This window comes from Photobacterium sp. Alg240-V54 (assembly GCF_900537155.1).
In the GTDB taxonomy this organism is placed as follows: Bacteria; Pseudomonadota; Gammaproteobacteria; order Enterobacterales; family Vibrionaceae; genus Photobacterium.
In genome coordinates, this window is sequence record NZ_UNRL01000001.1 from 1,153,428 (window position 1) to 1,211,098 (window position 57,671).

At 38.8% G+C, this 57,671-nt stretch carries 41 protein-coding genes (1 of these 41 only partly in view); 21 read left to right on the forward strand and 20 right to left on the reverse strand.

The genetic code is table 11. The features are described 5' to 3' along the window. The first annotated feature begins 308 nt into the window (after nucleotides 1-308). Both G6R09_RS05000 and G6R09_RS05005 read left to right on the forward strand, forming a co-directional pair. Nucleotides 309-2,309 carry a replication initiator protein RctB domain-containing protein gene (locus G6R09_RS05000; RefSeq protein WP_163920845.1) on the forward strand — a complete coding sequence of 667 codons (2,001 nt, stop codon included), beginning with the start codon at nucleotides 309-311 and terminating at the stop codon, nucleotides 2,307-2,309. Nucleotides 2,310-2,446: 137 nt separating this feature from the next. Next, nucleotides 2,447-4,726: a patatin-like phospholipase family protein gene (locus G6R09_RS05005; protein ID WP_065168050.1), complete on the forward strand. Its 2,280-nt coding sequence runs from the start codon at nucleotides 2,447-2,449 to the stop codon at nucleotides 4,724-4,726. A gap of 310 nt (nucleotides 4,727-5,036) precedes the next feature. Here the strand turns inward: G6R09_RS05005 and G6R09_RS05010 are convergent, their stop codons facing one another. Continuing rightward, nucleotides 5,037-6,269, reverse strand: a complete 1,233-nt coding sequence (locus tag G6R09_RS05010; protein ID WP_065168051.1) for a serine/threonine protein kinase — start codon at nucleotides 6,267-6,269, stop codon at nucleotides 5,037-5,039. 467 nt (nucleotides 6,270-6,736) lie between these two features. Here G6R09_RS05010 and G6R09_RS05015 point away from each other — a divergent pair, with 467 nt between their 5' ends. Further along, complete coding sequence (locus tag G6R09_RS05015; protein WP_065168052.1) at nucleotides 6,737-7,642, forward strand: AraC family transcriptional regulator; 906 nt, start codon at nucleotides 6,737-6,739, stop codon at nucleotides 7,640-7,642. Between the two features lie 78 nt (nucleotides 7,643-7,720). Here the strand turns inward: G6R09_RS05015 and G6R09_RS05020 are convergent, their stop codons facing one another. The 3 genes from G6R09_RS05020 to G6R09_RS19835 are packed head-to-tail and all read right to left on the reverse strand — an operon-like array spanning nucleotide 7,721 to nucleotide 10,292. Next, nucleotides 7,721-9,181, reverse strand: coding sequence for a sodium:solute symporter (locus tag G6R09_RS05020; protein WP_163920848.1), 1,461 nt, complete (start codon nucleotides 9,179-9,181; stop codon nucleotides 7,721-7,723). A gap of 11 nt (nucleotides 9,182-9,192) precedes the next feature. After that, a complete protein-coding gene (locus G6R09_RS05025; protein WP_065168054.1) occupies nucleotides 9,193-10,143 on the reverse strand; it encodes a DMT family transporter in 951 nt (316 codons plus the stop codon). Continuing rightward, nucleotides 10,140-10,292, reverse strand: coding sequence for a hypothetical protein (locus G6R09_RS19835; protein ID WP_205522978.1), 153 nt, complete (start codon nucleotides 10,290-10,292; stop codon nucleotides 10,140-10,142). Before G6R09_RS19835 ends, G6R09_RS05025 begins: the two co-directional genes overlap by 4 nt. A 300-nt stretch (nucleotides 10,293-10,592) precedes the next feature. Here G6R09_RS19835 and G6R09_RS05030 point away from each other — a divergent pair, with 300 nt between their 5' ends. After that, nucleotides 10,593-14,969, forward strand: coding sequence for a M36 family metallopeptidase (locus G6R09_RS05030; protein ID WP_163920851.1), 4,377 nt, complete (start codon nucleotides 10,593-10,595; stop codon nucleotides 14,967-14,969). A gap of 81 nt (nucleotides 14,970-15,050) precedes the next feature. On the opposite strand, the gene ptsP is transcribed toward G6R09_RS05030, so the two are convergent. Continuing rightward, a complete protein-coding gene (ptsP, locus tag G6R09_RS05035; protein WP_163920854.1) occupies nucleotides 15,051-17,546 on the reverse strand; it encodes a phosphoenolpyruvate--protein phosphotransferase in 2,496 nt (831 codons plus the stop codon). 28 nt (nucleotides 17,547-17,574) lie between these two features. After that, nucleotides 17,575-17,892: a PTS fructose transporter subunit IIB gene (locus G6R09_RS05040; protein WP_065168057.1), complete on the reverse strand. Its 318-nt coding sequence runs from the start codon at nucleotides 17,890-17,892 to the stop codon at nucleotides 17,575-17,577. Nucleotides 17,893-18,681: 789 nt separating this feature from the next. Here G6R09_RS05040 and G6R09_RS05045 point away from each other — a divergent pair. Continuing rightward, a complete protein-coding gene (locus tag G6R09_RS05045; protein WP_163920857.1) occupies nucleotides 18,682-21,582 on the forward strand; it encodes a GH92 family glycosyl hydrolase in 2,901 nt (966 codons plus the stop codon). A gap of 375 nt (nucleotides 21,583-21,957) precedes the next feature. Then, nucleotides 21,958-24,633 (forward strand): molybdopterin-dependent oxidoreductase, encoded by a 2,676-nt coding sequence (locus G6R09_RS05050; RefSeq protein ID WP_163920860.1) that lies wholly within the window; start codon nucleotides 21,958-21,960, stop codon nucleotides 24,631-24,633. Between the two features lie 775 nt (nucleotides 24,634-25,408). Here G6R09_RS05050 and G6R09_RS05055 read toward each other — a convergent pair. Beyond that, on the reverse strand, nucleotides 25,409-26,770 hold the full coding sequence (locus G6R09_RS05055; protein WP_065168059.1) for a GntP family permease: 1,362 nt from the start codon (nucleotides 26,768-26,770) through the stop codon (nucleotides 25,409-25,411). Nucleotides 26,771-26,938: 168 nt separating this feature from the next. Between G6R09_RS05055 and G6R09_RS05060 the strand changes: the two genes are divergently transcribed. From G6R09_RS05060 to G6R09_RS05070, 3 genes are read left to right on the forward strand one after another with little or no spacing between them, the layout of a single operon-like run. Then, nucleotides 26,939-27,454, forward strand: a complete 516-nt coding sequence (locus tag G6R09_RS05060) for a gluconokinase (protein WP_065168060.1) — start codon at nucleotides 26,939-26,941, stop codon at nucleotides 27,452-27,454. Further along, nucleotides 27,447-29,240, forward strand: coding sequence for a phosphogluconate dehydratase (gene edd / locus G6R09_RS05065; RefSeq protein WP_163920863.1), 1,794 nt, complete (start codon nucleotides 27,447-27,449; stop codon nucleotides 29,238-29,240). The genes G6R09_RS05060 and edd overlap by 8 nt, the downstream gene beginning before the upstream one ends. Before the next feature lie 19 nt (nucleotides 29,241-29,259). Then, the gene (locus G6R09_RS05070; protein WP_065168062.1) at nucleotides 29,260-29,898 is read left to right on the forward strand and encodes a bifunctional 4-hydroxy-2-oxoglutarate aldolase/2-dehydro-3-deoxy-phosphogluconate aldolase; all 639 of its coding nucleotides are present in this window, start codon (nucleotides 29,260-29,262) and stop codon (nucleotides 29,896-29,898) included. Between the two features lie 38 nt (nucleotides 29,899-29,936). On the opposite strand, the gene G6R09_RS05075 is transcribed toward G6R09_RS05070, so the two are convergent. From G6R09_RS05075 to G6R09_RS05105, 7 genes are all read right to left on the reverse strand, one after another. Beyond that, nucleotides 29,937-30,944, reverse strand: coding sequence for a substrate-binding domain-containing protein (locus G6R09_RS05075; protein ID WP_065168063.1), 1,008 nt, complete (start codon nucleotides 30,942-30,944; stop codon nucleotides 29,937-29,939). A gap of 156 nt (nucleotides 30,945-31,100) precedes the next feature. Continuing rightward, complete coding sequence (locus G6R09_RS05080) at nucleotides 31,101-31,361, reverse strand: hypothetical protein (protein WP_163920866.1); 261 nt, start codon at nucleotides 31,359-31,361, stop codon at nucleotides 31,101-31,103. A 93-nt stretch (nucleotides 31,362-31,454) separates the two neighbouring features. Then, nucleotides 31,455-31,847, reverse strand: coding sequence for a hypothetical protein (locus G6R09_RS05085; protein ID WP_045071353.1), 393 nt, complete (start codon nucleotides 31,845-31,847; stop codon nucleotides 31,455-31,457). A gap of 67 nt (nucleotides 31,848-31,914) precedes the next feature. Continuing rightward, a complete protein-coding gene (locus G6R09_RS05090) occupies nucleotides 31,915-33,066 on the reverse strand; it encodes an iron-containing alcohol dehydrogenase (RefSeq protein WP_065168650.1) in 1,152 nt (383 codons plus the stop codon). A 256-nt stretch (nucleotides 33,067-33,322) separates the two neighbouring features. Beyond that, nucleotides 33,323-33,565: a hypothetical protein gene (locus G6R09_RS05095; RefSeq protein ID WP_163920869.1), complete on the reverse strand. Its 243-nt coding sequence runs from the start codon at nucleotides 33,563-33,565 to the stop codon at nucleotides 33,323-33,325. 306 nt (nucleotides 33,566-33,871) lie between these two features. Further along, nucleotides 33,872-34,054 (reverse strand): hypothetical protein, encoded by a 183-nt coding sequence (locus G6R09_RS05100; RefSeq protein WP_163920871.1) that lies wholly within the window; start codon nucleotides 34,052-34,054, stop codon nucleotides 33,872-33,874. A 511-nt stretch (nucleotides 34,055-34,565) separates the two neighbouring features. Continuing rightward, entirely contained in the window at nucleotides 34,566-35,486 is a 921-nt protein-coding gene (locus tag G6R09_RS05105) for a LysR family transcriptional regulator (protein WP_163920873.1), read from the reverse strand. Nucleotides 35,487-35,566: 80 nt separating this feature from the next. Between G6R09_RS05105 and G6R09_RS05110 the strand changes: the two genes are divergently transcribed. The 6 genes from G6R09_RS05110 (at nucleotide 35,567) to ppl (ending at nucleotide 44,904) form a co-directional block, all read left to right on the forward strand. Continuing rightward, nucleotides 35,567-36,970, forward strand: coding sequence for an efflux transporter outer membrane subunit (locus tag G6R09_RS05110; RefSeq protein ID WP_163920874.1), 1,404 nt, complete (start codon nucleotides 35,567-35,569; stop codon nucleotides 36,968-36,970). 45 nt (nucleotides 36,971-37,015) lie between these two features. Beyond that, entirely contained in the window at nucleotides 37,016-38,164 is a 1,149-nt protein-coding gene (locus G6R09_RS05115; RefSeq protein ID WP_163920887.1) for an HlyD family efflux transporter periplasmic adaptor subunit, read from the forward strand. 8 nt (nucleotides 38,165-38,172) lie between these two features. After that, entirely contained in the window at nucleotides 38,173-39,660 is a 1,488-nt protein-coding gene (locus G6R09_RS05120; protein WP_163920889.1) for a DHA2 family efflux MFS transporter permease subunit, read from the forward strand. 168 nt (nucleotides 39,661-39,828) lie between these two features. Beyond that, nucleotides 39,829-40,536 (forward strand): S24 family peptidase, encoded by a 708-nt coding sequence (locus G6R09_RS05125; protein ID WP_163920892.1) that lies wholly within the window; start codon nucleotides 39,829-39,831, stop codon nucleotides 40,534-40,536. Next, nucleotides 40,533-41,813: a Y-family DNA polymerase gene (locus G6R09_RS05130; protein WP_163920895.1), complete on the forward strand. Its 1,281-nt coding sequence runs from the start codon at nucleotides 40,533-40,535 to the stop codon at nucleotides 41,811-41,813. Before G6R09_RS05125 ends, G6R09_RS05130 begins: the two co-directional genes overlap by 4 nt. Before the next feature lie 412 nt (nucleotides 41,814-42,225). Beyond that, nucleotides 42,226-44,904, forward strand: coding sequence for an anti-phage protein Ppl (gene ppl, locus G6R09_RS05135; RefSeq protein ID WP_163920897.1), 2,679 nt, complete (start codon nucleotides 42,226-42,228; stop codon nucleotides 44,902-44,904). A gap of 352 nt (nucleotides 44,905-45,256) precedes the next feature. On the opposite strand, the gene G6R09_RS05140 is transcribed toward ppl, so the two are convergent. From G6R09_RS05140 to G6R09_RS05150, 3 genes are all read right to left on the reverse strand, one after another. Continuing rightward, the gene (locus tag G6R09_RS05140; RefSeq protein WP_163920900.1) at nucleotides 45,257-46,408 is read right to left on the reverse strand and encodes an iron-containing alcohol dehydrogenase; all 1,152 of its coding nucleotides are present in this window, start codon (nucleotides 46,406-46,408) and stop codon (nucleotides 45,257-45,259) included. Nucleotides 46,409-46,681: 273 nt separating this feature from the next. Then, entirely contained in the window at nucleotides 46,682-46,924 is a 243-nt protein-coding gene (locus tag G6R09_RS05145) for a hypothetical protein (RefSeq protein ID WP_087821346.1), read from the reverse strand. Between the two features lie 268 nt (nucleotides 46,925-47,192). Beyond that, a complete protein-coding gene (locus G6R09_RS05150) occupies nucleotides 47,193-48,215 on the reverse strand; it encodes a HoxN/HupN/NixA family nickel/cobalt transporter (RefSeq protein ID WP_163920905.1) in 1,023 nt (340 codons plus the stop codon). Nucleotides 48,216-48,509: 294 nt separating this feature from the next. On the opposite strand from G6R09_RS05150, the gene tpx reads away from it, so the two are divergent. Then, the gene (tpx, locus tag G6R09_RS05155) at nucleotides 48,510-49,007 is read left to right on the forward strand and encodes a thiol peroxidase (RefSeq protein ID WP_163920908.1); all 498 of its coding nucleotides are present in this window, start codon (nucleotides 48,510-48,512) and stop codon (nucleotides 49,005-49,007) included. Nucleotides 49,008-49,066: 59 nt separating this feature from the next. Here the strand turns inward: tpx and dpaL are convergent, their stop codons facing one another. The 3 genes from dpaL to G6R09_RS05170 all read right to left on the reverse strand — a co-directional run bounded on the left by dpaL (nucleotide 49,067) and on the right by G6R09_RS05170 (nucleotide 51,386). Next, on the reverse strand, nucleotides 49,067-50,239 hold the full coding sequence (dpaL, locus tag G6R09_RS05160) for a diaminopropionate ammonia-lyase (protein WP_163920911.1): 1,173 nt from the start codon (nucleotides 50,237-50,239) through the stop codon (nucleotides 49,067-49,069). A gap of 70 nt (nucleotides 50,240-50,309) precedes the next feature. Continuing rightward, nucleotides 50,310-50,696, reverse strand: a complete 387-nt coding sequence (locus tag G6R09_RS05165) for a RidA family protein (protein ID WP_163920914.1) — start codon at nucleotides 50,694-50,696, stop codon at nucleotides 50,310-50,312. Nucleotides 50,697-50,708: 12 nt separating this feature from the next. Beyond that, the gene (locus tag G6R09_RS05170) at nucleotides 50,709-51,386 is read right to left on the reverse strand and encodes a transcriptional regulator (RefSeq protein ID WP_163921094.1); all 678 of its coding nucleotides are present in this window, start codon (nucleotides 51,384-51,386) and stop codon (nucleotides 50,709-50,711) included. A 332-nt stretch (nucleotides 51,387-51,718) separates the two neighbouring features. Here G6R09_RS05170 and G6R09_RS05175 point away from each other — a divergent pair, with 332 nt between their 5' ends. The 5 genes from G6R09_RS05175 to G6R09_RS05195 form a co-directional block, all read left to right on the forward strand. After that, nucleotides 51,719-52,885, forward strand: coding sequence for a Xaa-Pro peptidase family protein (locus G6R09_RS05175; RefSeq protein WP_163920917.1), 1,167 nt, complete (start codon nucleotides 51,719-51,721; stop codon nucleotides 52,883-52,885). Nucleotides 52,886-52,951: 66 nt separating this feature from the next. After that, nucleotides 52,952-53,740, forward strand: coding sequence for an aspartate/glutamate racemase family protein (locus G6R09_RS05180; protein ID WP_163920920.1), 789 nt, complete (start codon nucleotides 52,952-52,954; stop codon nucleotides 53,738-53,740). Between the two features lie 140 nt (nucleotides 53,741-53,880). Further along, the gene (locus G6R09_RS05185; RefSeq protein WP_163920923.1) at nucleotides 53,881-54,855 is read left to right on the forward strand and encodes a DMT family transporter; all 975 of its coding nucleotides are present in this window, start codon (nucleotides 53,881-53,883) and stop codon (nucleotides 54,853-54,855) included. Nucleotides 54,856-54,919: 64 nt separating this feature from the next. After that, nucleotides 54,920-56,071 carry a M20 aminoacylase family protein gene (locus G6R09_RS05190; RefSeq protein WP_163920926.1) on the forward strand — a complete coding sequence of 384 codons (1,152 nt, stop codon included), beginning with the start codon at nucleotides 54,920-54,922 and terminating at the stop codon, nucleotides 56,069-56,071. Between the two features lie 410 nt (nucleotides 56,072-56,481). After that, nucleotides 56,482-57,671 carry the 5' portion of a solute carrier family 23 protein gene (locus G6R09_RS05195; RefSeq protein ID WP_163920929.1) on the forward strand. 145 nt of this gene lie beyond the right edge of the window, so only the first 1,190 of its 1,335 coding nucleotides appear in the window; the start codon lies at nucleotides 56,482-56,484; its stop codon lies off the right edge, out of view.

Below are 57,671 nucleotides of genomic sequence, written 5' to 3' on the forward strand. Positions count from 1 at the left end.
TTTATTATGATCATGTTTTCACGTTAGTAATGATCATCTTTCCAGCGTGATGATGATCATGCTTTCAAGCACCATATGATCATGCTTCTGGATTTACATTGATCATCGTTCCAATACACCATAAAATAAATAACATTATAAACAATAAGTTAAGATTAAAAAAATCACCTGATCATTAGATCATATAATCAATAAGATCAGATTTAATCATAAAGATCAGTTTTAAATACTTTAAATAAAAACCTTTCTTTCTGGATCTTTTTCTATTAATCTTTACGGAAAGATGATGCTTCTACGGCTAATGACAGATGAACTCCGCTCGAAATACAAAAAAAAATCCGATTGATAAAATATTGATCGAAGCGCCAAGATCACACAAAGATGGTCATTTATTTGTGATCCCTGCAAATTTAGTTGATTGGTTACCTCAGTATCAACATTTTAAAGGCGTAACCAAAAGTATTATTGAGTTATTGAACATCATTTCATTACGTGGCTTATCAAGCCAAGATGGTATGGTTTCGACAACGGAGCTCATTGAAGCAACAGAAGGGCAGTTAACACGAGCAGCAATTCAACAGCGTTTACGAGCTGCGGTTGCGGTTGGTTTATTTAATCAACAACCAGTACGCTTTGAAGAAGGTCTTGCTGGTAAAACGATGCTTCATCACTTTATCAATCCTGCTTTGCTGATTTCTCAGCTTGGAACCGGAAGTTTACTTTCAGAACAATTTAAACAGCATGAAAAACAAAAACGTTCTAAAGCCCTTGCTCAAAATCATGTTAATCGCCGTCTACTAACTGAATACGGTTTAGGTACACCTCCCTCAATGCCAGATGAAGCAGATCAAATTGTAGTATCACCGACAAGTTGGGCGGGGATTATTGATCAAGCTTTAGCACCACCACGAACTAAAAAAAATTATCAAAAAGCCATGGTTGCGATCAGTGGTACTAAAGCGATCATTGAAACACGATCTTCAAAGTCGATCATGACTGTAGATGATCTTATGACATTGTTTGCGTTATTTACATTAACCGTACAATACCATGATCATCATCTCGCCGATTATGAGATCCAACTACGCTCAATGGCGAATAAAACGCCAGTATATATTACGGATATTCTGGCATTGCGAGGCAAAAAAGACAGTGGTCCTGCGCGTGATTCTATTCGTGAAAGTATTGATCGGATTGAATTTACAGACTTTCAATTACATGAATTAACCGGTCGTTGGCTGAGTGAAAACATGCCAGAAGGCTTTAAAAGTGATCGGTTTAGATTTATCGCACGTACTATTACCGCATCAGAAGAAGCACCTCAAGAAGGTGAAGATGGTGAAATTCGCATTAAACCTAATCTGTATATTTTAGTGTGGGAACCTTCTTTTTTTGATGAGTTGTTAACCCGTGATTATTTCTTCTTGTTTCCACCAGAGATTTTACGTCAACATACTTTAGTGTTTCAGTTATATACTTTTTTCAGAAGCCGTATGTCTCGTCGTGTGGTTGATTCAATGCTTTTAAGTGAATTAAATCAAAAACTCGCTAGAAATATAGAATGGCGTCGTTTCTCTTCAGATATTATTCGCGAATTAAAAAAATTAGCTGAAGGCAAAGTGACAGAAACCATGTTTGCGGTAAATCTATGGGGTTATCACTTAACGATTTCAGCAGAAGAAATTGATAAACGCTATACTGATTATCGTATTGATATTAAATCGGATGCTGAAGAAGTTATTCGTTATTCGCGCGCGAAAACAACCAACGAAGGCAAACGTAATATGGCACCAACAATGCCGAATCCATTACGTAATGAAATTATGCCGAAACAAGCATTGGATCAACTTTCAGCGATCATTGATGGTGAATTTGAACCCATTCAGCGTAAAGAGCCACGTCCCCGTGGTCGTTTAGGCCGCCGTATTAAGTTGCGTAAGCATCTAGTTGAAATCAATGCAGATGAATTAACTATCGTGTTATCTAAATATACTTCCTCTGAAGCGCTACAACGTAGTATAACCGCTTTATCTGCTATGACTGGTCATCCAGCAACGACGATTACAGAAGAGTGTCAGGGCTATTTAGAGAAGCTTGATTGGCTGCATGTGGCAGGAGAGCGCGTGAGCTATGAAACCTTAAGCAAAACGGTTGAATTGTATAACAGTCGCCAAGATGAACGTCATTTATCCATTGAACGTTTAATTTCAGGATTAGCGGTGCGGCGTAAAGTCTGTAAGCTCGTCCATGAAGGGCATATTACCGAACAAGTTTTAACCGCATTAGACGATGTTGCTAAAGGTATTTAATTTGTAGTTACAAAAGAGTATTAACAAAGAGAGTGCTTATAAGTGCTCTTTTTGCTTTAATAAATATCAATTAGTTAGCGCATGATATAAGCGATGTATTATGTGATATTCGGTATTATTGTTAGCGGAGTTAGACGATGTTGTTCAGTAAAAAGGATTTTAGCAGGGTTTTATTTTGTATTATTATTAGTACACCAGCTGCTAATGTCTATGCTGGTGCGGTAGATCGTCCCGTTATTGAACGTCCTAAAATTGGGTTAGTGCTCAGTGGAGGGGGAGCGAAAGGTGCAGCTCATATAGGGGTGCTTGAAGTTCTAGAAGAAAATCGCATTCCCGTTGATATCGTCACAGGTACCAGTATGGGAGCCTATGTCGGTGGTATGTATGCGATGGGCCTCTCTGCCCAAGAAGTTAAACAACGTACTTTTGATACCAATTGGAATACGGGTTATATAGATCGTGCTAGTCGTAATGACCTATCGTTACGAAGAAAAAAACAAAATGATACTTATCAGTTACATACGGATTTGGGTTTAGGCCTTGATGGTGAGTTTAAATCTCGCCCAGGGGCTTTTCAAGGCCAAGGTTTAGCAGTACTTTTACGTCAACTTACCAATAATTTACCCGCACTAAAAACCTTTGATCGTTTAGCTATTCCTTATCGTAGTGTTGCGACAGATATTACGAAGATGACGCCTGTAGTGATAGGCTCTGGTCATTTAGCGACCGCAATGCAAGCGTCAATGACAGTACCCGGCGTATTAAAACCGGTGCACTTAGATAATAAATTATTGGTTGATGGCGGCGTGGTGAATAATATGCCCGTTGATGTCGCCAAACAGCTTGGTGCTAATGTTATTATTGCGGTAGATCTTCGTGATAGTTTAATGCCTAAAAAAGATTTGGACAGTGCTTTAAATATTGTGTCGCAGTTAACAACTTATATGACCAATGCTAGTGCTGACTATCAAAAAAGTTTAATGAAACCAACCGATATTTATTTACAGCCAAATGTTTCTTTTATGACTGCAGCTGATTTTGATAAATTAGATAAAGCCTATCAAGCAGGCCGAAAAATAGCGATTGCATCATTACCTCGCTTATTACGTTACCAGTTATCGCCAACTGACTATGCGGCATATAATAAACAAAAAAATAGCCGTCGAGTACATCTCTCTGCGCATGACTCTTATTTTATTGATGATATTGAAGTTGTAAATAATACTAATTTACCGAATAAAACATTATTAGCACAATTAGAATTAAAAACAGGAAAAGTAATCACTAATGATGAATTAGAGCAAGCAGTTAAACGACTTCAAAGTGAAGACATTTACGGACGAATTAATTATTCGATAAAACAAAAAGATAATAAAAATATTCTAGTGATGGATATTAATGAAAAGTCTTGGGGACCTGGATATTTAAACTTTACTTTGGCATTTGAAGACGACTTTGAAAGTCGTTCTGATTTTTCTTTTGGTGCGCAATATATTTATACAGATCTTACCGAGAAAGGTGGTGAATGGTTACTTGAATGGCAATTAGGTAGCTGGAAAAAAATCACCACTGAGTTTTATTTTCCTATAGATTATCAGCAGCACTATTTCACCGCATTTGGTGCTGAAACCAGCAATGAAATTCGCCGCTTTGATCATTTTAATTATCATAATATTATTCAGACTGAACTAAAAAATATTGATGCTAAATATAATCAGACCCATGCTTATGTTGAAATGGGCTGGAATATTAAACCTTGGGCAGCTCTTACGCTTGGCTATCAAGGGCAATCAGGCAGCATTAGTGTGGCTTCGATTGATCGAAAAGAAAAATATGATCTATACGGACCTTACCTCAATCTTACCTATGATGATTTAGATAGCTTCTTTTTTCCAACCCATGGCTCTTATTTAAAAAGTGAAGTTGGCTATAGTAATACCCTGCGTTTCCCTGATTCTGGTGAGAAAATGAGTGGTGACACGGTATATTACAGTTTCTCGCTGATGAAACCATTTACATACGATAGACATACATTAGTTGCATCAGTAAAAACGGCAGGTTCAGATGCTGATGATTTGTTACCTATTTATGCGCAAGATCTGGGTGGTTTGTTTAATTTATCAGGCTATCATCGGTATGAATTAAATGGTCGTTATAGTGCATTGACAAGCTTAGTGTATCGCTACCGTGTTATTGATAATAATTTTGGGGCGATTAAAATTCCGATTTATGTGGGTGGCTCATTAGAAAGAGGCGGCGTATGGGATCGTTCATCAGCAATGAGTTGGGACTCTGCGACTACTGCTGGTAGTGTTTATGTTGCCGTTGATTCTATTTTAGGGCCTGTTTATTTAAGTTATGGCCAAACATCGACCGGTGAAAGCTCATTTTATCTGTCATTAGGTGGAACATTATAGATATGAATAACTTTGTTTTTATTTATATTATTCATGTATTTATAAGAGTTAATTGAATTAATACTTTACTTGGTACTGACAAAAGAAAGTTATTTTGGTTGATAATTATCAGCGATATAACCTTTTTGCTTTTGAATGTATATTTTTCGTTTGTAAGGATACAAAAAGAACAATAATTCTATATTTAAAAGTATGATATGATTTTTTTGAGCCCTTATGGGCTCTTTTTTTTGCTGAATCAAATGATTATGGCAATAAAAAAGCCCTTTAATATTTGTTTATTAAAGGGCGAATATAAACGGTTTATTGATCAGTATTCCCAGTGCTCAATATTATGTGAACCACTAAACTGATTTGGGAAATAATCTTCACGTGTACCCTCACGCCATACATCGGCCGTTGCACAGTGTAGACCACCACCAAATGCATAAGCGTCACGTAAATCGACTGGAATGACGTTAAAGCCCAACTTATCAAATTGCTCCATTTGAGCCTTTTCACTGGCTTCAACACAAACGGTTTTATGATCAATGATCAGCGTATTCATTGATAGCCATGTGCTTGAATAACAAAGTGGTGGTGGGTTATCCCATGCAGGTTTAACCGCTTCAACAATTTGCCAATCATTCTTTTCAAATATTTCACGCTGGCCTGCAAATAGCGGCCGATGTGGGTTAAGTAGCATTAATCCTGGACGCAGTGGACAGAATGTTGCATCAATATGAATCGGATGGTTATCGGCAAAACTTAATGTGTGAATACGGTAACCCATTGGTTCATATTTACGCTTGATCCAGTGAATACCGGCTAAGTTGGTAGTCAGACCATGTTGTACAAAAATATCTTTACCTAAACGCATTACATCAGCGGCATCAAACAGAATATCTGTTTCTTTAGTGCTGTATTCTTTATTTAATGAACGCGCCATTGTTTCTTCATCTGATAAATATTCGTAGGCTGCAACATAATCCATACGGAAACTATCGTCAGATAAACGTGGGCGTGGCGCTTGCTCAATCATACATTGTTGATCTGATTCAAAATACTCACGAAGAAGATCGGTATATGCCAAATATTCAAAATAACGACTGCGGAAACTCATTGGTGCCATAAGGATACTTTTACCCATGGTGAGTAAGCAGTCACGAGGTGGCATGCAACCAAAACCTGAGCTAATTGAAAAGTCTGGGGTATTGATACGATCATGCCAATCAACAGCCCCAGGGCGATCAACAATAATACCGCGATTTTCGAGAATTTGCGCAAAGCCATTTAAACACTCATTCGCACGATCAATAGACTCTTGAGTACGACGACCTGCTTTACTACCGCGCATTGGTGAATCTGCAGGTATTTTTTCATTACTTGCAGGGCAAGCTTCTGGAATATGTTGGTTATCAGCAATACCTACAATTACATGGCGAAGAGGATCAAAATCGTTATAAGATTCAACGTGTAGCCCTGGTCTAACATACGGTACACCTGATTCTTTACGCTCAAGAGGTAAAGAAGCATTTGGATAAAAGTCGTTAGAAATACTCATTGCAAATTCTCCATGAGAACGAATAGTTGTATTGAAACAGTGTTTATTGGCACATTGCTGATTTATATTTGATAACAGATATTTATTATTGTTATTTAACAATGTGTTATATAACTGCTTCTTGCTGTTGAAGGCGATGTGTTGTGCTCTTCAATGACTTAATAATGCGCTTTTAAAATTCATTTTATAGCGAAGTTCTGCTGATAAATGTCGATTATATGCTGAGAGTGGTATTTATAGTGGTTATTACAACTGGTGATTATCAATAATAAAAGATAATCGCTAGAATGATATTTATGGCATTCTTGGTATGCTAATTTCAGTTATTACTTATAAAGCTCGATGGAATATCACATATCTAAAAAAAGAACATATCGTGTCAGTGAATAACCGCCCATTTTCAATCAAAGTATCTAGCTCTGCAGCATAAAGTGGTAATAATGGAGGCTATAAAGGGGGAGACGGTTATGTATCAGAAGATAATAGCAAATACACCTAAATTTTTGATGTTTGATTTACAACCATTGACTGAAAATAAGCATTTTATCTTTGGTGCTGATTATATATTAATACGTCCTAAACAAAGTGGCTGCATATTACATTTATCATCAACTCAAATGCCGCTAGTGGTAGGGCAATTAGTTTTATTAGCACCTTTTCATCCTTTTAAAATGAGTATTGATAATAATAAGGAGAGTGTCGGGGATATATTGCATTTTCGTTTAAACGCCTTAGGGCAAACATTTATTGATAGTGTTCAGTTTAGTAATATAAAAAATATGTTGGATCATGCAAGGCAAGGATTATTATTTGAAAGTGAGTGGCTAGAACCCCTGTTTGAGATCATGGATAACATAGAGAACACCTTTGACTTTAAACAATTGCTTAATATCTTAATGTTACTTGATCAATTAACAAAAACCTCACCAAGTAAAATACTAGAAACTCACCAACTTGCCTTTTCTACCACTAAAAGAACTGAAAACCGTGTTGATAGTGTGCTGCAATATATTGCCACTAATTTAGCAGAACCGCTGACAGTGACTATTGTTGCTCAGCAATTGCATATGGCGGAAAGTACATTTTCACGCTTTTTTCATACCCATCTAGGGGTAACATTTCGCCAATATTTGATTGAGCAGCGAGTAAAGCAAGCAGCAAGGTATTTAGTTTCAACAGATTGGAGTATTGCTCATATTGGTGCTGAAGTGGGTTTTTCATCATTATCAAACTTCAATGAAAAGTTTAAAACACTATTACAGGTAACCCCTCGATGTTATCGCGCTAATCATGTGGCGTTACGAGAAAATATTGGTAACTCACAATCAATACAAGGGCAGTTACAAAAACAATTTCATCAGTGGCAGGCTTAAATGGCGCAATCATCACTAACAACAACAACAACAGCATAACGGTGACATTATGCTGTTGTTGTGTTTTATGGGTCGTGATTACGATAAACGTAAATACTCAGCAATGAATTGATGTTGGCTACACTTTGCCACCAGCGCATAACTACAACATGCTAATAGTGACGCGTACAGTGGTGCTTCAACCCAACCTAAATTAAATTCTACAAACAGTAAGCAGCCACTAAAAAAGCCTATCACTAATGCGCTCAATGCCGCATAAATATTACCCGGCAGCCAATGCGCCAATAAGGTTGGTGCGACCAACGCTGCCATCAATGTCCCCGAGCCTAAAATGGCTAACATCGATAACATAAACGGCGGTGCAAACAGCATAATAATAAATCCAACGCCACCTAATCCAAATACCGCACCACGATTTAACAATAATAGCTGCTTTGGTGTCAGTGATGAATGTGGCCATAGAGCCTGACGTAAATCATGAGATACTGCACCTGAAATAGCATGTAATACTGAGTTAGCGGTTGATTTCATTGCAAATAATATAAATAAGGTAACAATTGCGGATAAATATGGTGATAAAAATTGGGTCAGAAACACCGGCATTGCATCGTCAGGATTGGTTAACGTGGGAACTTTGACGCGAATATAGCAACCGACAATAGGCACTAAACTTAATAAGCACGCCATTGGGGTCATATAAGCGGCGACATGATGTAATTTAGTGGTATTGGCAAATGCCATAAATCGTACCGACATATAGGGCAGGGTAGCACTGTAAATAAACGCATAGGGTAGAACCATTAATACATGCCAACGGCTGCTACCGTAGGGGCCAGAGTCTTGCGGCGCTAACAGGTTTTTATCGATAGCATTGAGTTGTTCGATTAATAGTTGTGGTGGTAAATCTGTAAAAATGGTCACCATAATAATAATCGCGGATAAACACATGCCGAGCACCATAAAGGTATCAGTAAAGGCGACTGCAGCAAGGCCACCAATAGATGTGTAGAGAATAATAATTGCCACCATAATAAATGAGGCTGTGGTTTGACTGATACCGAGCCATTGTCCAGCTAATAACCCTAATGCTTTGATTTGACCGACAAGAAAAATCAGCAGTAACACGATGGTGATAATCGCACTGAATGCTTGAGTAATACGTTTGATGAAATCTGGTCCATCGTGGCTGACAGCAATATACTCAGCAATCGTGAGTGTTCCCATTGTTTGGGCTTTTTGATGTAAGAATCGCGCACAAAAGAGCACTGCAAAAATCATCGCCGGGGCAAAGAAAAAATTACCTAACAGCTCAATTACACCGTATTTATATGCAACGCCAGGGGATCCCATAAACCCCCAGCCAGAAAATGCGGTGGCAACGATGGTTGAGGCCCCAATAAAGGGACCTAAACAATTAGCGGCTAATAAAAAACCACCCTCACCCTTGTTGCTATGCATTACTTTATTACTGTACAGAGCTAAACCGACCATGATAGCCACAGTCACTAATAGCAAGCCCCAATTGAGTGAGGTATTCATACCGTGTCACCTTATGGTTGTGGATGGGGTTGGTGAGCTGGTGGTTTATGCGCTAATGCTCGTTTTTTGATGATATTAATCACAATCTCTCCCATACCACCACCAATAACCAATACGCCACCAATCGCCTGCAAAACGGTTAATGATTCACTAAAGACCAAAATACCTAACCCAGCGCCAACCACGGTTTCTAAATAAGAAATACAGGCCAGTTCAGCAGCTTTTAAATGTTTAGCGGCAATGGTTAATAATGACAATGCGCCAAAACCAATAAAGAACCCCATTGAAATTAACCATATCCAAGAAGTGCTATCCATGGCTGCTAGTGAAGGTGGGTTAACCACAAAGCAGATAGCAATCGCAATTGCACCAAATGAAAAGTTAAACAGAGAGCGTGAATCAGAGCTAATATCGGTTCTATAGCGGCTAAAGAATAAATACAGGCCATAACCGATACCTGACATTAATCCGAGAATATCTCCCACCATATTTTGTTTAGAAAACGACAGTGATAATGTCAGTCCTGTTTGAGGCTGGTAGCTAATAATGCCGATAATAAATAAACACCCGATAAAGACCGCTGTTAACATTGATGCGGTTAGGGCTGAAATTTTTTCTTTTAGGAAAATTGCGGCGAGAATAGTGGAAAAAACAGGGCCGGTATAAATTAAAAATACCGCATTGGCTAAGGTGGTATATTGGGTAGCAGAAACATAAGCAGCCAAGCATAATCCTAAACAAACGCCACTGGTTATTACTGCAGGGGTTAATTTAACGTTTTTTATTTGCTGAGCTTTGCCTTGATACAACATGATCGCCAAAATACAGATAGCGCCAACGATCATCCGCGTAAAGGCAATCACATCACCACTGGTATTAATATTACGGGAAAATAAGCCAACGCAGCCCATAAGGGTGGCTGAAATAATCATCGTGGTATAACCAAGTGTTTTAGGGTTCATTTTCGACTCCTTAAAGGGGTACTCTTTGATTGGCTAACCAATGATCCACCGTGGGTATGCTGCTGATAGATAAAAATACCGCAGACAGTGATCCACAATATGATATTGGCAAGAATAAAAGTATCAACTGCCCAATAACCTGTTTGCATTACTCTTTCCTTATTGTTTAAGAGGCCGGAGTAATTGCTAGCAATACGCTATGCATTGGTGGTTATATTCGGTGATTTAAAAGTGATGAACTAGCTAAAAGCTGCCGTAAAACAACCAATAAACGCTAGATCTGTTTGAATGCGATCTGCATCATTTTGAAGATGAGAAAAAGTATCCATTGTTATGAGGTATAAAGGCAGTCTTTATAATAAGACGTAAATGATGATTGGTTATAACTATAATTTTATATTGTGTCAGAGGCGCTGGCTTTATAAATTAAAATTATAGAGGGTTGTATTATGAAAGGATTGCACTATTGGTATGGAATATTACTGGGTGTCTTACTCTCGCTCATTGGTTGTAACGATAATAGCGCTAAGGGTGATGCTGTAACGGTTGATTTCTCACCGAAATTTAGTGCATTTCAAGTATTAAATAATAACAATCAAACCACGGCAAAAAATGTTCAAGCGCCTATTTTAATTGCGGGAAAATTAACGGTAACTAACCTCGATCAAAATACCACTGAAGATTTTGATTGGAAAGCCTATTTAGACGTCGACAGTTTTGCAATATCATCTGCAACCACTTTGGGCTTAGCCCCCGCTAATTATCATTTTGTGCTTAATTTACAGCATAATCAACAAGCTTATTATGGTGAGTTGACAACAGCAGTCACGAGCGGTAATGCGTTAATTGATATGGTCATAACGCCAGTATTAGGTAATATTGATTCTCAAATATCGGTCAATCCTGAAATGGCAAAACTATTTTTTAATGTCGATGCGGCGCAATTAAATCTATTGGCATTGAATAACCCTATTGTTGGAATTGCGATTGATAATGCCGCCGAGATGAAATTTGCGATTAATCCAGCCACTTCACGTTCAAATCTTTATTTTAATATTGCCTTTGGTAATTACGATCTTGGGGTTAATTTTTATGATGATAACCAACATATAGGTAAACTGGCTTTACCTAATTCAGCATTAGTGATTGACGCAACAACGACCGATATTCAGTACGATATTATTCCTTTAATGGCTATTGCGGTGTTTAACTTTGACGCTCAGGGAGATAGCACCAACTTAACTATCGAGATTCCAAGTAATATTGTTGATCATGTCAATGGCCTTAATCATTTACGTACTCAGCTTAAAGTGATCAACCCTGATAGCATGATTGTATTTGATAATGCGATTACACTAACACCAGCGACGAGCCCAAATACGGCCTATCAAGCGACGATACCACTGAATCTCAGCTTTGCAGATGCCAATAGTGACGCGCTTTATTTAACCCTTAAGTTTTTTGATGAAAGTAATCAGTCGGTGAGTGCTTTTGCGAGTTGTACCTCAGATAACTTTATTTTAGCCAAACAAGATAAAACCCTGGGTTGCCAAGTGACATTTAATGATTCTGAAGTTGATGTAGTGACGGCATTAAATGCGCAATTTGTGGTGAATGTCTATGACGCTAATGGTAACCCGATCAAAGGCGCCGAAGTTTATATTGATGACGCGTTAACACCGATAGGTATTACAGGCGAAGATGCCTTTACCACTGACGGAGCATTGGTCTTTATGGCCAGTGTCGGGGCGCATGATATTAAAGCGCAAGCAATTGGATTTACGGCTCAAAAAGCCGTGACTGCGGTACCATTAAGTATTAATAACGTCGATTTATATTTATCACAACGACAAGATACAACCGATCATCTTGAAACGGCCAATTATGATATGCGAGTTGCAGCAACGGCCAATGTTAATATTACTCCCACCACGACACAGGTAAATGCCCAAACAACATTAATGCAACGACTACCGACGTTGAATGTTGATTACGATAAAAAAACGGGTGTCGCGCGGGTTATCTATAACCATACCGGTTATTTAACCGAAGCAGATCCGACCAAATCGACAGCAGTGGTCGTGATGGAGTTTCTTAATCAACAACGTGGTTTACTACGGTTATCTGACACCGATTTGGCGAATGTCAGCCAACAAGTTCGTCAAACACAAGCGACGGGTTCACAACGCTATTACTTTCAACAACAACGTTATGGGCGTGATATTTTTAATGCCTTACTACAGGTAAATGTTAATCGTGATGGGCGTATTTTAAGTGTTAACAATGGTTTTTCACCCGCAGTTGATCAAGTTATCGTTAATAAAGCCGCTCCTGCGGTGTCGGTGCAACAAGCGATCATTAATGGTGCGAGAAAAGTCGGGATCAACCTGATTCATCAACCAAAGATCGACAGCGAAGATCTTAGTCGTGACGATCAAAAAACCACGTTAATAGCAACAACTGCTTCTAAAGAGCCAATTGATGCCACACTGGTATATTTTCCAGTCAAAAGTGATCAATTACGCCTTGCGTGGAGTTTTATTTTATTTACCCACGATCAACGCCATGTTTACCAAATGCTGGTGGATGCTCAAAATGGTGATGTATTGGCATTCTTTGATCAAGTAGACAGCGATAGTTATGAGGCGTTCCCCATTCCGGTTGAATCGCCAAACCATGCTACGCCGCTAAATAGCCGTCAAGTGCTCACCAATCCTGCAGCCAGCCCTGGTTCACCATGGCAGTGGCATGATCTTGATGCTAGCATTGGCGCTGAATATACCATTATGCGTGGTAATAACGTTCATGCTTACAATGATTCGAATAATAGTGGTTCACCAACAGGAACTGAGCCTGATTGTGGTGCCGGGCTTAACTGTTTATTTCCATTAGATTTAACCTTACCACCAGCAGATAGTAGCTACGCTGCAACAGCTAACTTGTTTTACTGGAATAATATTATTCATGACATTACTTACCTGTATGGCTTTGATCAAGCATCGGGTAATTTTCAGGTGAATCAATACGGCGGTGCAGGGCTGGGTGGCGATGATGTACGCGCTGAAGCACAAGATGGCGGCGGCTATAACAATGCTAATTTCTATACTCCAGCCGATGGTAGTCGACCTCGAATGCAAATGTATTTATGGAATTTAACCACGCCTGAGCGAGATGGTGATTATGATGGCGCGATTATTGTTCATGAATATGCCCATGGTATTTCTAACCGTTTAGTTGGCGGCCCGACCAATGTTAACTGCTTGAGTAACTATCAACGCCCATCTGAAGGGATCAGTGATTTATACGCCATCATGCTAACCCATCCTGCTGGAATGACAGGGGCGGATCCTCGCGGCATGGGAACCTATGTGCTTGGACAACCAATAACCGGTGCTGGTATTCGTCCGCAACAATACAGTACCGATCCTGCGATTAATAATTATACCTATGAAAGCATTATCTCTGGCATGTCAGTACCTCATGGCATCGGCTCGGTGTGGGCACAGGCAGGTTGGGAAGTGTATTGGGCATTAGTCAATGAACATGGTTTTGATAGTGATTTATATAATGCGATGGGAGGCAGTGGTAACCAACGCGCGTTGCTATATTTTACTGAAGGGCTAAAAAATACCATTTGTTCACCAAGCTTTATTGATACCCGTGATGGCGTTATTCAAGCGGCGATTGATAATTACTCTGGTGAAGATGTGTGTTTAGTGTGGCAAGCCTTTGCTGATTTTGGTTTAGGTGTTGATGCGACGTCGGTCAGTAATAATAGTCTCAGTGTCACTAATGGCTTTGCTATTCCAGCCGCTTGTGATGTTACGGCTGATGTTTGGGTTGAGGATACCCATTATGATTACACTGGCACCGCACCAGATACCGGTAATGAGCCTGACGCAAATATGGTTGGGCAGAGTATGTGGCGCAGTAAAGCGATCTGGAACCGTACTACTGTTGGTAGTACCGGTAGCCATCAAAATCCTGAATATGGTCAGCCTAATGAGATCAACGTTAATGTTAAAAATCGCGGTGCAGCCACAGCCTTTAATACCACGGTTGAAGTGTATTGGGCGCATGCAGCAACGGGATTGTCATGGCCTGCCGATTGGACGTTATTAGGCACAGATACCATAGGTAGTTTAGCTGTCGGTGCTGATACGAATGCGACAGTAGGGTGGACACCACCAAGTACAGGCCATTACTGTTTAATTGCGCGGTTGGTAAACCCACAAGATCCAATGACTAACCCTGAAACCAGTAATATTAATTACAATACTCGCTATAACAATAATATTGCTTGGCGCAATATGAATGTAGTTGATTTATTAGCTAATTTAACTCAACAAATCAATTTTATTGCGCGTAGTATCGCGAAGGACAACAGTCCTATCATTTTACAGATAGGTACAGCAGAACAGCAGCGCTTTTTACAACAAGGCGGTCAATTACAGATCAATTTAGTTAACTTTACCGGTCAAGATGAATGGCAAACGATCACTCAATTACCGCACGTGGTGCGTGATTTACATGCTGTGACAACAACGACTAATCAAGGTCAAAATGAAGGGGTGGTTAAACTGTTGTTTAAAGCTGATCCAATGGCAATTACAGATAATATCCGTGGTATTTACCAGCTTGATGTGATGCAACTCGATGACAATAATAACCAAGCTAATGGTGGTATTGCCTATGAGATAATTACCCGCACCCATCTGACAGATAGTGATAATGACACCGTACCTGATATTCAAGATCTTGATGATGATAATGATCAGCAGCCAGATACGGTTGATAACTTCCCACTGGATATGTCACGCCAGTAATTTGCTGATAGCGTAAAATAATCAAGCCCCGCAATGGCTGTTTAATGGCAATGGAGGGGCTGTTTTTATCTGGCTTAAGACTTATAAACCAATTTGTTCGGTAATAATGGCAATAATTGCTTCTGGTGACTCTGCTTGGCGTAAGCTATCACGGAAACTTTCATGAATAAGTTTGCGCGCAAGGCCAGCAAAGATACGCATGTGCTGATCACCTTGGTCTTTATTCAACGTTAGCATGATAACGAAATCGACTTCGCCAGAGTCAGACATCCAATCGATAGGCTTATCAAGGTGAGCAATACTGATACTTGAATGACGAATGTGGTCAGATTTAGTGTGCGGAATCGCAAATCCATGACCTAAACCGGTTGAGAATACCGCTTCTCGTGCCCATACATCTTCTTCTAACTTATAGGCGTCATCAGTACGGCCTTGAATACCTAAGTTACCTACTAGCGCTTGGATCACTTGTTCTTTATTAGCAAAGTCAGCACCTTTAAATACACATTGCTTAACTAATATTGGTTTAACTTGGGCTTGAGCATGACGCTGTTCTAGTAATGTCTCAATTTCTTCAATGGTGGCGCACTCACATGCTTGTGCAAATAGTGTTTGGCTATCGGCAAAGTTAATTTCTGTAAGTTGTGCTTTGGTAGCGGCAATCTTTGGCGCACTCATACTGATTTCATCAAGGCCAGCGCCAACAAGTAGTGGTAATACTTTACTGTCTGCACCAAGCTCGCCACATAAACCAACCCATTTACCATGGCTATGAGCAGTAGTAACCACTTGCTTTAATAAACGTAAGAAAGCAGGCGCTAAGCTGTTATACAGTTTTGATACACTGGCGTTATCACGATCAACCGCTAATAAATATTGGGTCATATCGTTTGAGCCGATACTAAAGAAATCCACTTCTTTGCAGAATAAATCGACAATAAACGCTACTGATGGAATTTCAACCATAATACCGAGCTGAATATCAGCATCATAAGCGATGTTTTGGGCTGTTAATTGCTGTTTAACGCGTTCTAGTTGTTGCTTAACCCAGCGGATCTCTTCAATGCTCTGAATCATCGGAATCATGATTTTTACTTTACCGTGTACAGAGGCACGTAAAATAGCCGTTAATTGGGTTTGGAACAGCGCCAAGAACTGCGGGTAAATACGTACCGCACGGTAACCTAGGAACGGATTATTTTCATGGGGTAGGGCAAGGTAATCAATTGGTTTATCACCACCAATATCCATGGTGCGAATAATCACAGGTTTACCATTGGCAGCAGTTAATACTTCCCGGTAATGATTAAATTGCTCCTCTTCATCAGGTGCTTGGTGACGATCCATAAATAGCATTTCAGTACGGAACAGACCAATACCTTCTGCACCTTGTGCAAACGCATTATCTGCTTCGACTGAACAGGCAATATTAGCAGCGACCTCTATCGTGTGACCATCAGCTGTGGTTGCTTGCTGGTGGGCATACTGACTTTGCTGTTGTTTAAGCGTATTCGCCAATGTGATGGCTCGATCGAAGTAACCACTAACTTCATTGCTAGGCTCGATAGCCAGTATCCCTAACTGAGCATCAACATAAACATGATGATTTAATGCCGCCGCACAGTCTTTAACTTCAATCCCTGACAAGGTTGGAATATTAAACGCACGCGCCAAAATCACGGTGTGTGAAGTGCTACCAGCATGGGTTAATACCAAGCCTTGCAATAACGCTTTATCAAGCCCTAAAAATTGACTTGGGGTTAAATCGTTGGCGATCACGATACTTGGTTGCTGGAGTGAAAATTCAGCTTGGTTATCAAGCACGGTTGGGTAAGCGGCGGTTAATAATTGGAGCGATACATCTTTGATATCCAGTACGCGTTCACGTAAGTAACTGCTTGCTGACTGTTCAAGTTGATGACACAGTTTTTCCATCACGGCCAAAATAGCATTAGCCGTTGAATGGGTTGCTAGCAGTGTTGTTACGCCATCAATGAAGCTGGAATCATTAATAATCGCTAAATGGGCGCTAGTGATTTCCTGCTCGTGGTGTGATCCCGTAGCAATGATGTGATTTAAGTGAGTGCTAACTTGTGCGAGTGCTTGCTCAAAACGTTGTATTTCATTGTCATCGTGGACTGCTGTTGCAAACTGCTGTGGATCGACTTGGCTCATCGCAACTAAAACACCACAACCAATACCTGGTGCAAGACGTTTACCTTTGATCAAATGTGGCTGGTGGCGTAACAATGATTGCGGTAACACGATGTCGTTATCATCAGTTAAGGTTTCTAATGCTTCATCACAATGGGGAAATTGTTGCTCAATGTAAGTTTGAAGTGTCTGACAGGCTAGTTCACAGTCTGCGCCTTCAAAGCTAATTGTGCAGTTATCATTTAATAGCGTATCGGTACCCACCAAGGCTAAAACACTTTTTGCATCACCTGAATTATTACTGCGGTGATTAGTTAGTGTAATTTGACATTCAAATTGGCGACACTGTTGTTCTAAATGATTGGCTGGGCGAGCGTGAATGCCATTAGGTAATACACATTGAAACGAAAATTGGTGAGTCATAAATAAAACGCCTTAAATTTATTTAATATTATTGATGAGTTAACAACAGTTGCTGACATTGAGAAAAAATGCGTCGTGGATGCTGGAGTGCATCTTGAATAGAAACTTCTAGACAGCGGTGTTTATCAAAACGATCGCTTTGCTCAACATTGATGTCGGCGGCGAGAATAACAATATCAGCGCGCTCAACATCCTGTTCGGTGAGGCGATTTTCAATTCCCATTGCTCCTTGGGTTTCGACTTTTATTGTGATTCCAAGTTTTTTTGCTGTCTCTGTGAGCTTGTCGGCAGCCATATAGGTGTGTGCAATTCCTGTTGGACATGCGGTGATTGCGACAATTCTCATGGGTTTCTCCTGCTGTTAAATAATCAAATGCTTGGGCAATGGACTCAATATAAGCACTTCATCATCAGCAAGATAGAAGAGAAACGACGCTTTTATAGGACATTTGTAACCGTAATAACCAACCGTGATAAGGATCTCATTGCTTTTTAAGCTGGTAGTGACCTAATGTACTAGCATTTTTGTGCATAGCGAATGGAAACGTCAATGTTGCTATGGCTGTATAGGGGAATTATTGAATGAATACGAGGGAATATATTGATGAGAATAAGATATAAATAAAAAGGCAGCATGAGCGGGGGACTGCATGCTGCTAAAAATCATTACTCGGGGAAGACAATGACAAAAAGACATATTTCATTTGTAAACATATTATCGATAATTTTATAAATATTGAAACTAGATAAAAGATGCTTTAATAGCACAAATATATCCATTGGTTTTTTATGTGATATCACGCAGCCTAAAATAATAATTAGGCGATGTAACTGTTGTTATTTAAATGAAAAATTAATGTGTATCATTATTAATAATTCAATAATTATAAACTGTGATATCGAGCCAAAATATCGCCATACAGCAATGGGAGCTTTGTTCCAGCTATTTATAACCGCTACAAATATGCAGTGAATGCGTAATTAATCCTATATCGCCCTTAATATTTATTCTTAATAATGCTTGCCAATAACGATACAGAATATCATTTAAGAATAACGATCAAATTATGTTCGTGGTTATGAATGATAACTCTGACTGTGAACATTAATTAAATCGATAACAAAAGGATTTGAAATGAAATTCAAACGTACTCTACTTGCAATGGCCGTTATTGCTGGCACATTTGGCTTAACGGGCTGTGATGAAGAAACCAATAATATTACTGTGACTCACCCTAATAGTGGCGATACTTTACCGCCGGTTGATGAAGGGGATAAGCCAGTCTGTCCACCAACAGGTGATGAAGATTGCGATGATAAGCCAAGCACAGAAAACCCAGTGATCGATATGGGTGTCCATGTGCCAGTTGAATTAGATGGCATGGATGTTACCCGTTATGTTAACCCTTTTATTGGTACTGGTAATTTAGGCAATACTTACCCTGGTGCAACAACACCAAACGGAATGGTGCAACTATCGCCAAATAATGGCTCTAACGGTTGGGAATATATCTCAGGCTATTACTATCATGATGCGCGTACTAGTGGTTTCTCGCATACTCACCTTTCAGGGGCAGGCGCGGGCGATCTCAATGATATTTTGGTAATGCCAATTAACTCGCGTTCTGATTTTATGATCAACGAAGGCTCAGCAACACTTAACTTAGAAGCCTCGCATTTTAAACATCAAGATGAACAAGCAACAGCGGGTTACTACAAAGTTGATTTACTTGATTATGATATTACTGCCGAGCTAACAGCTTCCGATCGTGTTGGTGTTCATCGTTATACCTTTCCGCGTGACCAACAGTCGGAAATCATTGTTAACACCGGCTTTAAACTTAACTGGGATTACACTTCAGACTCGTTTATCCGTTGGGATAAAGACAATAACCGTTTGATTGGTCACCGCTTATCTGATGGTTGGGCTGCATCTCAGAAAGAATATTTTGTGATGGAATTTGATCAACCGATTAAAAATGTTCGTTTTGCTTATTACGACAAAGAAACTAAACAATACGTTAATGCGCCGGCTGATTTAACTGAAATAGGCTCAATTAAAGGCTCTCAAACTTATGATGCAGTTAATGATCGTGATGTGTTTGGTAAATATCAATATGCACGTGCTTATGTTGAATTTGATACCGAAAAACAAGGCTTAACCGTTGAAGCAAAATTAGCTTTATCAAGCACCGCGATTGGTAACGATGGCACCAATAAAGCACCATTAAGCGGTGCATTCTTAAACTTGACTGAAGTGGCGAATAAAAACTTTGATGATGTACGTTTAGATGCCACTAATGAGTGGGAAGCGTTATTAGGTAAAGTCAAAGTGGAAGGCGATGAAGCCTATAAGCAGACTTTCTATACCGCGATGTACCATGCATTCTTAGGTCAAACCACCCACTCAGATCTGGATGGTAAATACTACCGCGCCTTCCAAGGCCGTAATGCTTATCCAACTGGTCGCCCATCGTGGGGTAAAGAAGCGCCATTAGTGGATGATATTCGTTTAGCTGATGCTAACAATGATGGTAAGGCCGACTTTACTCGTTATGACACTTTCTCACTGTGGGATACATACCGTAACGTGCAACCACTCGCTTCTATTTTAACCCCAAACTCATTAGCTGATGTGGTGTTATCAATGTTGTCGTATGCAGAAGAAGAATTTACGCCGTTGGATGCAGAAGGTAATGCAAGTCAACCACGTAAAGGTCGTCTACCTGAATGGACATTTAAAGGTAACGAAACCGGCATGATGATGGGGATGCATTCAACTCCGGTTATTTATGATGTACTGGAAAAAGGCATTCTTGATGCGCGTATGACTGAGCTTGGCTTTAGTCAATTAGAGCAAGCTGACATTAAAGCGCGTTTGATCAATGCGATGGTGACAGATGCACGTAGTGGCTCAGCAGTATCGTGGATTAAAGAATATGAAAAAAATGGTTGGGTGCCAGCACAGCTACATGATGCAGAAACGGATTCTTATGGTAAGCACTCACCATTTAAAGACTCATGGACAGCATCATATTCACTTGAATATTCAATGAATGATTGGATGATCGCTAAATCAATTGCATTAGTGTTTGGTGAAGAAGATCCGCGTTACACGGAATTTGCTGACCGTTCTAATAACTGGCAAGCACAGTTCGATTTTGGTGGTGAGCCTAATACACCGTGGAAGGGCTGGTTTAAAGCCCGTGATTATGATGGTCAATTTATTGATAAGAATTGGACTGATCCGAAAACTGGTGGTACAGCAGGTAAAAACTGGCGTCCTGATATGTTTAATTGGGCGTTCTCAGAGTCGAACGGTTGGCAATACTTCTTTAGCGTGCAGCATGATATGCATGGCTTAAAAGATCTGATGACCCAAGTTGATCTTAAGTCAAATCCTGATGCTAAAGATGGCGCATTATTTGCTGCCCGTTTAGATGAATACTGGTCAACTTATCCAGATCGTAATGCCGGTGATAACCAATTCCCAGTGTTTAACACCGGTAACGTTGGTCAACATGTTCAAGGTAACGAACCCGATCTTCATGTCCCGTATTTATATAACTACGTAGGTCAACCATGGAAGACTCAAGCAGCGATTGCGGCATCGACTAACGTTTGTTACGACAACACTGCCGATGGCATTTGTGGTAATGATGACTTTGGTACGCTTTCTTCATGGTTTGTATTCCGTGCTCTTGGTTTCTACCCAGTGAATGCGGGCAGTATCTATGAGATTGGTACGCCAATGTTTGAAACGGCTTCAATTGACGTTGGTAATGGTCAGTCGTTTAATGTTACTGCGAAGAACGTTAGCCGTGACAATATCTTTATTCAAAATGCGACCTTTAATGGTAAAGCGTTTAACCGTACTTACTTAACTCATGATGAAATCATGTACGGTGGTGATTTGGTATTCACAATGGGTGATACGCCAAATAAACTATGGGGAGCGGCTGCAGACTCAATGCCACCAGATACTGGTATTGGTGAGTTCTTACATGCTGATTCGTTACCTGCTGGTGCGCGATAATTAATAATAAAATATAAGCATTAATTGAAATTACTATTTTAAAAATCCTACGGTGTTTATCGTAGGATTTTTTTTGTGTTTTTTATATTCAAATCATAATCGATATCAAACATTGTATTGTTTATAAAGTCATTTATAGAATCAGTGTTTGTTATATTAAGATTTATTTTAAGCTGAAATAAAGCGTAATATTCATAAAATATCCATATGTATAAATAAAAAAATAAAGCTATTAAGAATATTTGATAAATTATGTATTGCTAATAAATACTACTGACAGCAAGCGATTTGTTGTCACTGGTCAGTGTTAAATTAAATACGTTGAATATCATTATTTTCAAGACGCTTAGAATATAAATGGCAATTGGAGATATTATGCCTATTTCTCGTCGTAACTTTTTAAAATCAGCTATTGCCACGGCTATTGCAGCAAATGGTTTAACATTATTCCCCGCAAACTTTGCATTTGCTGATGATACAATTTTAATTCCTAGTGCGAGTCACTGGGGGCCTTTCTATGGTGTAGTAAAAGACGGAAAATTAGTTGGTATTCAACCGCGTAAAGAACTTGATCCACAGCCAACTGAAATGTTACTAGAAGGCTTATTAAGCCGAACTTATAATAAAACACGTATTCAATATCCAATGGTACGTAAATCATATTTAGAAAATTTAGGTGGAGATACTAAACCTGAATTACGCGGTAAAGAGCCGTTTGTTAGAGTAAGTTGGGATACGGCATTACAGTTAACAGCCAGTGCTATTTTGCATACCATTGAAAATAAAGGTAACCAAGGTATTTTTGACTCATCTTATGATGGTTGGTCAAATACGGGGTTATTACGTCCACCTGTTGTTCAGGGACGTTTCTTTAATTTAATTGGTGGTTGCAGTACCACGATTGGTGACTATTCTGCGGGTGCTTCAACGGTTATTTTGCCGCACATTGTCGGTGATATGGAAGTATATTCACCTCAAACAGCTTGGCCTGTTATTGAAGAAAACACCGAAGTATTTGTTTTAGTTGGCAGTGATCCTTGGAAAACCAACCGAGTTGAGTTTCGTGTTGCTGATCATCAAATGCAAAGCCATTGGCTGAAGTGGAAACAAAAAGGGATTAAGTTCATTTCAATTAACCCTAAACGAACCACAACCGATCGTAATTTAGACAGTGAGTGGGTATCAATTATTCCCGGTACTGACACTGCATTATTTAATGCGATGGCTTTTCACTTACAAGATCAAAAATTAGCAGATCTTGAATATTTGAAAAAATATACCGTTGGTTATGAACAATATCTTGATTATTTATTAGGTAAACAAGATGGCGTTGCCAAAACTCCTGAGTGGGCGGCGAAAATTACCGGTATTTCAGCGGCTGAAATTAAACAGCTCGCAGTACTATTTAAAACGAAAAAAACCCAAATTGCAGCTGGTTGGGCGGTGCAACGTGCTGATCACGGCGAGATGATCCACTGGTCGATTATTAACTTTGCGGCTATGGCTGGTAAAATTGGCAAACCTGGCGAAGGCTTTGGTTTTAGTTGGCATTATGGTAACGGCGGCATGCCACAATCAGGTGCTTCATTGCCTGTGACATTAGGTCAAGGCTTTAACCCTGTTTCTGCGGGTTGTCCTGTTGTTCTGCAAGCTGAAATGCTACTTAATCCTGGTAAGTCATTTACTTATAATGGTCAAACGTTAAAATTCCCTGATATATCAATGGTGTATAACTCAGGTAATAATCTGTTCTCACATCAACAAAACCTCAATGCTTTGATTAAAGCAATGAATGATAAAGTTGAGACTTATGTCTGTCAGGATACATGGTGGTGTGCGTCAGCTCGATTTGCCGATATTGTTTTACCCGCAACCAGTGCATTAGAGCGGATTGATATTACGTCTGGTGGCACCTATAGCAATAATAAAGTTTATGCTATGCAGCAAGTGATTGAACCTTATGGTGAAAGCTTAGATGACTTTGAAATTTTCCGTCGTTTAGCCAAAATCTTCCATGTAGAAGATAAATACACTACCGGTAAAGATATGATGACATTGCTGAAAACAGCATATGAATCATCCACTGCCGCTAAAATCAAACCATTTGATGAGTTCTGGAAAGATGGTGTTACCGTGATGCCAACCCCAGAAAAAGCCGATTACTGGCAACGTCATGGTGCATTTTATGATGATCCAGAGAAGCACCCATTACATACGCCATCTGGTAAAATTGAGCTGTACAGCGAATCTATCGCTAAAATGAAGCTTGATGATTGCCCACCTGTACCGACATATATGCAGCCGTTTGAATTTTTAGGTAATGCTAAAAAAGGTCAATTGCATATTCTGAGCCCACACCCATGGATGCGCTTACACTCACAAATGGCAAACGCAGATACCAATAGTTATGAGTGTGTTGACGGTCGTCAGTATTTGTTGATTAACGAACAAGATGCGCATGATCAAGGTATTGTTGATGGCGATCTTGTCGAGTTACATAATGAACGTGGTGCGCTACTTTGTGGTGCTAAATTATCAAAAGAAGTTCGCCGTGGCGTTGCCTGTCTCCATGAAGGTGCATGGTTACAGTTAGATAAATTAGGTCGTTGTAATAGTGGCCAGATTAATATTCTGACATCAGATCAATCATGTGGCGGACTAAGCCAAGGTACCAGTGCTAATACCTGTTTGGCGTATTATAAAAAATGTACCAACCCATGCTCACCAAATAAAGCCTATGAGCCACCATTGATAGAGCAACCGACTGGACCGAATGATGGTTGTATTTTACCTATGGTTGATTTGAACATTGATGGTCGTATAGCCTTACTGCATAAAGCCAATGCGGGTAAAGCAGCGCCGAAGATTAGCCGTGGTCAGGAAATTTTCTATGCCAGTTGTACTATGTGTCACGCAGCACCGAATCCAGCAGCACATACGCGTGCCCAATGGGCTGGGATCACGCAAAGTATGTTCCCTCGAGCAGGGTTAAGTGCGGCTGATCGTAAACTTGTTTTAGAGTATTTAGATAAACACGCAGCAAAAGCATAGTAACGTTATTTGTTATTTGTTATTTGTGTGACGTGATTTACATAGCCTATACAGTTAATATAAATCCAACGTTGAAATAAGTTCTTACACAGTGATAAATATTTGTCTCTAATGGTCAAATAAAAGGCAATGACAACATTGTTAGTTATTGATTAACAATGATTAAAAGCGAATTCTATGCAAGTGGGATTCGCTTTTTTTTCATGAAAAATAGCAATAATGAGGACAAAGCCACAAAACAAAACAACAGCTATTGTTTATGCTAATGATTGAGCATAAATTCATTTGGCTACGAAAATCTTATGCCTCGTTGAGTTAATCCTGAACAATTGACTTACGAGGCAGTCCTCTTTTATTCCATTTATTCCTTTACTAACACTTCACTCCCATGCCGGTATAGTTGATGTTTTATTTCGTTATGACATCTGCAATCATTTTATGTTGTAAACTTTCAGCTTAATTAAACAGCAAAAAAAACATAGTCTTTTTTTGCACCTTGATTAACGTTTTGTCTTGCATCGCAATTCATGTGAATGGTCGCACCTGAAGCAATGTACCCAAGTAACACTTATTAATAAGTACTTGATTGTTAATGTTATTTTCAAGTTGCGTCAAAGGTTGAATGTAATAGAGAAGTTGGCCTTTCCCACAGAGAGCTGAGATTAACAGTTTGTTTTTTAAAATGTTATGGTTTGTGATGCTTTCCAAACAAAAAAAGGGCTAAACAATTACTGTTTAGCCCTTTTAAATTAATCTGTATTAATTAAGATGATTGCTATAAGAATATACTCAATGTTGCTGCAATAATGAAAGCGATGGTTCCCAGTAAAGTTTCCATTACAGTCCATGTTTTGAGGGTTGTTTTCTCATCCATATCAAGTAGTCGACCGACTAGCCAGAAGCCCGAGTCATTAAAGTGAGATAACACTGTTGCACCAGATGCAATTGCGATAACAATAAAACATAAGTCAAAAGCACTTAGGCCAGTAGTTGCTGCGACCATTGGAGCAATCAAGGCAGCAGTCGTTGTTAAAGCTACTGTTGCAGAGCCTTGAGCAACACGTAATGCCGTTGCAATTAAGAATGCTGCAACAATAACAGGCATACCTGTATCGCTGAGTACGCCAGCTAATGCATCACCAATACCACTTGCACGTAATACCCCACCAAACATACCACCAGCACCTGTTACTAGAATAACGGCACAAATGGGTGCTAATGAATCACCACATAGCTTTTCTAATTTTGCCATGCCGTAATCTTTGGCAAAGACTGCTAAACAGAATAATAAGGTAATCATTAATGCCACAGGTGTTTTACCTAACATGCGCAAAATATTGACCCATGTTGATTGAGGATCCACCATGCCCATAACTGATAAAGTATTTAATCCTGTATCCATAAAGATAAGCACTAATGGCATCAGTAAAATAGAAATAACAAGTGAGAATTTAGGAAGTTTATCTTCATCAATAACACTTTGGGTTGCTAAAAATGCTTGAGGTAGCGGTAAATTAAAACGCTCGCCAGCCCATAAACCATATAAATAAGCCCCTAAATACCAGGTTGGCAAGGCAATAATCAGACCGACAAAAGTTAATAGTCCAATATTAGCGCCTAATAATTCACTGGCTGCCACTGGGCCTGGGTGTGGCGGTAGAAATGCATGCATCACAGCAAATGCACCCGCAACCGGTAATGCATATTTGATTGTTGAGCCACCAAACTGTTTAGCAACACTAAATAGAATCGGCATCATAACGATCAGTCCCGCATCAAAAAAGATTGGAAAACCAAATAGTAATGAAGCAATACCTAGTGCGAATGGGGCTTTATCTGAGCCAAATCGGCCAATGAGTGTATCTGCTAATACTTTCGCACCGCCTGTTACTTCTAGAATTCGGCCAATCATGGTTCCGAGACCAACAAGAAGTGCAACAGATGCTAGCGTGCCACCAAAGCCAGACATCATAGTTGGTACGACTTGATCGGATTGTACGCCAGTAACAACGGCGGTTAAAAAGCTCACTAATGTTAGTGCTAAAAAAGCATGTATTTTAAAGCGCATAATGAGGAGCAATAACAGTGCGATTGAGCCAGTAGCCACTAATAATAAGAATGTAGGATCTTGCGTCATACAGGATTTCTCCAGCAAAAATTAAAATTAAGATAATAATGTTCAGTTTTTTTTTATTGTGAATAACTTCACACACCGCGAAGTTACGGGTAACATGTTACCCGTAACATGGTAGCTTACAAGCAATTCGATAAGCCCGTATTCAAAAATGAGAGGAAGGTAGAATAAATGACAGGCAGAAGCATCATTGTTATGGGCGTGTGCGGTTGTGGTAAATCAACAATCGGTGAAAATATTGCTAACAAGCTCAATGCAAAATTTATTGATGGTGATGATTTACACCCTAAAGCTAATATTCAAAAAATGGCAAGTGGTACGCCTTTAGATGATATCGATAGAGCACCGTGGCTTGAACGTATCCGTGACGCAGCCTATAGCATTGAAACTAAGAATGAAACGGGTGTCATTGTTTGCTCTGCTTTGAAACAGAAATATCGCGACCAAATTCGTGAAGGCAATAAAAATGTACAGTTTATTTTTCTTGATGGTAGCAGATCACTCATTTTAGAACGAATGCGTGCGCGCCAAGGGCATTTCATGCGTGAAACTATGCTGGATAGCCAATTAGAAACCTTAGAAAGACCAAATCAAGAAGCTGGCGTATTTACGATTTCAATCGATGGGTCTATCGATAACATTGTGGATGCAGCCGTTGCTGCATTGGTAGGAAATATCAATGAATAAGATTATTGCTCGCGTTACACAACGCATTAAGCAGCGCAGTGAGACCAGTTACCGCCAATGGCTTGAGATGACATTAGCGATGGTCAACTCTGGTCGCGGTCGTCGCCAGCTATCTTGCGGTAATTTAGCCCATGTTGTTGCTGCTAATTGCTCTCAAGAGAAAAGTGCGATTTTAGATTTGTTACATTCAAATCTTGGTATCGTAACAGCTTATAACGACATGTTAAGTGCGCATCAGCCTTACAAATTCTACCCTGACATTATTGCAGAAGCATTGCGACCGTTAGGACACACCTGTCAAGTTGCAGGCAGTGTCCCTGCAATGTGTGACGGTATTACTCAAGGGCAACCGGGCATGGAGTTGTCGCTATTTTCACGTGATATTGTGGCTCAAGCAACGGCGATTTCCTTAAGTCATAATGCGTTTGATGGCACATTATTACTCAGTATTTGTGACAAAATTGCACCGGGTCAATTAATGGGGGCGTTATCTTTTGCTCATTTACCGACGGCTTTTATTCCTGTTGGTCCAATGGGGACAGGGATCAGCAATGATGAAAAAGTAACGGTTCGTCAGCAATATGCCGCGGGAGCAGCAACCAAAGAAACCTTATTAAATATGGAATGTCAGGCGTATCACTCACCAGGGACCTGTACATTTTATGGAACGGCTAATACCAATCAATTAGTGCTTGAAGCGATGGGACTTATGCTTCCAGGATCTGCTTTTGTAGCTCCAAATAGTGCATTACGCCATGCTTTAACCCAAGCCGCGTCATGCAAAATTGCGGCAATGAACAGCCAATCACAACAATACCGCCCTTTATATGAAGTCTTTACTGCTGAAAGTCTTGTTAATGGACTCGTTGCTTGGCTTGCATCTGGTGGTAGCACTAATCACAGCTTACATATGGTGGCGATCGCTCGATGTGCTGGACTTATTTTAACGTGGGATGACATTAGTGAGTTATCTGATGCGGTTCCGTTATTAGTACGCATGTATCCCAATGGTCCTGAAGATATTAATGCCTTTCAACAAGCAGGCGGCGTGCCTGTATTAATGAAAAATCTGCATGCATTAGGATTATTAAACACCAATATTAAAACCGCATTTGGTGAGTTTGCAGACCTAATGACGACGCCAATATTAAAAGATGATCAGTTAGTTTGGGTCGATTGTGGCGATAGTACCAATACTGAAGTGTTGGCAATGCCGACCCAGGTATTTAGTGGCAGTGGTGGGCTAAAAGTATTGACTGGTAATATCGGTAAATCAGTCATTAAAGTCTCTGCGGTAGCGACTGAGTATCAACAAATAACCGCCCCAGCTAAAGTGTTTCAATGCCAAAACGAAGTAGAGAAAGCATATAAAAAAGGCGAGTTAAACCAAGATGTTATTGTTGTTGTCACCCATAACGGCCCCGCAGCGAATGGCATGCCTGAATTACATAAGTTAATGCCTATTTTGGGGAACATTCAAAAGCAGGGGTATTGTGTTGCGTTAGTTACCGATGGCCGATTATCTGGCGCGTCAGGAAAAATAGCAGCGGCGATACATGTTACTCCAGAAGCTTTTTGTGGCGGTGAAATAGGCCTGATTCGAGATGGCGATATGATTGAGTTTGATGCCGTTCGTGGCGTACTTAATGTTGATGCTGATTTGTCATTACGTCATATGCCTGAGTTTACTTACCAATATCAACCACAAACCTGGGGCAGAAATTTATTTTCAGGTTTCCGTTCTCAAATTTCAAGTGCTGATACTGGCGCGACTATTTTTAATTGATTTAGCATAAGGATATAAAATGAATTGTTGGCAACTAGACCCTAAAGACGTATTTAAAGCATCACCTGTTGTTCCTGTGATGGTTATTGAAAAACTAGAACACGCACTACCGATGACACAAGCATTACTTGATGGTGGAATAACAGTATTTGAAATTACATTACGTACACCTGTAGCATTAGATGCCATTCGTACCATTGCAGCAGCGATGCCTGAAGCAATGGTGGGTGCAGGAACAGTATTAAATTGTGAGCAATATGATGCTGCTGTTGCTGCGGGTGCAAAATTTGTTATTTCACCAGGAATGACGCCCGAACTATTAGCGCATGCTAAAAAAGGTTCAGCCCCATTAATTCCAGGAGTAAGCTCTCCATCAGAAGTTATGCAAGCACTTGAACTCGGTTATCAGCAGCTTAAATTCTTTCCTGCAGAAGCAAATGGTGGCGCGAAAGTATTAGCTGCAATTTCAGCACCATTGCCACAAGTGAGTTTTTGCCCAACAGGGGGCATTAGTCCTGCAAATGTTGATCAATATAAATCACTACAATGTGTAGCGACAGTTGGTGGTTCTTGGATGCTACCTAAAGATCTGATCGATAATGGCCAGTGGGATAAAATTACTCAGTTATCTAAACAAGCTGTTGCTTTACTGAGTTAATAGTATGTAAAGCGCATGATGTATTAGCATGATGCGCTTTAACCTAAGCTATCCCCTAAAAAGATTGAATAACCAATATTATTAATGGCTTTGGTTATCTTTTTATTTGAGAGTTTTTTTAATAGTAATTCTGCTGCCATTTTACCCATTTGCTCTCGCGGGGTTTCAATACTGGCTAATGTGGGTGAAATAGCTTTACCAATATCTAATGCATTACAGCCAGCAATGGCAATTTGCTGTGGTATGACGATATGACGTTCTTGGCATAACATCATGGCACCAATGGCTAAATCATCATTGGTACAAAAAACGCCATCTAATAATGGGTAGTCCTGTAGTGACTTTTCCATTAATAATCGCCCTTGAGTAAAGCTAGAGTGCTCTTCTGTCGCAATCATGATTGGCGTTAAGCCATTTTCAATGATGGCGCGAGTATAACCATCACAACGTAATTGAGTTCGACGATCCATCCGCGCGGCAAAATACACAATCTGACGACGTCCACGTGCAATCATGAGTGATACCATTTCATAAGCAGCTTGCTCATGATCAAGACCAACAGCAAGCTCAATGGGGTTTTCTGGCAAATCAATCGTTTCTACAACAGATACCCCTGCTGATTCGATCATTTTTAAAGTACGTTGAGTATGAATACTTTCCGTTAAGATTAAGCCATCAACGTGATAAGACAATAAAGAGCATATTTTCTTCTCTTCTTCTTCGGGGCTATAACCGTAATGGGTAATTAAGGTTTGGTAACCTTGTGCTTTAGTTACGGCTTCAATTCCTTGAATTAAAGAGGCAAAGACTTGGTTAGAAAGGGAAGGAATTAAAATGCCAATCGCTTTACTATTACGGTTAGATAAAATATCTGGTGCTCGACTTGGTACATAACCCATTTCTTCAATCACAACGGCTATTTTTTCTCTTGTTGCAATCGCCACAGAGTTCGGATCGCGTAAGTAGCGACTAACCGTCATTTTAGTAACACCAACAAGTGAAGCAATATCATTCAGTGTTGGACGATGTTTAGGTATTGAAGACATAAAGTAGCCAAATCGAGATCTATTAAAATAGTCTAACATTTTATTAAGATAGACTCATAATGATTAAGTTTATACAACGAATGACTTTAGCGTAACTCAATTAAAAAAAGATCACTTCAGCGACCTTAGTGGAAAGCAACCTATTGAAGTGGTGTTTTATCTGGCATAGCAATTCATGCGAATGGTTGCTCCAGAGGAAATGTAGTTAAGTAAAGCTTTACACTTATCACTAATAACGTGATTGTTATTATTCATACCTAGAGTTAATGATTGAATTAATCCAGCAGATTCATATTGGTCTAATGGAATGACCATTGTACCAGCAAGGTTTTTATCTGTATTGCAATACGCCTTTATTGAAACTTTCTTGGGTGTATTTCGGTAATTACTTACTTCAACAATAATATTTTCTGGCATTTTTTACTCTTTAACTAGGATACTAGGCGTGATGTAGATAACAAAAAGCCTTAAACAAGGTTCAAGGCTTTAAGGATTCATTTGGCAATGAAATTATTTTGCAGGTGCAAAATCTTCAGCTGCTTGGCGGTGTGCAGTGTAGATAGCTTCACCGTCACTTTCTGCATCAAAGATAACTTTAACGTCAGCAGAGAACAGAATAACGTCGCCTACTTCAGCAACGTATTTGTTGCCTTCCATATCACGCATTACGATCTTGCCTTTCGTTACAACTTTGTACTCTACTGAATCGTAAAAGTATTCAAACTCTACGCCAGGAGACATAGTGAAGTGACCAATCGTCAATGGCGCACTGTTGTTAGTAACAGCAACTTCAGCCATGTCGCTTTTTAGGCCTTCAACTTCTAATAGCTTGCTTAGGTCGTTTAGCTTAAAAGAGCCAGCTTTGATCAGCGAGATACCTGGTTTTTCAGTTAATGTAGTCATTGGATTTGTCCTTCTTTTATAATAATGGCTGGTAGTTTTTATCCAGCCTTGTGTAGGGTGGTGCTTATTACATGCGTGCTTTGAAGATCTCAACGATTTCTTCTAGGCTCGCTTTACGTGGGTTAGTTAAAGAACACGCATCGTTGAGGGCATTTTGTGCCATGAACGCAAGCTTGTCTTCGGTTACACCCAAATCGGCTAGACGCAGTTTAGTACCGACAGCGGCTGATAAACCATCAATTGCATCAAGAGCTGCATCAATGGTTTCTTCTTGTGTCATTAATGCTGTATCGATACCCATTGCTTTAGCGATATCAATAAAACGCTCAGGTACTTGTTTAGCATTAAAGCGTGATACTTCTGCTAATAGGATAGCGTTACATAGACCATGTGACAGATCGTAAACACCACCTAATTGGTGCGCCATTGAGTGAACATAACCTAGCGATGCATTAGAGAATGCCATGCCTGCAAGGTACTCACCGTATTGCATTGCATCGCGTGCTTCGCGGTTTTGACCGTCGTTCACCACTGTTTCTAAATTATTAATGATCAACTCAATCGCTTTGATTGCAGCTGCATCAGTAATTGGTGTTGCTGCAGTTGAAACATAGGCTTCAACCGCATGAGTTAATGCGTCCATACCCGTGGTTGCAGTAAGGAACGTAGGCATTGCCACCATTAATTCTGAATCGTTAACAGCAATAATAGGGGTGAAGTGCTTATCAACTACAGGATATTTGGTTTCATCTTCTTGGTTAGTGATGATCGCAAATACAGTCATTTCTGAAGCGGTACCCGCCGTTGTGTTAACTGTGACTAATGGTAATTGTGGCTTTTTCGATAAGTGAACACCTGTAGAGTAATCACGAATATGACCACCGTTGGTTGCCACTAATGCGATACCTTTCGCTGTATCGTGAGAAGAGCCGCCACCAAATGAAATCACAAAATCAGCGTGGCTGTTTGCTAATAGCTCGAGGCCATCATCAATGTTTTGCTCTGTTGGGTTAGGTTGCACGCCATCGTAAATAGTGTACTCAAGACCGTGAGCGGTTAGCTCATCAGTTAGTTTGCTAACCAGACCGACTTCAACCAATACACTGTCTGTGACGATAAGGGCTTTTTGAAGATCTTTTGATGCAAGCTCAGCACCTAGAGATTGAATAGCATTAGGGCCCATTAACGTTACAGGTGGCATGTAAAAAACATTGCTCATCGTAAAACTCCGATAATTATTATTAATTTATAGCGACTTACCGTGTTAACCATAAGTCTGAATCTGTTTGATAGCGCGTTTAAAAGTGAGTAAAGGCTGCTGCTATATCGAACTTAGTTATTATTGTTTGTGTCGAAGCAACATTTTACATCATGTTATTTTGGTAACAATAAGCCTAAAACAAAAACACTTTTACTTATGAGTAACAATGTGAGCGTAATTAAAATCGAGTTACTTGGCTGTGTTATTCTGACTATTACTTGTCAGCAGCTGATAATAGTTTGTCATTAAAGCTCATGTGGCTGTTTGAATTAGTCACCACAATGCCTGAGTGTGATTTATCGGCGGTACCGTTTACGGCATAGTGGCAAGCAACAACAGAATTATTTGCTTGGTTATCGAAATTTACGTTACCTGTAAATGCGCCATCACGTGCAGATGCTGTGTAAGAAGTAGCGATAATAGCGGTTGCGATAATTGCTTTAATAACTGTTTTCATGAGTTGTGTAACCTTATCTTGATAGTTGTTTGCTAACGCCGTCTGCGTTTCGATGGATGTATTATTGATAATTACATCAAAAACAACAATACTCAAAAATGACAAAAGATTATTACGAGTTGGGAATAATGTGAAGGCAGGGTTTAAGGGCGATGTTTTTAGAAGCACGGAGCGAGTTTTTGAGTGGTGAAATGCATTTAGGAAAGACGAAGGTTCAGATATAACAAAGGCCGCAATAATGCAGCCTTTGTTTTGGATCATATCAAAATATAATAAATAAAATGTGTAATCTATGATCTTTAGAGATTATAAAGTCTCATTATTTTTATTCATATTTTGCTGTTGTATTTCACACATCATTACTGGCATATAATCAGATTTGCCATTAGAAAGAGAACAATTTACTAATGGCCCTGTCGCTGTTGAGTTGCTTGCTTGTGCGCCAGTTGATGCTAATAAAATAAGTGATGCAAAAAATGCGTTTTTCATGATTTAACTCCTTAATTAGATGCCGCCATTCTATTCATTACCTCATGAATGATAATTACTCTAATAGTAAAAACATTGTTACTAAAGTGGTGGTAATCTGGCTTTTGTTTTAATTAAAAATACTTAATTAGCCTTGATTTTTAACATTATCTGTTTGGTTCGAGTTGGTAACTTTGGAGTATTGGTATAAAAAACCACTGTTAAGGAGATATTTAAAACATTGTATATTTGAAGAACAACGCGATCAGAGACTATTTGAATGTAATCGAGAAGTTGGCGTTTTCCATAGATAACCGACACTAATGTTCTGTTTTTTATAATGTTATTATTTCATGACCGTTATTTATATTCACAGCAATAACATTTTGGTGTTTTTTATTTTGAAAGACAAAATTGTCTAAAAATTTTGTCTTTTTAGTGAAAGTGAGGCGGTTAAGCATGGAAACTCAGTATGGATTGCCTGATTGAGTACATGCAGACTCTGCATTGTTATCGTTGGTTTGAATACCATTTAGCCTTTTTTACGGCGTTGGATCTCATCTTGAAATTGCGCGATTGTAAAATCAATAAATGCACGTAATCGGCGTGGCATTAAATCGCGCTCTGGGTAAATGAAGCTGACAGGAATAGGGATTTGCGACTTATAAAGGCTAGGTAAAATATGAATTAATTTGCCTTCATTAATTAGATTTCGACACAAAAATTCAGGAATGTAGGTAATACCAAAACCCTCTAAGCACATATCTAACGCTGCACTTAATGTATTTACTTTAAAACGGTAAGGTAGCCCTTCTAGTACATCTTTATTACTTGTACGTACATTACTTATCATACGAATTTGTTGATGCGGTATTTTTAAGTCAGATAAATTTTGTGGTAAACCATATTGTTCTATGTATTTGGGGCTAGCGACTAACACCCGTGTTGTATGATGGAATGTTCTGACAATCAAAGACGAATCTTCAATCTCCCCAACCTGTATCATAATATCAAAGCCTTCCTTGATAAGATCAACTTTACGGTTTGATAGCTCAAGGTGGATTTTTAAATTAGGGTGAAGGTTCATAAATGCTTTTATACAATCGCCAATAATTCCTTTTCCTACCTCAACCGGCATTACCATATTTAATGTGCCGCAAATTAAATCATGGCTAGCAGTCACTTCAAGTTCAGATTGTTGTAATACCTCCAAAATATGCGCACAAGAACGATAAAAAGTATCGCCTTCTGTTGTTAAAACTAATTGGCGTGTTGAGCGTGTTAATAATTTAACACCTAGATATCGTTCTAATTCTGCTACTTTTCTGCTTACTGTTGATTTTGTTAACTCTAGTTCAGCAGCGGCTTGCGTAAAACTTTGTATCTCAACAACACGTGCAAAAATCTTGATCGTATTAAGATCAAAGCCAATTTTATTGTTTTTTGTCTGCAACAGTCTTTTCCTTTGTGATCTATATAACAACAATTTAATCCAATTTATACTTTATACCATAAAGTAATTTAGGACAGAAAATGAAACCATTTTATACCTCTCGCATTGCAGCCTCTTTAGCCGCTGCATTGTTATTATCGGCATGTAGTATGACGCCACCTTCTGAACCACCGCATCATTCGCTACTTACAGCTAAGCAAGTTCAATTATATCAGCATGATCTTATTAATATAAAAACGGATTGGTGGACCCAATTTAATGATCCGCAATTAAATCAATTAATCACATTAGGTCTTACGAATAACTTAACCTTGCAGCAAGCTCAGCAGCGTATTGAGTTAGCGACTCAACAGGTTGCTTTAGCACAAGCAGGTGATAAGCCAAGCGTTAATCTTAATGTTAGTGGCGGCGCAATTGGTGCAAATTTAGATTCTCTATCTCCCCATAATGAAGAATATTCAGCGCTAGGAATGTTGCTGCCTTCTTTTTCTTACCAATTTGATTTTTGGGGTAAAAATAAGGCAATTATTGCTGCTGCAACCAATCAAAAATTATCATTAGAGGCGCAAGCGGTACAAGCGAAGTTATTGTTGTCTGCGGCGATGACAAGTAGCTATTTTACATTACAAAATAATTATCGTTTAGAGCGGGATATTGAGCTGTTATTACATGAAACGAATAAGCAAAAAGCCGTTATTAACGATCAAATTAAACGTGGTCTCGCAACCAAAGCTGAATTATTTCAACAGCAAGGTGATATTGATAAGTTATCAGCACAGCTTTCAATGACCAAAACGCAGCAACAATTAGCAAAAAACCAATTAGCGTTATATGTCGCTAAAACACCACAACAATTGGGTACATTGTTAGCACCCAATGCCGAGCCTATAAAGCAATTGAATAATATCACGACGATTCCAATTAATTTATTAGGCCGTCGCGCGGATATTATTGCTAATAAATGGCTTGTTGAAGCTAATCGGCAAGGTATTAAGCACGCTAAAGCCGCTTATTATCCTGATATGAATTTGATGGTTATGGGCGTTTTTCAAAAATTATCATCGATGAATCCTGCCGATTTATTTTTAAGTGGGGCGACGGTTGCTACGACTTTACCACTCTACGATGGTGGCGTACGTGATGCTAATTATGCTTCAGCAAATATTGATTATGACCAAGCGGTGACGGTGTATAACCAATCAGTGCTTACTGCCGTTAAACAAGCCTCTGATGCAATTGTTAATTTACAAGAGGCGTTACAACAACAAGCTTTATCCGTGGCATCAACAACACAATATCAGCAAGCCTATATGCTATTTAAACACCGTTATCAACGTGGATTAGCCAGCTTTTCAGAGATGAATAATGCCCAAATAAAGTGGCATCAACAGGTTATACAAACCACGAATGCTGATAACGCAACGCTACAGAATCAATTACAACTTATTGTGGCTCTTGGAGGCGGCTATAACAGCCAACAATAAAATACACAGCCGTCATCTAGCACAATAAATAACATGAGACTCAATATGACAAATCAACCTCTTAATTCTACTTCTCAAAAAAAACGTAACACTATTCTCAGTGTTTTTATCATTATCGTTATCGCTGTGGCCGTGACTTATTATTTATTTATGCCGACCACCTCACAAACCACTGATGATGCTTATGTTGCAGGTCAGAGAATAATGATCACAGCACAAGAGTCAGGCACGGTTAATGCGATCAATGTTGATGATACTCAACAAGTTAAGCAAGGTGAACAGCTTGTTTCTTTAAACCATAACCCATTGCTATTAAAGCAACAACAAGCAGAAGCGAATCTTAAAAATACGGTTCGTGATATACAAAGTAAGTATGAACAAATCGCGCAGTTAAAAGCGCAAATTGCAGCAGAAAAAGTGATGTTGGCTCAAGCGAAACAAGATTATAAGCGTCGAATTGGAGGGGACAAAGACGGTTCAGTACTTGCTGAAGTTGTCTCACATTCAAAAAATGCCGTCTTGATTAAAGAGCAAAATCTGATTGCGTTAAATAAACAATTACAAGCGCTGCAAACCTTATTACCTCAAGAAAATATTTTAGATAACCCTCAAGTTCAAATGGCAATTGCGCAATTGCGTCATGTTTATCTTGATCAACAAAATGCCACTATCTTTGCACCTAAAGCCGGTATGGTTGTTAATCGTAGTGTGCAAATTGGTCAACAAATTCAAGCAGGGCAACCATTAATGACGATTGTGCCATTAAATAATGTTTGGGTTGAAGCTAACTTTAAAGAAACACAGTTACATAATATTCATACCGGACAACCCGTTACCATTAAGTCTGATCTTTACGGTGATAAATATACATATCATGGTGTTGTGGCGGGTATTGGTGCGGGTACGGGGAGTGCGTTTGCAGCGATTCCTGCCCAAAATGCGACGGGTAATTGGATTAAAATTGTTCAACGTGTTCCTGTTCGTATTTACATTGATTCGCAGCAAATTGAACAACATCCACTGCGCATTGGTATGTCAATGACAGTCACGGTAGATACAAAAACGACCGCGAATAAGCCGTTTGATTATGCCGTGTTTACCGCCAATGAAAGTGCGCAGAAGACGACTAACAAACGCCTAGCTGTTGTAGATAAAAAGGTTGAGATATTTGTTAATCACCTTATTAAAGCTTAGGTGATGTAATGAATGAATCTGTGCCACTAAAGGGCGTTAAACTGCTATTGATTACCTTAGCGACATCAATGGCAACTTTCATGATGATTTTAGATACATCGATTGCCAATGTCGCGATCCCTACTATTGCAGGTAATCTTGGTGTATCAACCGATCAAGGTATTTGGGTGATCACCGCGTTTGGTGCAGCCAATGCGATATCAATGCCGATGACGGGTTTTTTAAGTCGTCGGTTTGGCGAAGTAAAACTGTTTATCTTTGCCACCATGGGGTTTGTTATTGCATCGATGTTATGTGGTATGTCGAGCAGTATTGAAATGTTGATTTTTTTCCGCGTGATTCAGGGGGCTATTTCGGGATCGATAGCACCGCTATCACAAAGTTTGTTATTACGAAATTTTCCAAGAGAAAAACACGGTTTAGCAATGTCCTTATGGTCAATGACGGTGGTTATTGCACCGATTATGGGGCCGATTTTAGGTGGAGTACTGACGGATAATTACTCATGGTCATGGATCTTTTTCATTAATGTTCCGATCGGTATTACTGCGAGTGCGTTAGTTTTTTTTCTACTCAAAGGAAAAGAGACCAAAACCCAACGAGAAAGTATTGATTATATTGGAATTGGGCTATTAGTTGTTGCTGCGGGTAGTTTACAAATGATGCTTGATTTAGGTAAAGATCATGACTGGTTTCAATCAAATTTAATTTTAGGATTAACGTTTGTCGCTGTTCTTTCTTGGGGCTGTATGATCATTTGGGAATGGTATCATGACAATCCTGTGGTTAACTTTCGCTTCTTTACTAAACGAAATTTCACGATTGCGGTAATAGTGATGAGCTTAGGGTATATGGTGTACTTTGGCTCTACAGTATTATTGCCGTTGTGGCTGCAAGGCGTAATGGGGTATACCGCATCATGGTCAGGTTATGCGACGGCACCCGTGGGGATTCTAGCAGTTGTAAGCGCACCTATTATTGGTAAATTAGTTCAAAAAATAGATATTCGTTATATTTTAACTTATGCCTTTTTGATTTTTGCTGTCGTTGGTTTTTGGCGGAGTAGTTATAATTTAGCAGCTTCTTTTGATTATATTATGCTGCCGCAATTCATTCAGGGTGCAGCAACATTAGCTTTTTTTGTACCACTACAAAATTTAATTGTGAATAGTGTCCAGCCCAATCAAATAGCCAATGCGGTGGCGTTATCGACGTTCTTTCGTACTTTATTTGGTAGTTTTTCATCATCGATTGTTACAACGATGTGGGATCAACGTATGGAATTTCATCATTCACGTATTGCAGAAGGATTTACGGTCGCTAATCATCAAGTCAGTCAGTTTATTCATTCAATGGGTAATAATCTTGATGCGGTGAATAGTGTCATTACTCGGCAGTCTTATATGATGTCAACCGTCGATTTATTTTGGTTGTCAGGGATATTATGTTTACTGCTGATTCCATTAGTATGGTTAGCAAAACCTGTACATCATTAATTATTTAAGCCATGCTATTGATCGAATAAAGGCCGCTAATTTAGCGGCCTTAGTTTTATTTAGTCGTTACCAAAAAACTAAATATCAACGGCATTTTATTTGGCTAATGCTTGCCACTTATCATAAACAGCCCTAAAATAACTGTACAAAAACACAGTATAGTTAACCATGATAACACTCACTACCAATGTACAAGCGGGGATCACCGGATTTGAAAATCCCACTATTCGCTTTCGTAAGCAGCCTTTAAACCTACAAACTTTATTTGTACATAGTCACACATCAATGCGTATTATCAGCGCTGACAACAGTTATCAAAAATTTGGTATTGCGAAAGGTGACTGGCTACTGATCGACAGTGCTTTGCAGGCGTTAGCCACTGATCTGGTATTGTTTGAATATCATGGCGAGAGCCACATTGCGCGCTGGAACGTATTGTGCCAACACATTGCAGCCTCAGGAAAAGCGTGGGATGAACTGCATGTTATGGGAGTGATCAGTGTTTCTATTCATCACTTTCGCCAACCGCCGCCTTTACCTTGGCACTGTGATTTAACCGAAATCGACTTACACCAACTTATTGTTACTCAAGAGCACTCAACATTATTGTGTCGTGCTGCAGGTGTTTCGATGCTACCGCACATTTGGGATCGCGATATTTTGATCCTAGAACGCCACCTCACGCCAGAAAACGACGATGTTATTGTGCTGGCGTTAAATAATGATTTAGTTGTAAAGCGGATCAATGTGCACACTAAAACTCTTTATTCAGACAATTCCAGCTTTAAGCCTTATCCAATCACTCAAGATGATTACACTCGCCTACATGGTGTGGTTCGTTATAGTTTACGTTTACATCGATCGATGCCGTTATGATTTGCTTACTTGATGGTACACGTTTTTATGCTGAGTCTTGCATTACCTATAAACCTGCTTTGCGTAATATTCCGCTGTTGATAACCGCAGGCCAAGGGATCTCTATTGCTGCTAATCGTGCTTGTACTGATCTAGGTATCGGCAAATTCACTCCGATATGGGAAGAGATTGATCACCTACGAGCCCACAACGGTATTGTATATAAAGCTAACTTCAACACTTTTTCACACCATTCAGATCGCTTTATGACTGCGCTTGAAAAACACATTGATGGTGCGCGCTCGATGCGCTATAGCGTCGATGAAGTGTTTTTTGATATTAGTCACTTACAACGTATTAATGTCGATCTCAATCAACATGTAAAAACGCTGCGTAAAGCCATTTATAAAGAAACCGGTGTACCAACAGGGGCGGGCGTTGGTAACACCCTCACCTTAGCGAAAGTTGCCTCGTGGGCTGCAAAAAATTGCCAACCTTATCAGGGACAGTGTGTATTGATGAGCGAGCAACAGACCGATGCAATTTTAAAACAAATGCCAGTCGGTAAACTGTGGAACATTGGTAGGCAACTAAATAAACAACTGTTGCAACAAGGTATAGTAACGGCTTATCAATTGAAACAATGTGACACTAAGACTTACCACAAACGTTATTCAATTAACGTCGCTAACGTGATTTCAGAGCTTAATGGGATTACGTGCTTAAATTTTTCTGCTCAACGGGCCAAGAAAAAACAGATTTGGTCGACCACTTCTTACCGCGATCGCTTACGTCACCAAGATGATTTATTTGCTGAACTGGCACACCATTGCACAGAAGTGATGCGCAAAGTACGTGATCAAAAAACTGAAGTGAGAACGCTAGCGTTTTTTATTAGTACCTCAAAACACGATCACTGCCGACCATTTTACCGCCGTGGTGAAGTGACATTTGCTAGCAGACTGACTGATACCAGCTTTGCCTTACAACAACTGCGAGCGCAATTTAATGCTCTTCTGCCAGATAACCTTGCTCAGCAGCCGATCTATAAAGTAGCTGTGGGTGCCACCAGTTTAATTGATGCTGAAATAAAGCAATTTGAGTTATTTAACCGTTTTGATAATAAAGACAACCTAAACAGTACCCTTGATCAACTCAGCGACCGCTTTGGCAAAGGCGTGATTGGATTTGCTTGTCAGCAACGCAGCTATCAAGAACGGCAAGGGGAGATTGAGATGTTAGAACTTGAGAATTACTACACCGATATTAACGAGCTTGTGGTGGTGAAGTGTATCTAGAAACAGGCCACGCCAATGTAGCCTCACAAGAGCAGCGTTTTTACTCGTGATCAGTGCAATTTAAGTTGGTTTTGTTGATGATTTATTATGGATGGTTTGTTAGATGTCGCAATACGGGTTGAGGTGGTTAGTGAACTAGTTTCGTTGGGGTATACCTAAAATGACAGATTAAAGTATGTCAGTAATTTTTCCATAACGTGTTTAACTGTTTTCTAACGATGATAGTAATGAAACTAACTAGAATATAAACATGTACGATTAGATATGTTCTACCTTTAATTCGCCCCTCTTTTTCTTACGTTATTCAAATTATTTTTTTGTAATGCAATCATAGTCATAGTCTTATAAAAACCTGAAATGTAAACTAGTACATATTGTAAGGCTTTGTTTTGTATTATTTTGGGTGAGTTTAATGTCTATAGGTTCCAAGTGGTATAAGTTCGATTTTCATAATCACACACCAGCTTCAAATGACTATCAAGAATCTGAACTATCTAATCGAGATTGGTTACTTGCTTATATGAGGCAAGAAATCGATGCGGTAGTTATAAGTGATCATAATACTGGAGCTCAAATTGACGGCTTAAAATTAGAACTTTCACAAATGCAAATCGAAGCTGAAAATGGGGATTTAGACGGCTTTAGAGCACTAACCTTATTTCCAGGTGTTGAGTTGACAGCTACAGGAAACGTGCATGTTTTAGCTGTATTTGATGAGCTCAGCACTAGTGCCGACATTGAACGTTTAATTGGACAGTGTAATGGAAATGCCCCTGTTCCTAGAGAACTTAATTACCAATTAGTACTTCGAGGAGGGGTTGCAAGCATTATTAGTTCAATAAAACAGTATACTAATGCTGTTTGTATACTAGCGCATATTGATGCAGCCAAAGGTATTTTAAGTGTCAGCAACCAAACTGAACTCAATAACGCTTTTGAAGCAAAACCAGACGGTTTAGAGATTCGTTTTAATCTTTCTGATATTACAAATGGTACTCACAAGCGCTTGATTGAAGACCTCCCAAAATTGAGAGGATCTGATGCTCATCATCCGGATAATGCGGGCTTACGTACTTGTTGGTTGAAAATGTCAGAGTTAAACTTTGATGGGTTAAAAAGCGCATTACTTGATCATGAAAATTGTATTCTACTTGATTCATTACCACCTTTAGAGCCAAACTTCCAACTTAGAAAATTAAAATTAAAAACGAGAATTTGTAGCTCTGAAGATAATCAGCCTACAGAGTTAGAGTTTAGTCCTTTCTACAATGCAATCATTGGTTCTCGTGGTAGTGGTAAGTCTACGATTATTGAAAGTATTCGCCTTGGCATGAGAAAGGATAACGACCTTTCTCCAAAATTAAACGAGACTATTGAAAGGTTTAAGTCTATTGGAAAAGGTATGGACGAAGACTCAGAAATAGAGTGTACATATCGCAAAGATGGTAGTGACTTTAAACTAACTTGGAAACCAGGCAATAAAACGACGCTTCATTCAGTTATTGACGGTGAGTTGGTTGAAGACTTCAATTGGTCTACTGATAGATTTGGAATTTCAATATACAGTCAAAAAATGCTATTTGAATTAGCATCTGACAATGATGCTTTTCTAAAGGTTTGTGATGAAAGTAAATTTGTAAATAAGCGTCAATGGAAAGAAAAGAAAGAAGAGTTAGAAAGGAATTTCAAAAATGAGCAAATTCATCTAAGAGATTTATTAGCTAAAAAAAGTACAAGCTCAGCATTAAGTGGACAACTTTCAGATGTGTCACGTTCAATAGATAAGTTGAGTGAAAGCTCTTACTACACAGTAAAAACAAACTTGAGCCGATTGGAATTAGAGCATACTTCAATTCATGAAATATATTGTTCAGAGAAAGCTTTTTTAGATGATATTGATAACAAGATACCTGCACAAACGCTTTATGAAAATTCTACAGAGAAATCTGAGCAGTATCATACGACGCTACAACAATTCAAAATCATTCAAGCTCAAACTAATCGACGTATTAGATCTGCTTTAGAGGAAGCAAGACAGCAATATGATGCTCTCTGTAGTAGTTCACCGTTAATAAAATTAGCTGAACTGATTACATCAGAAAGAGATAATGTGATTCGCGAAGCAAGCACTTTAAGAGCTCAAGGATTAGATCCGGATAAATTGGATGGCTTAGTTGAGCAGCAGACGAATTTAGAGGCTGAGTTACGAGAATATACAGATTTAAATGTTAAAATTAATCAAACAGAACAAAATATTGCACAAATACTTATAGAAATAAAAGAGCATCGAAAGGCTCTAACAGAAAAGAGAAAAGAGTTTATTGCGTCCTTAAACTTAGATGGCCTTGAAATAAAAATCTTGCCTTTGAATGCACCACCAAAATCAATAGTATTAAGTTATCAAGAAGTTACAGGTATTCAAAGCTTTTTTGATCGTATTTATGATCAAGATGCAAAGACTGGTTTTTTAAAGCAATTCATTGAACATCAAACATATGCATCAATCGAACATATTATTGAACAAAAGTACGCATACTTAAATGAATTGAAAGAACGCCATATAAACATTGTTAATGGTACTGTAACTGAGCCTATTGATATACATGGCTCGTATAAAAAACGTATCGAGGCTCTTTCAGATGAGTCACTAGATAATCTCATCTGTTGGTTTCCTGATGACGGCATACATATTCGTTATAGAGCATTGAATAGTCGGATGGAAGATATTGAATCAGCATCACCAGGGCAGAAAGCTTCTAGTATGCTGCAATTTCTTTTATCTTACGGTACAGACCCTTTATTACTAGATCAACCAGAAGATGACTTAGATTGTATGATGTTGAGCAAAAGTGTGATTCCTTCTATCGCTGCAAATAAGCAGAGACGTCAGTTAATCATTGTTTCTCATTCCGCGCCTATTGTTGTCAATGGTGACGCAGAATATGTAATAAGCATGATTCATGACAAGAATGGACTCAGACCTAATATCTGCGGAGCACTGCAAACTCAAGATGTCAAAGAGTTGATTTGTAATCAAATGGAAGGTGGAGAAAAAGCATTCCGCTCACGATTTAGCCGTATATTAAGCTAATCAAGTACGAACCTACTAAATATTTATACGAAAAAGCCAAGTTGGGGATTCCTCCTAGCTTGGTTTCTCCAAAAATTACTTACTATCGAGTCGCTTGCTCTATAGTGATCACTAAGCGATTCTGTCATAACCAACATCACTAATATCATTCCATATCAACGAAAATAACCACCCATTTCACATAACAGCTGTTATATGAATTTAGGCTGTAAGTCCCATTTAGAAATGCCAGCTGGTGATAAGAACGTCAGAAATTGACTGAAACTGGAAACAAACCCAAATAGCAAAAGGGCGTTGAAGCTAGCTTCAACGCCCTTTTTGATAGATTAATTATTAATTAAATTAAGCTAAATTACATCCGTGCTTTGAAGATATTAACGATTTCTTCTAGGCTCGCTTTGCGTGGGTTGGTTAGAGAACACGCATCGTTTAGAGCGTTTTGCGCCATGAACGTTAACTTATCTTCAGTGACMCCCAAATCAGCTAGGCGTTGCTTGGTRCCTACCTTTTCAGATAGTGCATCAATCGCTTCAAGGGCGGCATTTACTGCTTGCTCTTGGGTCATTGCTGCRGTGTCGATACCCATAGCTTTRGCGATATCAACAAAACGYTCTGGTACTTGTTTGGCGTTAAAGCGCGAAACTTCTGCCAATARGATAGCGTTACATAGGCCGTGAGCCAGGTCGTAAACACCACCTAATTGGTGCGCCATTGAGTGAACGTAACCTAAAGAAGCATTAGAGAATGCCATACCAGCTAAGTACTCGCCGTAYTGCATTGCATCACGTGCTGCGCGATTTTGACCGTCGTTCACAGCRGTTTCTAGGTTGTTTACAATCAGCTCAATGGCTTTAATYGCWGATGCATCAGTGATTGGGGTTGCAGCTGTTGAAACATACGCTTCAACCGCGTGCGTTAATGCATCCATACCRGTTGCAGCRGTTAGGAACTTAGGCATTGCTACCATTAGCTCTGAATCGTTCACTGCAATAATTGGCGTGAAGTGCTTATCCACTACAGGGTATTTAGTTTCATCTTCTTGGTTAGTGATAATCGCAAATACTGTCATTTCTGAAGCAGTACCCGCTGTTGTGTTCACGGTTACCAATGGCAGTTGTGGCTTTTTCGATAAGTGAACACCTTTAGAGTAATCACGAATGTGACCACCGTTCGCTGCCACTAATGCGATACCTTTTGCAGTATCGTGAGAAGAACCACCACCAAATGAAATCACAAAATCAGCATTGCTTTGTGCAAGAAGCGCAAGGCCATCTTCAATGTTTTTTTCAGTTGGGTTTGGCTGTACACCATCATAGATAACAAAATCTAAGTTATGGGCTTTTAGCTCATCTGTTAGCTTGCTAACTAAACCCACTTCAACTAATACACTGTCTGTAACGATTAGGGCTTTTTTCAGCTCTTTTGATGCAAGTTCAGCACCTAAAGATTGAATAGCGTTAGGACCCATTAAGGTTACAGGTGGCATGTAAAATACATTGCTCATAGTAAAACTCCGATAATTATTTATTAATTTATAGTGACTTACCGCGTTAGCCATAAGTCTGAATTTGAGTTTACGTTGAGGGATATACTGGAGGAGAAATGTATATCCTTACCGATTTTAGTGTTGCTGTGTGCTTCAATAACTTCATTCTACGCCCTATCATTTAAGTAACAATAGAGGCTAATACCAAAACACTTTTACGAAATAGATAATAATAAAAACAGGGTAAAACGGTTTGATGACGATGATTTAATAACAAAAACAGTGAGTTAATTATTTATCAGCGGCTGATAATAGTTTTTCATTAAAGCTCATGTGGCTGTTTTTGTTTGTTACCACAATCCCTGAATGTGATTTATCAGCAGTACCGTTGACAGCGTAGTGGCTGGCTACAACAGCATTATTCGCTTGGTTATTGAAACTAACGTTACCAGTAAATGCGCCATCACGTGCTGATGCAGTGTAAGAAGTGGCGATAATAGCGGTAGCGATAATTGCTTTAATAACTGTTTTCATGAGTTGTATAACCTTATCTTTTATAATTGTTTGTCAACGCCGTCTGCGTTTCGATGGAGCTATAGTAACAATTACCAAAAACAAAACAATTATCACGAATTGCAAAACATTATTACTTGATAGAAATAATTGGTGGTTTTTTAGGAGAGAGGAGCAGAGAGGTCGCTGTTGTGATTACGGGTAAATACATTATTAGGAAGTGAGATAATAAAACGGCCGCAATGCGTGCGACCGTTATCGATAAAGAAAGCAGATAACCAGAGCTTAATTAAATTGGCTGATCAAGTTGATCGTAACGACGCAGTTTATAATTAAGAATAGATAATACCCAACAACCAATAAATATCATAACCACCCCAATACCGACCATGCCAAAGTGATCGGTCATGGCATTAATACCATTCCAAAACGAACCGTTTAATTTTAAACTTGAAGCAATGGCGCTCAGTGCCTCTAAGCCACCGATGATCAATGCCACAATCACAGAAATACCAGTAATGGTCATATTATAATAAAGTTTACGTGATGGTTTTGAGAATGCCCAACCATAAGCACCGATCATAACCAGATTATCAAGGGTATCAATTAACGACATGCCAACGGTAAATAAGATCGGGAAAATCATAATTAACCAGATATTCATTCCTTGAGAAGCATTGGTTGCTGACAGTGCTAATAAGGTAATTTCACTCGCGGTATCAAAACCAAGTCCAAACAAAAAGCCAATAAAATACATATGCCAGCTTTTATTTATAAATTTAAAGGAAAAGTGAAAAAGTTTATTTAATGGGCCGGTTAATTGAATATTTACATCCGCATTGGATGGACGAATACCTTGTTTATAGGCGCTAAATTTTTTATACACCGATAAGAAAATACGAAGGTTGATATAGGCCATTATCAATAAAAATAAAATTGATACGCTAGTGCCAATAATGCCGCCGATATCACTAATAAAAGGGATTTTTGACTTAAAGGTGCCAACGGTTAATGCAATCGCTGCGGCGGCTAGCATCACAATTGTTGAATGACCGAGTGAGAAAAATGTTCCGATAGTGATAGGTTTTTTACCTTGCTCCATCATTTTACGAGTTGTGGTATCAATGGCAGCAATATGATCGGCATCGACAGCATGACGCAAACCAAGTGACCAGGCCAAAAGGGACATACCCAGCATTTCAGGATGATGATGAAAGGCAATGACCGCAATAACCCATACGGTTATATTGATTAAGATAAGGCTAGATACCAGCCATATTGCATTTTTTTTGGTGTTATCGCTGATTTTCATTAAATATAATATCTCTGTTTTTAATAATAGTTATCATTCTCTTTATTTGACTGGGAGATTTAACTAAGTCGTAACGCTATTTGAATAAATAGTTTATTTTCAATTGGTTATATTTTTAAAGTTTGACTTTAATTCCACTTTTTATCTGTGGTTTATTGTATATGCATTATTATAAACATCCCTTGAGCGTATGTATTGAATTTTTGAGTATTGTTATCTATATAAAAGTAGACCACTATATTTCTGCTCTTTTATGGAATAATGAATTTTAAAATAATAAAAAAGGTGAATGTTATGTCAGTAACTGCTGAAGGAAAGAAAGTCTCAATTTCTGGTGTATTTCCACAATCAGGACAAAAAGCGCCAGCGTTTACACTTTGTGGTGTTGATCTAAGTGATTTGACACTAAGTTCGCTAGCAGGAAAAAAAGTGGTGTTAAATATCTTTCCAAGTGTCGATACACCAACTTGTGCGATGAGTGTGCGTGCGTTTAATAAAGCGGCGGCTGAAATTGATAATACGGTTGTCGTATGTATTTCTGCGGATCTACCGTTTGCAGCAAGCCGTTTCTGTGCTGCCGAAGGGATTGAAAACGTGAAGATGGCATCATTTTTCCGCGCGCCTGAATTTACTCAAGACTACGGTGTAAATATTAACGCGGGTCCGTTGAAAGGCTTAGCAGCACGTGCGGTGATTGTTATTAATGAGACCGGACAAGTGACGTATAGCGAGCTTGTGGCTGAAATTAAACATGAACCGAACTATGAAGCAGCAATGACGGCTTTACGTTAAAAAACATCCCCCTATAGCCTAAGTGCTTTTAGGGGGATTTTATTGAATAGTATTATTAATTAAATATTACTACCTTCCCAAACAATACGACGATAACGGGTTGGGTTGGTATCACCTTCAGTGCTAAAGATCATTACCACTGCATCTTTATTTAAACCGATTTTTTCAGCTTCAATTTTTCCTGACTCTGTTGTCATTAATTGATAAAGGATGCCCATAGATAATGCACCAGATTCACCACTAATAATGCAGTTATCGCCTTGTAATGGGTTACCTAAAATACGCATACCTAATGCAGCAATATTGTCTTCTGCTGAGATAAATGAATGACTACTATCTCGTAAAATTGGCCATGTTATTGGATTAGGTTCGCCACAAGCAAGGCCTGCCATAATAGAAGATAAATCTCCTGTTACATTAACCATTTCACCAGTATTTCCTGAGCGGTAAATGCAATCAGCGACTGAAGGTTCTCCAATAATTGTTTTTATATTTTCAGCACCTAAACGATCGACTAAGTAACCTAATACACCACCAGCCATAGCACCAACACCAGCTTGTAGCATTACATGTGTTGGCAAGCCTTCGTTGGCATCTACTGCCTGATCAATCGCTTCGTCTGCCATAGTCATATAACCTTGAGATATCCACGTTGGTATTTGTTCATAACCATCCCAAGCTGTATCTTGGACAAGCATCCAGTTATTTTCTTCTGCGGTTTTATTGGCCAAACGTACTGTATCATCATAATTAACATTGGTAACGATACATTCTGCGCCTAATCCTTGAATACGTTCAACGCTTGCTTGTGGTGAACCCTTTGGCATATAAACAACCGCTTTTTGCCCCATTTCCCTAGCAGCCCAAGCAACCCCTGTACCATGATTTCCTGCTGTTGCAGTTGTAAATACTAATGGTTGCTTTAATTTATTAGCGACTGTTTTTAAATCAATTTCATTAATATTAATATTTAAATGTTCAGCTAAAACACGACCTAATGCATAAGATCCACCAAGTACTTTAAAAGCATTTAAACCAAAGCGTTTTGATTCATCTTTTACCAGAATCGCTTTAACACCAAGATAAGCAGCCAAGTGAGGTAATGAAACTAATGGTGTTGGAGTATAGCCTTCAATTTGTTGATGAAAAGCACGTGTTTCTTGAGCTATTTTCTGAGTAAATAAAACACTTTTATTGCCGTTATAATGTTGGTTAGCTGATACGTTTAGCATGGCGTTCACTTTATAATAAATACGTAGAAGAAAGAGGCAAATAGCGGGTTATATTTGCCTTTATAAATGCTTACTTATTAATAAAAGCAATTGCTTCTACTTCAACAAGAGCATCTTTAGGTAACCGAGCAGCTTCGATACATGAGCGAGCTGGCGCCATTTCAGTGCCAAAAAACTCAGTATAGACTTCATTGAATGCAGCAAAATTTTCCATATCAGAAAGGAAGCATGTTGTTTTTAATACGCTATCCATTGATGCGCCTGATTGTTCTAAAATCGCTTTTAAATTCGTTAGAGATTGGCGAGCTTGTGCTTTAATGCCACCTTCTGCAAATGTCATTGTCGCAGGATCAAGAGGTAATTGACCTGAAGTAAACACAATGTTTTGAAATGCTAATGCTTGAGAATATGGACCAATTGCTGCTGGCGCTGAATCTGTGTGTATTTGAGTTTTCATTATTTATCTCTTTTATGATTTAAACTCACGCAAATATTTATAAATCGCGTGTCGAGTTATACCTAATCGTTCTGAAACTATTGCTGTTGCTTCTTTTAATTCAAAGATGCCATTTTCAAACAATATTTTCGTTATCGTTTTATTCTTTGTTTTTAGATTTATAGAGGTATCGTTTTCAACATCAATAATGGCGTGTTCTAAAGCATGATCAATAACATCATTAGCACTAGCACTGAAATTTTCACTCACAGTAATATTGGGGTGATTCATATCAGGCATGAGTGTTTTTATTATTTCAGGGAAAGGAAAAGATAGGTTCATATTGATACAAAACATACCAATAGGTTTTTCATTTTCTCCCATCAACATGCATGTTGTTGATTTAAGTAAAGCGCCATCTTTACTTTGAGTAAAATAACTTTTTGGCGTTACTTCACCTGTTGTTTCAAATGCGCTGAGCATTCTCAATCCCAAATCTGTTAATGGTGATCCCAACTTTCTTCCTGTGTGATGACCGTTCACAATTTTAACGACTGATTTTTCAATATGTTCAAATGAATGAATAACAACCTCGCTATGGGGTCCAATAAAATCAGCAATCGTATCTGCGAGTCGAAAATAAGAACATAAAATTTCTTTGTCTCTTTCACTGAATATTGTTGTTTGTGAATTTGCTGTTTTTTTATTCATCATTGCGCACTATGGTTAACTTAAGTTGACTTAAGTTTGATGTAAAGAAGAGTCAATATCAATTCTAAAATCTAAATTCGTGAACTATAAGAAGCTATTTTTAAGCTGTAAGCAATAAAATAATCCATAAAAGTTTACAAAAGTTGACTTTTATCACCATTTTAATTCAAAAGTTAAATGTAAAGGTCACAAAAGTTAACTATGCTGGTTTGGTCACATTATTTTGCGTTTAAATGCGTAAACTCCTCACCAACGTCAACAATCGTTAACTTTGTTGCAGCTTGATGGACGAGTTGTAATTAAAAAGACTGAATGTAATAGGGAATAAAATAATGAACGACTATTTAATGCGTGGTTTTGAAGTCGCTGAGTTTGAACAACGTACAATGAAAGCGCAGCAGATGATGCGTGAGTTGAAATTAGATGCAATGCTATTAACCACAGAGCCAAATGTTCGTTATTTTACAGGTTTTCATACTCAATTTTGGCATAGCCCAACTCGTCCTTGGTTCTTAATTATTCCTGCTGAAGGTAAGCCTACTGCTATCATTCCAGAGATAGGTGCAAGTGGTATGGCGGGGACTTGGATTGATAATATTATTACTTGGCCATCGCCTCGTCCAGAAGATGATGGAATTAGCCTTGTTGCCAGCTTTTTAAATTCATTACCTTGTCGTTTTGGTCGTGTTGGTGCGACATTAGGTATTGAATCTCATCTACGTATGCCTGTTAATAATTACCTTAAGTTAACGACATTAGTGAAAAAAACATTTGTTGATGCATCATTGCCAATGCATGAAATTCGTCAGGTCAAATCTGCAGCTGAAATTGCAAAGGTAAAAGAAATTTGTCGTATTACGAATGTTGGTTTTGCCAAGGTTCCTGAATATGCTAAATCAGGAATGACAGAACGTGAAATTTGTAAACGTTTCCGTATTGATATGTTGATGGAAGGTGCTGATGAATGCCCATATATTATTGCTGGCTCAGGCCCTGATGGCTATGACAGCATTATTATGGGACCAACTGATCGTGTTATTGAAGATGGTGATGTGCTGATTATTGATACTGGTGCAGTACGCGATGGTTATTTCTCTGACTTTGATCGTAACTGGGCTTTTGGCTCTGCAAGTGAGCAAACTAAAGCAGCTTATCGTGCTGTATATGATGCAACAACCAAAGGATTTGAAGCGGCTAAACCAGGCGCGACAACATCAGATATTTATAATGCAATGTGGTCAGTACTAGAAGCCAATGGTGCATTAGGTAATGACGTTGGTCGTTTAGGCCATGGTTTAGGAATGGAATTAACTGAACGTCCATCAAATACGGCAACAGACAATACATTATTAAAACCTGGAATGGTAATGACTTTAGAACCGGGGATGGTTTACGCCCCTGGTAAATCAATGGTTCATGAAGAAAATATTGTCATTACTGAAAATGGTGCGGAATGGCTTTCTGAACGTGCTGAACCTGAACTAATTATAATTAAATAAAATATAACAATAATAAGGGCTAATTATTGTTAGCCCTAAAAATATTGACAAGAAGAGACCCTACGAATGAACACAATTAATGAATTTAAACAGTTTGAAAAAAAATTAGATTATATTGCAGCACCTCGAATTAATCGTACTCATATTGGCTTAGTACAATTAAGTACAGATCACTCTTTAGAGATGGATTGGGCTAAATTAGTTGGAACGCAAGCTGCGGTATTTAGTACTCGTGTTTTTTATAATAGTGAAATGACACCTGAAGCTCTGGATAATATTGCCAATGGTATTAGTGAAGGTTCAGATCTTATTGCGAATGGTTTATCAATGGATGTAATGGCTTTTGGTTGTACTTCTGCATCTATTATTATTGGTGAAGAACGAGTTGGACAATTACTAACGCAAAACAGAAATAATATTCCAGCGACGAACCCATGGACAGCTGCTAAAGCTGCATTTAATCACTTAAAAGCAAAAAAGATCGCGGTTTTTTCTCCTTATCCAACTGAAGTTAATTACCCATTATATCAACAACTTAAAAATGAAGGTTTTGATGTTGTTGTATTAGGTTCATTAGGCATTGAACGTGATACAGATATTACGACAGTATCAAAAGAGTCAATGCTAACAGCTCTAGAACAAATATTACCAGAATCAGGCGCTGACCTTGTTTTTATGTCTTGCACGAATTTACGTGTACTCGACCATATTCAGGAGATAGAAGATCGCTTTCAGATCCCTGTTATTTGCAGTAATTCAGCTATGTTTTGGCATGCGATGGATCTGGTTGGAAAAACGGCTTGCTGTCCTGGATATGGACGTTTATTAAATAGCGATAATTCTCATTTAAAATAACTTAATAATATTCTCTACCGTACCAAGATCTAAAGTTACAGGTTACCGATCGTCCTTATTTAATCAATGGAATAAAGCTGAAGTATTCGGCCTATAGGGACGTTCGTCTTAAATTTAATGGATAATAAAGGATTTAAATTATGAACCGTACGACAATGGGTTGGACTGCTGCAATATTTATTGGGCTTTTATGGGGAATCCCATGGATTGTGGGAACGCCTATCCTTGAGGTGATGGATGCACAAGTACTTGTTTGGGCTCGTTATACTATTGCATTTATGACATTAGCCTTAATTTTAAAAATTGGTACAGCAACGGGAAAATTAACGAAGAAAAAAGAATTTAAATTAAATTGGGAAAATCGTCACGACATTATATGGTCAGCAGCGTGTGGTATTATTGGACAAGGCGCTTTTAGTTTCTTTTCATTTTTATCTCTTGATTATATTACCGCATCAGAAAATGGTGTGATTCAAGGTTTAATTCCTATTCTTATACTAACGGTTGGTTTCTTTCGTCATAATGCAAGATTTACTTCATTACAAATGGTTGCCGCGTTAGGTGCTTTTGTTGGTGTTGCTATTTTGGTTATGGATCCAAAATCAGAAACCAATGGCTTCAATATTGGTCACTTAATCTGTTTTGCAAGTGCGGCAAGTTTTGCCACAATGGCTTATGCTCGTGCTGAATTAGCTGAGAAATATGGTTCTGTTGCAACAATGTTCCATCAATTTGTATTCGCATCGATTGGTTTCGGGTTATATCTTCTTGTAACAAATGCAGATTTAAGTTCAGCCTTAGGTATTTTTAGCTCACCATTACGAATCCTTTGTATTACGATTCTTGGTGTTGGTATCTCAGGTATCAGTTATTTAATTTATATTTATGCTATGGAGCGTGTAGGTGTTGATGGTACAGGAATGGCACTAAACTTAATGCCTCTATCATCTTTTGTCCTGGCTGTTTTTGCTCTTGGTGAATCTGTAACTCCTATGCGTTTACTTGCAATTGCTGTTGTGATTATTTCAATGATGATGTTTATGAAGTTTGGTAATAAGAAACAGCAAGAAACAACAGAACAAAAAGTGAATAAATTAAAACCTCAAAAAGCATAATTAAATATTAACGCGCAGTCGATAAACGATAACGACTGCGCTGTGTTACTAAAGGAATACAGTAATGACCATTAATACTAAAGTTATAGAGTGGCGCCATCATATTCATCAGCACCCAGAGTTCGGCTTTGAGGAAGAAATGACATCTGCAATGGTTGCTGAAAAGTTAGAAGAGTTTGGCTTAGAAGTACACCGTAATATTGGAAAAACAGGTGTTGTTGGTATTTTAAAATGTGGTGATAGTGAACGTTCTATTGGACTTCGTGCTGATATGGATGCATTACATATTTGTGAAAAAAATACTTTTGCTCATTGTTCTGTTCATGATGGTGTTATGCATGCTTGTGGTCATGATGGTCATACTGCAATGTTATTAGGTGCTGCGCATGAATTAGCAAAAACACGTAACTTTGATGGTACTGTGTATTTTATTTTCCAACCAGGTGAAGAGCATGGCGTTGGAGCTAAGGCCATGATTGCTGATGGTTTATTTACACGTTGGAATATTGATGCTATCTATGCCATGCATAATTTACCGGGGATCCCCGCAGGACACTTTGTTACTCGTCCGCATTCATTAATGGCAAGTGAGAGTAGTTTTGAAATAGAAGTTATTGCGACTGGTGGGCATGCTGCAATGCCACATATGGGGACTGATCCTATTGTTGTGGGTTCCCAAATTGTACTAGCATTACAAACAATTGTTTCCCGTCACCTTAGCGCTATTGATGAAACAGCTGTTATCTCTGTAACAGAATTTGCTACAAATGGAACCGTTAATGTCATTCCATCACGAGTAACCATTAAAGGAGATACTCGTAGTTTTACAGATTCTGCTCTGCATAAAATAGAAACTGCAATTGAACGTATTGTTGCTGGTCAATGCATGTCTGCAGGAGTTGACTACCAATTTAAATTTAACAATAGTTTTTTATCTACAATTAATACACCACAAGAAACGATTCATGCTGTTAATGCTGCCATTGCTGTGGCAGGTGTTGATAAAGTGAATGGTAGTTGTCAGCCTTTTACTATTAGTGAAGATTTTTCTTTTATGCTTAGAGAAGCTAAAGGTTGTTATATTTTAGTTGGTAATGGTGTAGGTGAATGTGGTGGTACAGCTTTACATAATCCATATTACGACTTTAATGATAATATTCTTATGGATGGTGTGAATTTTTGGCAGACGCTTGTTGAGCAACAATTAGCGATCTAGAAATAATTTTTACTAATATGTAAATATACTTAATATTAACGGCTCTTTATTTGAGCCGTTTTATTTTTCGTTTAGTAAAACACCAATGTTTATACCTCTTGGGGATTGTTTTTTTTGTCTAATCTTTGTTTATTTAATGAAATTCCTTATTGATATATTTGTTTTAGCATTAATTCAAACCATCACGCAAACGATTGCCTTTGGTTTTTTTTCAGGTAAAATCCCGCCATCTTATATTCTGCTTGGTTAATAACAACGTTTACATATACGCAATTCATTGAGCAATAAGTGTTTATTGTTCTGATATGTTATTTATTGATATGAGTGTTTTTTATTCAATATCAATTGAAATCAGCCGCAGTCTTACACAATAACTGCCTTCGTTAGTTTATTAATTGGTATACCGACACATGATTAATATCGATGAAAAAATATCACTTCCTCGCTCGCTTTCTTTGGGGGCGCAGCATGTTTTAGCGATGGATCTCTATATTGTTCCAATTATTTTAGCGGGTTTATTATCACTGACGGTGTCTGATACATCGGCACTTATTCAAATGACATTTGTCGTTGCAGGATTGGCGACCATTATTCAGTCGCGGTGTTTATTAAAACTACCCGTGATGCAAGGGCCGTCTTATATTCCTATTGGAGCCATTGCTGCTATTGGTCAAACCATGGGAATGGGAGCGGTGTATGGCGCATTAATACCAGTCGCACTATTCGTTGCGTTGCTGGGTAAGCCATTAAATTTATTTAGTAAAGCAGTTCGAAAATTAGTGCCACCGATTGTAGGCGGTACCGTGATCATTGTGGTAGGAATTTCATTATTACCAATCGCGTTTAATGGTATTTACAGTGGCGAGCGACCAACTGAAAACATTGTGATTGCGTTGGTGAGTATGGTGTCACTATCAAGCTTTATTTTATTAGGTTGTTTGTTTAAGTCATTGCATTGGTTACGACTAACCTCAGTGTTAAGCGCGATTGTATTAGGTACGTTGACAGCTTCTTTTTATGGCATGACGGATTTCTCATCAGTAGCAACAGCGGCGTGGTTTAAATTGCCGAGTTTATTGCCTTTTGGTGAGTTAACATTTGATCCCATTGCCATTTTGACGATGTTGTTCATCTCAATGATTGTGTTAGTTGAAACTACTGGCACATGGTGTGCTGTGAGTGCGGTGACTGGCGTTGAGCTAAAAGATGAGCGTTTAAATCGTGGTGCAAGCGGTGAAGCGGTAGGACATTTCTTTTGTGCAGCATTAGGCGGTAGTCCTGTTACTGGTTATTCAACCAATGCTGGCATTATTGCCGTCACGGGTGTTGCTTCACGGCGTGCGATTATTGCCGGTGGCTTTATTCTGTTATTACTGGGATTAATGCCTAAATTAACCAGTATTATTGCTTCGATTCCCCATGCTGTTATTTCGGGTATTTTCACCGTTATTTGTGTTGTTATTGCGATGAATGGTTTTCGTGTCATTCAACATATCAACCTTAATGAACGTAATATGTTAGTGGTCGGTTTACCGATTATGTTGTCACTTGGTGCGGTGTTAATGCCACGTGAATTAGTTTATGCCTTACCTGAATTAAT

Coding starts and splice junctions, on each gene's coding strand:
- G6R09_RS19835 (WP_205522978.1), bottom strand. CDS start 10,292: ATGCAAACAGGTTATTGGGCAGTTGATACTTTTATTCTTGCCAATATC.
- G6R09_RS05180 (WP_163920920.1), top strand. CDS start 52,952: ATGAACACAATTAATGAATTTAAACAGTTTGAAAAAAAATTAGATTAT.
- edd (WP_163920863.1), top strand. CDS start 27,447: ATGAATAAGATTATTGCTCGCGTTACACAACGCATTAAGCAGCGCAGT.
- G6R09_RS05070 (WP_065168062.1), top strand. CDS start 29,260: ATGAATTGTTGGCAACTAGACCCTAAAGACGTATTTAAAGCATCACCT.
- G6R09_RS05045 (WP_163920857.1), top strand. CDS start 18,682: ATGAAATTCAAACGTACTCTACTTGCAATGGCCGTTATTGCTGGCACA.
- G6R09_RS05025 (WP_065168054.1), bottom strand. CDS start 10,143: ATGAACCCTAAAACACTTGGTTATACCACGATGATTATTTCAGCCACC.
- G6R09_RS05185 (WP_163920923.1), top strand. CDS start 53,881: ATGAACCGTACGACAATGGGTTGGACTGCTGCAATATTTATTGGGCTT.
- G6R09_RS05115 (WP_163920887.1), top strand. CDS start 37,016: ATGACAAATCAACCTCTTAATTCTACTTCTCAAAAAAAACGTAACACT.
- G6R09_RS05125 (WP_163920892.1), top strand. CDS start 39,829: ATGATAACACTCACTACCAATGTACAAGCGGGGATCACCGGATTTGAA.
- G6R09_RS05020 (WP_163920848.1), bottom strand. CDS start 9,181: ATGAATACCTCACTCAATTGGGGCTTGCTATTAGTGACTGTGGCTATC.
- G6R09_RS05075 (WP_065168063.1), bottom strand. CDS start 30,944: ATGTCTTCAATACCTAAACATCGTCCAACACTGAATGATATTGCTTCA.
- G6R09_RS05060 (WP_065168060.1), top strand. CDS start 26,939: ATGACAGGCAGAAGCATCATTGTTATGGGCGTGTGCGGTTGTGGTAAA.
- G6R09_RS05100 (WP_163920871.1), bottom strand. CDS start 34,054: ATGAAAAACGCATTTTTTGCATCACTTATTTTATTAGCATCAACTGGC.
- G6R09_RS05165 (WP_163920914.1), bottom strand. CDS start 50,696: ATGAAAACTCAAATACACACAGATTCAGCGCCAGCAGCAATTGGTCCA.
- G6R09_RS05085 (WP_045071353.1), bottom strand. CDS start 31,847: ATGACTACATTAACTGAAAAACCAGGTATCTCGCTGATCAAAGCTGGC.
- G6R09_RS05175 (WP_163920917.1), top strand. CDS start 51,719: ATGAACGACTATTTAATGCGTGGTTTTGAAGTCGCTGAGTTTGAACAA.
- G6R09_RS05170 (WP_163921094.1), bottom strand. CDS start 51,386: ATGAATAAAAAAACAGCAAATTCACAAACAACAATATTCAGTGAAAGA.
- G6R09_RS05000 (WP_163920845.1), top strand. CDS start 309: ATGAACTCCGCTCGAAATACAAAAAAAAATCCGATTGATAAAATATTG.
- G6R09_RS05090 (WP_065168650.1), bottom strand. CDS start 33,066: ATGAGCAATGTTTTTTACATGCCACCTGTAACGTTAATGGGCCCTAAT.
- G6R09_RS05010 (WP_065168051.1), bottom strand. CDS start 6,269: ATGAGTATTTCTAACGACTTTTATCCAAATGCTTCTTTACCTCTTGAG.
- G6R09_RS05120 (WP_163920889.1), top strand. CDS start 38,173: ATGAATGAATCTGTGCCACTAAAGGGCGTTAAACTGCTATTGATTACC.
- G6R09_RS05040 (WP_065168057.1), bottom strand. CDS start 17,892: ATGAGAATTGTCGCAATCACCGCATGTCCAACAGGAATTGCACACACC.
- G6R09_RS05055 (WP_065168059.1), bottom strand. CDS start 26,770: ATGACGCAAGATCCTACATTCTTATTATTAGTGGCTACTGGCTCAATC.
- G6R09_RS05005 (WP_065168050.1), top strand. CDS start 2,447: ATGTTGTTCAGTAAAAAGGATTTTAGCAGGGTTTTATTTTGTATTATT.
- ppl (WP_163920897.1), top strand. CDS start 42,226: ATGTCTATAGGTTCCAAGTGGTATAAGTTCGATTTTCATAATCACACA.
- G6R09_RS05130 (WP_163920895.1), top strand. CDS start 40,533: ATGATTTGCTTACTTGATGGTACACGTTTTTATGCTGAGTCTTGCATT.
- G6R09_RS05030 (WP_163920851.1), top strand. CDS start 10,593: ATGAAAGGATTGCACTATTGGTATGGAATATTACTGGGTGTCTTACTC.
- dpaL (WP_163920911.1), bottom strand. CDS start 50,239: ATGCTAAACGTATCAGCTAACCAACATTATAACGGCAATAAAAGTGTT.
- tpx (WP_163920908.1), top strand. CDS start 48,510: ATGTCAGTAACTGCTGAAGGAAAGAAAGTCTCAATTTCTGGTGTATTT.
- G6R09_RS05150 (WP_163920905.1), bottom strand. CDS start 48,215: ATGAAAATCAGCGATAACACCAAAAAAAATGCAATATGGCTGGTATCT.
- G6R09_RS05190 (WP_163920926.1), top strand. CDS start 54,920: ATGACCATTAATACTAAAGTTATAGAGTGGCGCCATCATATTCATCAG.
- G6R09_RS05145 (WP_087821346.1), bottom strand. CDS start 46,924: ATGAAAACAGTTATTAAAGCAATTATCGCTACCGCTATTATCGCCACT.
- G6R09_RS05080 (WP_163920866.1), bottom strand. CDS start 31,361: ATGCCAGAAAATATTATTGTTGAAGTAAGTAATTACCGAAATACACCC.
- ptsP (WP_163920854.1), bottom strand. CDS start 17,546: ATGACTCACCAATTTTCGTTTCAATGTGTATTACCTAATGGCATTCAC.
- G6R09_RS05015 (WP_065168052.1), top strand. CDS start 6,737: ATGTATCAGAAGATAATAGCAAATACACCTAAATTTTTGATGTTTGAT.
- G6R09_RS05095 (WP_163920869.1), bottom strand. CDS start 33,565: ATGAAAACAGTTATTAAAGCAATTATCGCAACCGCTATTATCGCTACT.
- G6R09_RS05050 (WP_163920860.1), top strand. CDS start 21,958: ATGCCTATTTCTCGTCGTAACTTTTTAAAATCAGCTATTGCCACGGCT.
- G6R09_RS05110 (WP_163920874.1), top strand. CDS start 35,567: ATGAAACCATTTTATACCTCTCGCATTGCAGCCTCTTTAGCCGCTGCA.